53 protein-coding genes, 1 other RNA gene and 1 other annotated feature (2 of these 55 running past the window's edge) are annotated in these 57,671 nt (G+C 53.3%); of the genes, 26 read left to right on the forward strand and 28 right to left on the reverse strand.

Annotated elements, in window-relative coordinates; translation table 11 throughout:
* Nucleotides 1–315, reverse strand: partial view of a tRNA-(ms[2]io[6]A)-hydroxylase gene (locus tag M2403_RS04395; RefSeq protein WP_259228603.1) — the 5' end (the start) only. It extends 318 nt beyond the left edge of the window; only the first 315 of its 633 coding nucleotides appear in the window; it begins with the start codon at nt 313–315; the stop codon falls past the left edge of the window.
* Between the two features lie 180 nt (nt 316–495).
* On the opposite strand from M2403_RS04395, the gene purE reads away from it, so the two are divergent.
* A complete protein-coding gene (gene purE, locus M2403_RS04400) occupies nt 496–1,005 on the forward strand; it encodes a 5-(carboxyamino)imidazole ribonucleotide mutase (RefSeq protein WP_152327922.1) in 510 nt (169 codons plus the stop codon).
* Nucleotides 1,002–2,066, forward strand: a complete 1,065-nt coding sequence (gene purK, locus M2403_RS04405; RefSeq protein WP_259228604.1) for a 5-(carboxyamino)imidazole ribonucleotide synthase — start codon at nt 1,002–1,004, stop codon at nt 2,064–2,066. Before purE ends, purK begins: the two co-directional genes overlap by 4 nt.
* 155 nt (nt 2,067–2,221) lie before the next feature.
* Here the strand turns inward: purK and ybbP are convergent, their stop codons facing one another.
* Both ybbP and ybbA read right to left on the reverse strand, forming a co-directional pair.
* Nucleotides 2,222–4,654: a putative ABC transporter permease subunit YbbP gene (gene ybbP / locus M2403_RS04410; RefSeq protein WP_152327920.1), complete on the reverse strand. Its 2,433-nt coding sequence runs from the start codon at nt 4,652–4,654 to the stop codon at nt 2,222–2,224.
* A complete protein-coding gene (gene ybbA, locus M2403_RS04415) occupies nt 4,651–5,337 on the reverse strand; it encodes a putative ABC transporter ATP-binding protein YbbA (protein WP_165059341.1) in 687 nt (228 codons plus the stop codon). Before ybbA ends, ybbP begins: the two co-directional genes overlap by 4 nt.
* On the opposite strand from ybbA, the gene tesA reads away from it, so the two are divergent.
* The 5 genes from tesA (at nt 5,308) to M2403_RS04440 (ending at nt 9,391) form a co-directional block, all read left to right on the forward strand.
* Nucleotides 5,308–5,937 carry a multifunctional acyl-CoA thioesterase I/protease I/lysophospholipase L1 gene (gene tesA, locus M2403_RS04420; RefSeq protein WP_235937388.1) on the forward strand — a complete coding sequence of 210 codons (630 nt, stop codon included), beginning with the start codon at nt 5,308–5,310 and terminating at the stop codon, nt 5,935–5,937. The genes ybbA and tesA overlap by 30 nt on opposite strands.
* 111 nt (nt 5,938–6,048) lie before the next feature.
* Nucleotides 6,049–6,825 (forward strand): SDR family oxidoreductase, encoded by a 777-nt coding sequence (locus M2403_RS04425; protein ID WP_217153241.1) that lies wholly within the window; start codon nt 6,049–6,051, stop codon nt 6,823–6,825.
* 97 nt (nt 6,826–6,922) lie between these two features.
* Complete coding sequence (locus tag M2403_RS04430) at nt 6,923–7,780, forward strand: co-chaperone YbbN (RefSeq protein WP_152327916.1); 858 nt, start codon at nt 6,923–6,925, stop codon at nt 7,778–7,780.
* Between the two features lie 235 nt (nt 7,781–8,015).
* Nucleotides 8,016–8,936, forward strand: a complete 921-nt coding sequence (locus M2403_RS04435; protein WP_152327915.1) for an SPFH domain-containing protein — start codon at nt 8,016–8,018, stop codon at nt 8,934–8,936.
* Nucleotides 8,936–9,391, forward strand: a complete 456-nt coding sequence (locus M2403_RS04440; RefSeq protein ID WP_101075535.1) for an NfeD family protein — start codon at nt 8,936–8,938, stop codon at nt 9,389–9,391. Before M2403_RS04435 ends, M2403_RS04440 begins: the two co-directional genes overlap by 1 nt.
* A gap of 9 nt (nt 9,392–9,400) precedes the next feature.
* On the opposite strand, the gene cueR is transcribed toward M2403_RS04440, so the two are convergent.
* From cueR to M2403_RS04455, 3 genes are all read right to left on the reverse strand, one after another.
* Nucleotides 9,401–9,802, reverse strand: coding sequence for a Cu(I)-responsive transcriptional regulator (gene cueR, locus M2403_RS04445; RefSeq protein WP_152327913.1), 402 nt, complete (start codon nt 9,800–9,802; stop codon nt 9,401–9,403).
* A 71-nt stretch (nt 9,803–9,873) separates the two neighbouring features.
* Nucleotides 9,874–10,614: a molybdenum ABC transporter permease gene (locus M2403_RS04450; protein ID WP_259228661.1), complete on the reverse strand. Its 741-nt coding sequence runs from the start codon at nt 10,612–10,614 to the stop codon at nt 9,874–9,876.
* A 16-nt stretch (nt 10,615–10,630) separates the two neighbouring features.
* Nucleotides 10,631–11,551: an extracellular solute-binding protein gene (locus M2403_RS04455; protein WP_208949908.1), complete on the reverse strand. Its 921-nt coding sequence runs from the start codon at nt 11,549–11,551 to the stop codon at nt 10,631–10,633.
* A gap of 194 nt (nt 11,552–11,745) precedes the next feature.
* Here M2403_RS04455 and copA point away from each other — a divergent pair, with 194 nt between their 5' ends.
* The 6 genes from copA to M2403_RS04485 all read left to right on the forward strand — a co-directional run bounded on the left by copA (nt 11,746) and on the right by M2403_RS04485 (nt 20,464).
* Nucleotides 11,746–14,295 carry a copper-exporting P-type ATPase CopA gene (copA, locus tag M2403_RS04460; RefSeq protein ID WP_259228605.1) on the forward strand — a complete coding sequence of 850 codons (2,550 nt, stop codon included), beginning with the start codon at nt 11,746–11,748 and terminating at the stop codon, nt 14,293–14,295.
* Between the two features lie 49 nt (nt 14,296–14,344).
* Entirely contained in the window at nt 14,345–15,145 is an 801-nt protein-coding gene (locus M2403_RS04465; RefSeq protein WP_152327909.1) for a TraB/GumN family protein, read from the forward strand.
* Between the two features lie 246 nt (nt 15,146–15,391).
* The gene (gene ybaK / locus M2403_RS04470; RefSeq protein WP_152327908.1) at nt 15,392–15,871 is read left to right on the forward strand and encodes a Cys-tRNA(Pro)/Cys-tRNA(Cys) deacylase YbaK; all 480 of its coding nucleotides are present in this window, start codon (nt 15,392–15,394) and stop codon (nt 15,869–15,871) included.
* A 62-nt stretch (nt 15,872–15,933) separates the two neighbouring features.
* On the forward strand, nt 15,934–17,151 hold the full coding sequence (locus M2403_RS04475) for an MFS transporter (protein ID WP_259228606.1): 1,218 nt from the start codon (nt 15,934–15,936) through the stop codon (nt 17,149–17,151).
* A 230-nt stretch (nt 17,152–17,381) separates the two neighbouring features.
* Nucleotides 17,382–19,073: a YbaL family putative K(+) efflux transporter gene (gene ybaL, locus M2403_RS04480; protein WP_165059330.1), complete on the forward strand. Its 1,692-nt coding sequence runs from the start codon at nt 17,382–17,384 to the stop codon at nt 19,071–19,073.
* A gap of 146 nt (nt 19,074–19,219) precedes the next feature.
* Nucleotides 19,220–20,464 carry a sensor domain-containing diguanylate cyclase gene (locus tag M2403_RS04485; RefSeq protein WP_259228607.1) on the forward strand — a complete coding sequence of 415 codons (1,245 nt, stop codon included), beginning with the start codon at nt 19,220–19,222 and terminating at the stop codon, nt 20,462–20,464.
* A gap of 58 nt (nt 20,465–20,522) precedes the next feature.
* Here M2403_RS04485 and M2403_RS04490 read toward each other — a convergent pair whose 3' ends face one another.
* The 9 genes from M2403_RS04490 to M2403_RS04530 form a co-directional block, all read right to left on the reverse strand.
* Nucleotides 20,523–21,842 carry an inosine/guanosine kinase gene (locus M2403_RS04490; RefSeq protein WP_259228608.1) on the reverse strand — a complete coding sequence of 440 codons (1,320 nt, stop codon included), beginning with the start codon at nt 21,840–21,842 and terminating at the stop codon, nt 20,523–20,525.
* A gap of 38 nt (nt 21,843–21,880) precedes the next feature.
* Entirely contained in the window at nt 21,881–22,843 is a 963-nt protein-coding gene (gene hemH / locus M2403_RS04495) for a ferrochelatase (RefSeq protein WP_152327903.1), read from the reverse strand.
* 230 nt (nt 22,844–23,073) lie between these two features.
* Nucleotides 23,074–23,718, reverse strand: coding sequence for an adenylate kinase (gene adk, locus M2403_RS04500; RefSeq protein ID WP_152327902.1), 645 nt, complete (start codon nt 23,716–23,718; stop codon nt 23,074–23,076).
* Nucleotides 23,719–23,899: 181 nt separating this feature from the next.
* Nucleotides 23,900–25,765, reverse strand: a complete 1,866-nt coding sequence (gene htpG, locus M2403_RS04505) for a molecular chaperone HtpG (protein WP_165059721.1) — start codon at nt 25,763–25,765, stop codon at nt 23,900–23,902.
* Nucleotides 25,766–25,934: 169 nt separating this feature from the next.
* Complete coding sequence (gene recR / locus M2403_RS04510) at nt 25,935–26,540, reverse strand: recombination mediator RecR (protein WP_095924987.1); 606 nt, start codon at nt 26,538–26,540, stop codon at nt 25,935–25,937.
* A complete protein-coding gene (locus M2403_RS04515) occupies nt 26,540–26,869 on the reverse strand; it encodes a YbaB/EbfC family nucleoid-associated protein (RefSeq protein WP_013576599.1) in 330 nt (109 codons plus the stop codon). The genes recR and M2403_RS04515 overlap by 1 nt, the downstream gene beginning before the upstream one ends.
* A 41-nt stretch (nt 26,870–26,910) precedes the next feature.
* On the reverse strand, nt 26,911–28,875 hold the full coding sequence (gene dnaX, locus M2403_RS04520) for a DNA polymerase III subunit gamma/tau (RefSeq protein ID WP_165059326.1): 1,965 nt from the start codon (nt 28,873–28,875) through the stop codon (nt 26,911–26,913).
* Nucleotides 27,514–27,578, reverse strand: a sequence feature (DnaX frameshifting element). Its footprint overlaps the gene before it by 65 nt.
* A 75-nt stretch (nt 28,876–28,950) precedes the next feature.
* On the reverse strand, nt 28,951–29,502 hold the full coding sequence (gene apt / locus M2403_RS04525; protein ID WP_152327899.1) for an adenine phosphoribosyltransferase: 552 nt from the start codon (nt 29,500–29,502) through the stop codon (nt 28,951–28,953).
* A gap of 184 nt (nt 29,503–29,686) precedes the next feature.
* Nucleotides 29,687–30,055, reverse strand: a complete 369-nt coding sequence (locus tag M2403_RS04530; RefSeq protein WP_152327898.1) for a DUF454 family protein — start codon at nt 30,053–30,055, stop codon at nt 29,687–29,689.
* A 135-nt stretch (nt 30,056–30,190) separates the two neighbouring features.
* On the opposite strand from M2403_RS04530, the gene priC reads away from it, so the two are divergent.
* Together priC and rsmS are read left to right on the forward strand one after the other, a co-directional pair.
* A complete protein-coding gene (priC, locus tag M2403_RS04535; protein WP_152327897.1) occupies nt 30,191–30,727 on the forward strand; it encodes a primosomal replication protein PriC in 537 nt (178 codons plus the stop codon).
* Between the two features lie 95 nt (nt 30,728–30,822).
* The gene (gene rsmS, locus M2403_RS04540; protein WP_101075801.1) at nt 30,823–30,996 is read left to right on the forward strand and encodes a pleiotropic regulatory protein RsmS; all 174 of its coding nucleotides are present in this window, start codon (nt 30,823–30,825) and stop codon (nt 30,994–30,996) included.
* A gap of 64 nt (nt 30,997–31,060) precedes the next feature.
* Here rsmS and mscK read toward each other — a convergent pair whose 3' ends face one another.
* Both mscK and acrR read right to left on the reverse strand, forming a co-directional pair.
* Complete coding sequence (gene mscK / locus M2403_RS04545; RefSeq protein WP_405047804.1) at nt 31,061–34,444, reverse strand: mechanosensitive channel MscK; 3,384 nt, start codon at nt 34,442–34,444, stop codon at nt 31,061–31,063.
* A gap of 180 nt (nt 34,445–34,624) precedes the next feature.
* A complete protein-coding gene (acrR, locus tag M2403_RS04550; RefSeq protein ID WP_165059719.1) occupies nt 34,625–35,272 on the reverse strand; it encodes a multidrug efflux transporter transcriptional repressor AcrR in 648 nt (215 codons plus the stop codon).
* 141 nt (nt 35,273–35,413) lie between these two features.
* Here acrR and M2403_RS04555 point away from each other — a divergent pair, with 141 nt between their 5' ends.
* From M2403_RS04555 to ykgO, 4 genes are all read left to right on the forward strand, one after another.
* Nucleotides 35,414–36,589 (forward strand): efflux RND transporter periplasmic adaptor subunit, encoded by a 1,176-nt coding sequence (locus tag M2403_RS04555; RefSeq protein WP_152327894.1) that lies wholly within the window; start codon nt 35,414–35,416, stop codon nt 36,587–36,589.
* A gap of 16 nt (nt 36,590–36,605) precedes the next feature.
* Entirely contained in the window at nt 36,606–39,758 is a 3,153-nt protein-coding gene (acrB, locus tag M2403_RS04560) for a multidrug efflux RND transporter permease subunit AcrB (RefSeq protein WP_152327893.1), read from the forward strand.
* A 119-nt stretch (nt 39,759–39,877) separates the two neighbouring features.
* A complete protein-coding gene (locus tag M2403_RS04565; RefSeq protein WP_101075513.1) occupies nt 39,878–40,132 on the forward strand; it encodes a type B 50S ribosomal protein L31 in 255 nt (84 codons plus the stop codon).
* A gap of 20 nt (nt 40,133–40,152) precedes the next feature.
* Nucleotides 40,153–40,293, forward strand: coding sequence for a type B 50S ribosomal protein L36 (gene ykgO / locus M2403_RS04570; protein ID WP_095924976.1), 141 nt, complete (start codon nt 40,153–40,155; stop codon nt 40,291–40,293).
* Between the two features lie 120 nt (nt 40,294–40,413).
* On the opposite strand, the gene M2403_RS04575 is transcribed toward ykgO, so the two are convergent.
* From M2403_RS04575 to M2403_RS04585, 3 genes are read right to left on the reverse strand one after another with little or no spacing between them, the layout of a single operon-like run.
* The gene (locus M2403_RS04575) at nt 40,414–41,292 is read right to left on the reverse strand and encodes a metal ABC transporter substrate-binding protein (protein ID WP_152328028.1); all 879 of its coding nucleotides are present in this window, start codon (nt 41,290–41,292) and stop codon (nt 40,414–40,416) included.
* 25 nt (nt 41,293–41,317) lie between these two features.
* On the reverse strand, nt 41,318–42,175 hold the full coding sequence (locus tag M2403_RS04580) for a metal ABC transporter permease (RefSeq protein WP_152327892.1): 858 nt from the start codon (nt 42,173–42,175) through the stop codon (nt 41,318–41,320).
* Nucleotides 42,172–42,900 carry a metal ABC transporter ATP-binding protein gene (locus M2403_RS04585; RefSeq protein WP_259228610.1) on the reverse strand — a complete coding sequence of 243 codons (729 nt, stop codon included), beginning with the start codon at nt 42,898–42,900 and terminating at the stop codon, nt 42,172–42,174. The genes M2403_RS04580 and M2403_RS04585 overlap by 4 nt, the downstream gene beginning before the upstream one ends.
* A gap of 384 nt (nt 42,901–43,284) precedes the next feature.
* Here M2403_RS04585 and M2403_RS04590 point away from each other — a divergent pair, with 384 nt between their 5' ends.
* The 3 genes from M2403_RS04590 to M2403_RS04600 all read left to right on the forward strand — a co-directional run bounded on the left by M2403_RS04590 (nt 43,285) and on the right by M2403_RS04600 (nt 44,487).
* Nucleotides 43,285–43,638 carry a hypothetical protein gene (locus tag M2403_RS04590; protein ID WP_165059318.1) on the forward strand — a complete coding sequence of 118 codons (354 nt, stop codon included), beginning with the start codon at nt 43,285–43,287 and terminating at the stop codon, nt 43,636–43,638.
* A gap of 231 nt (nt 43,639–43,869) precedes the next feature.
* The gene (gene tomB / locus M2403_RS04595) at nt 43,870–44,238 is read left to right on the forward strand and encodes an Hha toxicity modulator TomB (RefSeq protein WP_104923047.1); all 369 of its coding nucleotides are present in this window, start codon (nt 43,870–43,872) and stop codon (nt 44,236–44,238) included.
* A gap of 45 nt (nt 44,239–44,283) precedes the next feature.
* Nucleotides 44,284–44,487, forward strand: a complete 204-nt coding sequence (locus M2403_RS04600; protein WP_013576617.1) for an HHA domain-containing protein — start codon at nt 44,284–44,286, stop codon at nt 44,485–44,487.
* Nucleotides 44,488–44,570: 83 nt separating this feature from the next.
* On the opposite strand, the gene M2403_RS04605 is transcribed toward M2403_RS04600, so the two are convergent.
* The gene (locus M2403_RS04605; RefSeq protein ID WP_152327888.1) at nt 44,571–45,518 is read right to left on the reverse strand and encodes a LysR family transcriptional regulator; all 948 of its coding nucleotides are present in this window, start codon (nt 45,516–45,518) and stop codon (nt 44,571–44,573) included.
* A 139-nt stretch (nt 45,519–45,657) separates the two neighbouring features.
* Here M2403_RS04605 and M2403_RS04610 point away from each other — a divergent pair, with 139 nt between their 5' ends.
* Together M2403_RS04610 and M2403_RS04615 are read left to right on the forward strand one after the other, a co-directional pair.
* Entirely contained in the window at nt 45,658–47,445 is a 1,788-nt protein-coding gene (locus M2403_RS04610) for an adenine deaminase (RefSeq protein WP_152327887.1), read from the forward strand.
* Between the two features lie 73 nt (nt 47,446–47,518).
* The gene (locus M2403_RS04615) at nt 47,519–48,868 is read left to right on the forward strand and encodes an NCS2 family permease (protein ID WP_259228612.1); all 1,350 of its coding nucleotides are present in this window, start codon (nt 47,519–47,521) and stop codon (nt 48,866–48,868) included.
* A gap of 128 nt (nt 48,869–48,996) precedes the next feature.
* Here the strand turns inward: M2403_RS04615 and ffs are convergent.
* Nucleotides 48,997–49,093: signal recognition particle sRNA small type (gene ffs / locus M2403_RS04620), an RNA gene on the reverse strand.
* A gap of 194 nt (nt 49,094–49,287) precedes the next feature.
* On the opposite strand from ffs, the gene M2403_RS04625 reads away from it, so the two are divergent.
* The gene (locus M2403_RS04625) at nt 49,288–49,596 is read left to right on the forward strand and encodes an MGMT family protein (RefSeq protein WP_259228613.1); all 309 of its coding nucleotides are present in this window, start codon (nt 49,288–49,290) and stop codon (nt 49,594–49,596) included.
* 60 nt (nt 49,597–49,656) lie between these two features.
* On the opposite strand, the gene M2403_RS04630 is transcribed toward M2403_RS04625, so the two are convergent.
* On the reverse strand, nt 49,657–50,235 hold the full coding sequence (locus tag M2403_RS04630; RefSeq protein ID WP_259228614.1) for a YbaY family lipoprotein: 579 nt from the start codon (nt 50,233–50,235) through the stop codon (nt 49,657–49,659).
* A gap of 246 nt (nt 50,236–50,481) precedes the next feature.
* Between M2403_RS04630 and tesB the strand changes: the two genes are divergently transcribed.
* Nucleotides 50,482–51,348: an acyl-CoA thioesterase II gene (gene tesB / locus M2403_RS04635; protein WP_165059308.1), complete on the forward strand. Its 867-nt coding sequence runs from the start codon at nt 50,482–50,484 to the stop codon at nt 51,346–51,348.
* A 127-nt stretch (nt 51,349–51,475) separates the two neighbouring features.
* On the opposite strand, the gene amtB is transcribed toward tesB, so the two are convergent.
* The 5 genes from amtB to M2403_RS04660 form a co-directional block, all read right to left on the reverse strand.
* Nucleotides 51,476–52,765, reverse strand: coding sequence for an ammonium transporter AmtB (amtB, locus tag M2403_RS04640; RefSeq protein WP_101075501.1), 1,290 nt, complete (start codon nt 52,763–52,765; stop codon nt 51,476–51,478).
* Between the two features lie 85 nt (nt 52,766–52,850).
* On the reverse strand, nt 52,851–53,189 hold the full coding sequence (gene glnK / locus M2403_RS04645; protein WP_009639071.1) for a P-II family nitrogen regulator: 339 nt from the start codon (nt 53,187–53,189) through the stop codon (nt 52,851–52,853).
* A 342-nt stretch (nt 53,190–53,531) separates the two neighbouring features.
* A complete protein-coding gene (locus M2403_RS04650) occupies nt 53,532–55,331 on the reverse strand; it encodes a SmdB family multidrug efflux ABC transporter permease/ATP-binding protein (protein WP_152327883.1) in 1,800 nt (599 codons plus the stop codon).
* Nucleotides 55,324–57,096: a SmdA family multidrug ABC transporter permease/ATP-binding protein gene (locus M2403_RS04655; protein ID WP_259228615.1), complete on the reverse strand. Its 1,773-nt coding sequence runs from the start codon at nt 57,094–57,096 to the stop codon at nt 55,324–55,326. The genes M2403_RS04650 and M2403_RS04655 overlap by 8 nt, the downstream gene beginning before the upstream one ends.
* Nucleotides 57,097–57,231: 135 nt before the next feature.
* Nucleotides 57,232–57,671: the 3' portion of an Lrp/AsnC family transcriptional regulator gene (locus M2403_RS04660; RefSeq protein WP_104923057.1), read on the reverse strand. The gene runs 16 nt beyond the window's last position; the window shows 440 of its 456 coding nt (coding positions 17–456); its start codon lies off the right edge, out of view; its stop codon occupies nt 57,232–57,234.

Raw genomic sequence — 57,671 nt, forward strand, 5'->3', positions numbered from 1 at the left:
GGTATGTTTAATCATACCACTGGCGTAGCGCGACGGTGAAAGCTGGGTATAAGTAATATTGCGTTTCTGCATGATTTCCACCACCTGCTCAAAGTGATGAAGCTCTTCGCGCGCCAGACGTGCCGCGCAAAACAGCAACTCGGTACGCTCAAGATATTTGGTCATCAGGCTCATCGCCGTGGCCGCCGCTTTCTTTTCACAGTTAGCGTGGTCAATCAGCATGACAGTCTGATTTTCAAGCGCCACATCCACCCATAACGCAGGTGTTGCACAGTGAAGAAAATCATAAATCGGTGCCAGTAAAGCCTGCGTCATAGTTCAGTTTCCAGTGGGGATGGCGAATATTATCGTGGCTGGGATTATACAAATCTGTCGCGCACTTCTCATCAAAAATGCACCGTATTCCGGCTACGCAACCGTTTTCCTTGCTTCGTGAGCGTGATATCATTTGCGCCCTCACACGCTTTAAATCCGAATCACAGGAGCTATACAGACATGTCATCCAACGTTACCCCGGCAAAAATCGCCATCGTTATGGGGTCTAAAAGTGACTGGGCGACCATGCAGTTCGCCGCCGAAGTGCTCACAACGCTGAATATTCCTTTCCATGTCGATATCGTCTCCGCACACCGCACGCCGGACAAATTGTTCACCTTTGCTGAACAGGCGTCGGCCAATGGTTTTGATGTGATCATCGCAGGCGCAGGCGGCGCGGCGCATTTACCGGGCATGCTGGCGGCGAAAACGCTGGTGCCGGTGCTCGGCGTGCCGGTGCAAAGCGCGGCCCTGAGCGGCATCGACAGCCTGTATTCCATCGTACAAATGCCGCGCGGTATTCCGGTCGGTACGCTGGCGATTGGTAAAGCGGGTGCCGCTAACGCCGCGTTGCTGGCGGCACAAATTCTGGCGCTGCATGATACTGAAATTGCCAAAAATCTGGCCGCGTGGCGTGTCGCACAAACGGATGAAGTGCTGAATAATCCCGATCCGCGGGAGGAAGCATGAAACCGGTTTGCGTACTCGGAAACGGTCAGTTAGGCAGAATGCTGCGTCAGGCGGGTGAACCGCTGGGGATTGCCGTTTATCCGGTCGGACTTGATGCCGAACCGGAGGCCGTACCTTTTCAGCAAAGCGTGATTACGGCTGAAATTGAACGCTGGCCGGAAACCGCCCTGACCCGCGAACTGGCAACGCATAATGCGTTCGTTAACCGCGATATTTTCCCGCGTCTGGCCGATCGCCTGACGCAGAAACAGTTGCTCGACCAGCTCGGTCTGGCGACTGCGCCGTGGCAATTGCTGGCAGATGCCGCACAATGGCCGCAGGTTTTTTCACAGCTTGGCGAACTGGCGATTGTGAAACGTCGCGTCGGCGGTTATGACGGTCGTGGTCAGTGGCGCTTGCGTTCCGGCGAAGAAAATACATTGCCACAAGATTGCTACGGCGAATGCATCGTTGAGCAGGGCATCAATTTCTCCGGTGAAGTGTCGCTGGTAGGTGCGCGTGGTCACGACGGGAAAACCGTTTTTTATCCGCTGACGCACAATCTGCATCAGGACGGTATTCTGCGCACCAGCGTCGCACTGCCGGAGCCGGACGCTGCGCTGCAACAGCAGGCTGAAAGCATGCTGTCGGCGATTCTGAACGAACTGAATTATGTCGGCGTGATGGCGATGGAATGTTTCGTGGTCAGCGAAGGTTTGCTCATCAACGAACTGGCTCCGCGCGTACATAACAGCGGGCACTGGACGCAAAACGGCGCATCCTACAGCCAGTTTGAAATGCACCTACGTGCCATACTCGGTCTGCCGCTGCCAAAACCGGTGGTCAGTACGCCGTCGGTGATGGTGAATCTGATTGGCACGGATGTGTCAGAACAGTGGCTGAACCTGCCACTGGTCAATCTGCACTGGTACGAGAAAGACGTGCGTCCGGGTCGTAAAGTCGGACACCTGAATCTCAATGATGCCAGCGCCAGCCTGCTGAAAGAAAACCTGAATGCACTGATCCCGATGCTGCCGGCCGAATATGCCAGCGGCATTGAATGGGCAGTTGAAAAGCTTTGATTTGAGCACCTCCTTATTAAAAGGAGATGCTCTGGTAACCTAAATAATTCGAGTTACAGGAAGGCGGCAAGTCAAGGAATCCCGATGAGCTTACTCAGGTAAGTGATTCGGATGACTGAACGCAGCCAACGCACCTGTGGCTCGAAGTATGACGGTTACGAGTCGTATTGCCTGAACAGCGCCCGCCCCCGCAGCAACCGTACACCCAGCCAGCCTCCGCAGACAGACAGCAGCAACGCGCTGACCACCGGAACGGCGATCCACATCAGGTAATCCGGTTCCCACGGGAAATCAAACACTTTTCGCTGCAACAACCATAACGCCACTTCGGCACCTATCGCCGCCGCAATGCCCGCCACGAGTCCAAGAACCGCAAATTCGCACCAGAGAGTACGGTGCAGCATCTTTTTACTCGCGCCTAACGTGCGATAAACGATCAACTCTTGACGGCGCTGACGCATCCCGACCTGAATCTGTGCCAGCAACAGCAAACCGCCGCACAGCATCACCAGAATCACCATCACTTCCAGCGCCCGGCTGACCTGCTGTAAGACCTGTCCGACCTGCCGCAGAATCGAACCGACATCCAGCAAACTGAGCGTCGGGAACTGACGGTTCAGTTGCGTAATGGTGCTGTCATCGCCGTGATAACGGAAACTGGTCAGCCAGCTTTGCGGCTGGGCATCCAGTGCGCCCGTCGGGAAGATAAAGTAGAAATTCGGCTTCAGGCTGTCCCAGTCCACTTTTCGCAGACTGGTAATCTTAGCGGTGAAATCCTGCGTATCGCCGGTGAAGGTCACCGAATCGCCGATTTTCAGTCCGAGACGTCCGGCCAGCCCTTCATCGATGGACACTTCACCCGCTTTCGGTGCGCCATTACCTGCGGTCAGCGGATTATGATCCGGCAATCCGTCCATCCAGGTCAGATTCAGTTCACGGTTTACCGCTTCCCCGCCCGCATCGTCCGGCTTGATTTTGTCCGTCGCGGCTTCGCCGTTAATCTTCGTCAGACGCGCCCGTACAATCGGATAGAACGCTTCCGGCTGCGCGTTATGCTGATGCAGGAAATCCGTCACCTGCGGAACCTGCTCTTTGGTGATGTTGAGCAGGAAGAAGTTCGGACTGTCCGGCGGAAGCTGTTGCTCCCAGCGGTTCAGCAGATCCCCTCGCATCACCAGCAACAGCGCCAGCAGCATGAACGACATGGAAAACGCCGCCAGCTGGCTGAGTGTTACCCACGGCTGTCGCAGCAGACGGTTGACCGCCAGACGCAACGGAAGCTGGCGGAACGTCAGGCGGCGCAGCAAAAGCAAAGCGCCCCAGCCAATCACACCGAGCAACAGCGAAAGCACCAGCACGCCCGCCAGCAGTGACCAGAGCAGCGAACTGCCGCCCATCAGCGCCGCCAGTAACCCGACGACCACCAGCACCATCACCGGCAGGAAATAGCGCAGCGGCCAGACGTTCGCCACAACGTCATTTCTCAGCACGCGCAGCGGTTGCGTGGCCAGCAACTGACGGTAAGGACGGATGCCAATCAGCAGTGAAATCACGACCATTGCGCCCATCGACCAGACCCACGGCCAGCCACCGGCAGGCGGCAATTGTGCGGGAAGAACCGGCGCGAGCACTTTCATCAGAACGGCTTCAAAGGCCAGTCCGACGATGCTGCCGCAAATTCCCGCCAGTACCAGAACTGCCAGCCACTGACCAATAATCAGTTTTCGCAGCGCCTTTTTCCCGGCGCCTAATGTTTTCAGCACTGCCACCAGATCGTACCGGCTTCGGCAGTAATGCCCCATCGACACGGCAATGGCGGCAATCGACAACATCAGCGTCAGCAGGGCTGACAACGTCAGGAATTGTTGTGAACGCTGTAATGATTTGCCCAGCGCGCCTTCGGAATCCTCCATGCCGGTCCAGCGCTGATCGGGTTTCAGCAGCCCTTTAATGGCATCGCCGTAGGTCTGAATGGCCTGCGGGGAACCGGCAAACATATAGCGGTACGTCAGGCGGCTGCCCGGCTGAACCGCGCCGGTTTTCGGAACATCATCAAGATTCATGATTACGCGCGGCGCGGTCTGGAACGGGTTAAAACCGGCATCCGGTTCCTGAACAATCACACCGGCAATTTTCAGCGTACTGTCGCCGACATCCAGATCATCGCCCACTTTCACGTTCAGCAGCGCCAGCAAACGGGGTGCCACCAGCACGGTTCCCGGCTGCGGTTTCAGCCCCACCGGTTCCGTCTGCAACGCCCCGTATAACGGATACGCCAGATCGGTGGCTTTTACCGACGCCAGCTGCGGCGTGTTTCCGGCAAAGGTCATGGTCATGAATGAGAGCTGACGGCTGACTTTCAGCCCCTGCGTTTCGGCATCCTGCAACCAGGCTTCAGTAATCGGATGAGAAGAACGCAGCACGCGGTCTCCCGCAATAAACTCACGACTTTGCTGGCTCAGCCCTTTGTCCATGCGGTCGCTGATACTGCCCAGCGCCAGCACGCAGGCCACCGCCAGCGTCAGCGCCAGCCAGACAATCAGCAGCGAAGGCGATCGCCATTCCCGCCAGAACCAGCGCCAGATCATGCTTCCTCCCACAATTTCCCGTCACGCAGACGCAGACGCCGCTGACAACGCGCCGCCAGTTGTTCGTCATGCGTGACCAGAATCAGCGTGGTGGCCGCATCTCGGTTCAGTGAGAACAGCAGATCGACGATACGTTCGCCGGTGGCGCGATCCAGATTACCGGTCGGCTCATCGGCGAAGAGAAGTTTAGGTTTGCCGATAAACGCACGCGCCAGCGCCACACGTTGCTGTTCGCCACCGGAAAGCTGCGCCGGAAGATGATTCAAACGCCCGCCCAGTCCGAGACTTTCCAGCAACTGCACCGCCTGCTGACGGCTGTTGCTGTCGCTTTCACCGCGCAACAACGCCGGAAGTTGCACGTTTTCCAGCGCGTTTAGCGTCGGCACCAGCATGAAGGATTGAAATACAAATCCGACGTTTTTTGCCCGCAGTGCGGCGCGCCCTTCCTCATTGAGAGAGTTCAGGGATTTGCCGAGCAACATCACGTCGCCCGAGGTGCCGTCGTCGAGTCCGGCGAGGATACCCAGCAGCGTCGATTTACCGGAACCGGATTCGCCAATCAGGGCAATTGTCTGGGCAGGTTTGACAACCAGCTCGACACCGGACAGGATGGTGAGCTGTCCTTCACCCTGACCGACGTGCTTACTAAGATGATGAACTTCAAGAACGTTTTCCGCTGGCATCTCCCCTTCCTTATGTTGTTGGGATTGCTGAGTTTTCGCGCCATAGCTGCTGATAACTTACTGATTATCGGCGACAGTTTAAGCGCCGTCTATCGCCTTCCGGTAGCCGAATCCTGGCCGTCGTTGCTCAATAATAAGTGGCAAAAAGAAGGGGATAAACCCACGATTATTAACGCCAGCATCAGCGGAGATACCGCCGAACAGGGGCTGGCCCGTTTACAGACTTTGCTGCAACAACATCATCCGCGCTGGGTGCTGATTGAACTGGGCGCGAATGACGGACTGCGCGGCTTTCCGCCACAAAACATTTCACAAACGCTGACGCAGATTATCAGTCAGGTAAAACGGGCCAACGCCGAACCGCTGCTGATGCAAATCCGCCTGCCGCCAAATTATGGCCGCCGTTACGGTGATGCGTTCTACGCCATTTATCCGGCGCTGGCGAAGCAGGAAAACATCCCGCTGGTGCCGTTCTTTATGGAGCCGGTCGCCGCAAAACCCGAGTGGATGCAGGACGACGGTTTGCATCCCGCACTGGCGGCACAGTCTTTTATCGCCGACTGGATGGCCGACAAACTCGCGCCGCTGGTGACGCAGTAGGGTTACAATAAATAATACCGTGACGTGATTAAAACCAAGACGTTACCTTTTTCACCCGACTCCCTAGTAAATCACAGCCATGAAAAATAGGGACACCTCACAGGTAAAGTTATGCAAAAAGCAGTATTAATTACCGGTTGCTCCAGCGGAATAGGGCTGGTTGCCGCCCAAGATTTACGGGCTCGCGGCTACCGGGTGCTGGCCGCCTGCCGTAAAAGTGCAGATATCGACACGCTCAGCCAACTCGGTTTTGAAACTATTGCGCTCGATCTTGATGACAAACACAGCGTAGAGCTTGCCGCCGCGGAGGTTATCGCGCTGACCGGCAATCGTCTTTACGGCCTGTTCAACAATGCCGGATACGGTGTTTACGGCCCGCTGAACACCATCAGCCGCGAGCAGTTTGAGCAACAATTTTCCACCAATTTGTTCGGCACGCATCAGTTGACGCAGCTATTACTGCCCGCAATGTTGCCGCACGGCGAAGGCCGCATTATTCAGACCAGCTCGGTGATGGGGCTGGTGACGACGCCGGGCCGCGGAACCTATGCCGCCAGCAAATTCGCGCTCGAAGCCTGGTCAGATACGTTACGCATGGAGTTACACGGCACGGGCATTCAGGTGAGCCTGATTGAACCCGGCCCGCTGAGCAGCAACTTTACGGCTAACGTGAATCAGTCACAGGCCGACCGGCCGGTCGAAAACCCGGGGATCGCGCGGCGTTTTACGCTGCCGCCGGAGGCCGTTTTGCCGAAATTGCACCATGCTTTAGAAAACCCGAAGGCGCGTCTGCGGTATCCGGTTACGCTGGTCGCCCATGTGCTCACTGTGCTGAAACGCCTTTTACCTTCGCGTTTGCTGGACAAAATATTGCGCGGAAACAGCTAAGTAAACACAGCCGGGGGTTGAAGCCGTAAAACCTGCCCCCATCTGGTATTTAATGCTTTAAATGACTTTGAGCCTTAGCGCGAGAGAGACAGAATTCATGCTTGCACAACCTACTGTTATCGATATCAACGAAACCAATCTGCATCAGACGCTGGAACAATCCATGTCGGTGCCGGTGATGTTCTACTTTTGGTCTGAGCGCAGCCAGCATTGCCTGCAACTGGGGCCAATTCTCGACAAACTGGCGGCGGAATATGCCGGTCAGCTGGTTCTGGCGAAAGTGGACTGCGATGCCGAGCAGATGATTGCCCAGCAGTTTGGCCTGCGTTCTATCCCGGCGGTTTACCTGTTCAAAGATGGCCAGCCGGTGGATGGTTTCCAGGGGCCGCAGCCGGAAGAAGTGATCCGCGAACTGCTGCAGAAAGTCCTGCCGAAAGAAGAAGAGCTGAAACTGGCTCAGGCGCAGGAACTGATACAAGAAGGTAACTTCGCCGATGCCCTTCCGCTGCTGAAAGATGCATGGCAAGTGAGCAACTACCGCAGTGATATCGGGATGACGCTGGCGGAAGTTCAGATTCAGTTGAATCGTTCCGACGACGCGGAAGCCGTGCTGGCCACCATTCCCTTGCAGGATAAAGATTCCCGTTATCAGGGGCTGATTGCTCAGATTGAACTACTGAAACAGGCGGCTGACACCCCTGAAATTCAGCTGCTGCAACAGGAATTACAGCAGGATCCTGACAACGCCGAGCTGGTGGTTAAACTCAGCCTGCAACTGCATCAGGTCGGGCGTAACGAAGAAGCGCTGGAACTGCTGATGGCTCCGCTAAAAAAAGATTTAGGTGCGGCAAACGGCGCGGCACGCAAAACGCTGATGGATATCATGGCGGCACTCGGCACCGGCGACGCGCTGGCGGCTAAATATCGTCGCCAGTTATATTCCCTGCTGTACTGATTCACGCTAAAAATTTCTTACGCGCGTCGGGCATTCCCCCCTTCCTGACGTGCGTTTTTTTTCGCCTTTTTCCCTGCCTTTTATCCCCTGAACTATCCTTTATTAATACGACGCGTAAGTTATTTGTGCGACAATTGCGCACGCGCCTGACTTTCGGGGAGTGCGCCAGGGACATGTTTTTACTCGAATATTCCGCCGGAATATTCAGGACACAGTTTTACAGGAGTTTCATACTATGTTTGACCTCATTCCCATTCCTATCCTTATTCTGATCGTACTGGCGCTGCTGGTGGTTTACGCCGGGATCAAAATCGTGCCACAGGGCTACCAGTGGACCGTAGAGCGCTTTGGCCGTTATACCAAAACCCTGATGCCGGGGCTGAACCTGGTTGTGCCATTTGTTGACCGCATTGGCCGCAAAATCAATATGATGGAACAGGTTCTGGATATCCCCTCTCAGGAAGTGATTTCCCGCGATAACGCCAATGTCGCCATCGACGCTGTGTGTTTTATCCAGGTTATTGATCCGGCGCGTGCCGCCTATGAAGTCAGCAATCTGGAACAGGCGATCGTGAACCTGACCATGACCAACTTCCGTACCGTGCTGGGTTCGATGGAGCTCGACGAAATGCTGTCACAACGCGACAACATCAACGCACGTTTGCTGCATATCGTCGATGAAGCCACCAATCCATGGGGCGTGAAAATTACGCGTATCGAAATCCGTGATGTGCGTCCACCGGCTGAACTGATTTCTGCGATGAACGCACAGATGAAAGCGGAACGTACAAAACGTGCCGACATTCTGGAAGCCGAAGGCGTTCGTCAGTCCGCCATCCTGCGTGCGGAAGGTGAAAAACAGTCGCAGATCCTTAAAGCCGAAGGTGAGCGTCAGTCGGCGTTCCTGCAAGCTGAAGCCCGCGAACGTGCGGCAGAAGCGGAAGCGCAGGCCACCAAAATGGTCTCTGAAGCGATTGCTGCCGGGGATGTTCAGGCCATTAACTACTTCGTGGCACAGAAATATACCGATGCGCTGACCAAAATAGGCTCGGCGAACAACAGCAAAGTCATCATGATGCCGCTGGATGCCACCAGCCTGATGGGCTCAATTGGCGGGATTGCAGAGCTGCTGAAAGAAACCAAAGGCGGCAAATAATGCTTCGCGATTTCATGGCAAGTCCGCATGTGTTCTGGCTGTCTTTGGGCGGCCTGTTGCTGGCGGCAGAGCTGGTAGGAGCAAGTGGTTACTTACTGTGGAGTGGCGTAGCGGCGGCGCTGGTCGGGCTGGTGACGTGGATTTTACCGCTGCCGTGGGAATGGCAGGGCGTGGCCTTTGCCCTTCTGACCATTATCGCCGCCTGGCTGTGGTGGAAATGGCTGAATCAGCGCACGGACAAAACCAGCGGTAATTCGGCGCTGAACCAGCGCGGACAGCAGTTAGTAGGTACTTACGCCACCGTGCTCGAACCGCTGAAAAATCAGTATACGCGGGTACAAATCGGCGACAGCAGCTGGCGGGCGTCCTGCGCTTCGCCGCTGGAAGTCGGTGATAAAGTGGTAATTACCGGCGTCGAGGGCGCGACGCTGCGCGTAGAACGCCCTGCGCAGTAACGCCTGACGTTAGTGTTTGTGGCAACAGCCAGAAAGATTATCGATTATCGGGCAGTCTGCGCCGTCATCGCCGGGGCAGGATTCCGCCAGCGTCAGCAGGCGCTGGCGCATCAGCTGAAGTTCTTCAATGTGCCGCTCAATTTCGGCGGCCTTTTCTAAAGTGCGTGCTTTCACATCTGCACTGTGGCGATCCGGATTATGGAATAACGCCACTAACTCCTGACACTCTTCCAGCGTAAACCCCACCTGCCGCGCCTGACGAAGCAACGTCAGTTCTTCGATATGTTTTTGTGCATAGCGGCGGTATCCGTTCTCGCTCCGCGCCGGTGCCGTCACCAGCCCTTTCTCTTCGTAAAAACGAATCGCCTTGCTGGTCAGCCCGGTTTTTTTCGCCACATCACTGATATTCATTTCGCCTCCGCGTCGCCGTGTTTTTGCACTTTATCTGAACAGTATACGTGTTTACGGTTTTACGAAAATCCTCAACTGTAATGCACGGCCTGTTTTTTGGTGCGCATCAGCAACCACATGGGCAGCGGCAACGTCACGATAAGCAGGATCCACAGCAGCGAGTAAACCGACGTCACGCCGTCGTTTTGCAGGTTGATAAACATTTTGACCGGAATACCCTGTGGGAAATAACAGAACACCATGACAATGCCGAATTCACCAATCGCCCGAACCCAGGCAATGGCGATCCCGGCGGCAATTCCGCGTGAGGCCAGCGGCAACGTGAGCCGGATAAGCACCTGAAAAGGCCGTGCGCCCAGCGTCTGCGCAGCCTCTTCGACATCGCGCGGCACCGCTTCAAGTGCACCGCGCGCCGAAAGAATGAAATAAGGCAGCGCCCCATAAATCTGCGCCAGCACAAACGCGGGCGCATTGTTATTGAGCGTCATACCGATGGCAGAAAGGGTTTCACCGACCGAACCGTAAGGCCCGTAAACCGACACCAGCAAAATCCCCATCGCCAGCGGAGGCGTCAGCAGCGGGATCAGCACCAGCACTTCCACCAAAGTGCGCCAGCGTGAGGTCGTTTTTGCCAGCCAGAACGCGACCGGCAGCCCGAGCAGAATAATCAGGCCGACCGATATCAGACTCAGGCCGAGCGACACCACCACCGCATGGCTGTCGCCGTAAGCCAGATGAAAATCTGACCACGGCGTCAGGAAAAGCAGCGTGACAAAAGGCACCATCAGCAGTGCCAGCGCGGGAACCGCCATTCCTGACGCACGCAACTTAAAGGTTTCCGCCTTTAGGTTTGTCGTAGCCGTTTTGTTCAAACAGCTTCTGACCTTTGGCGCTTTGCAGGTAAGTGATAAATTCTTTCGCCAGTTTCGGATGCGGCGCGTTGTTCAGCACCACCGCGTAGAAGACCAGCGGCTGCGTGCTCAGCGTTTTCTCTTTGCCGGTGGAATCTTTCACGTTGAAAGTCACCTTGCTGTACCAGTCTTTCGACATCTGCGGATTGCTCAGGTTAATTTCATCCGGCAGTTTGATGTACGGCAGGTGCGCGGAAATCGTGGCACTTTCGTAGCCCGACGCGGCATCAACCTGACCGGCTTCCAGACGGGTCAGAAGACCGCCCTCGCCCGAAATCTGCTTCGGATTCTGTACATCGCCCAGCACGGCTTTTTCCAGACCCGGCTGTTTGTAGTAATTTTCGGCCAGCATCATGGTGAAAATAATGTTCTGACCCTGAGGATCGCTGACCGGATCGGTACGGCCGAACTGTAATCCGGGAGTTTGGAGCACTTTCCACCACGGCTCAGCGCCCGCTTTGCCTTCCTTTATCGCGGCAAATTTTTCGGCATATTTGCCTTTCGGATTATAAGCAATGACCATGCTGGTGCTGGCCACCGGGATTGCCTGCCCGGCCATGCCCGCTTTTTGCAGGATCTCAACCGGCCCCGGCGTTATCGAAACGAACACATCCGCCACGACTTTTTTCGACGCCAGCAAGTTCGCCATGCCGTAAGCGCCCTGCCCCTGGCCCTGATAATTGACCTTGTTCTGCTTCGCAAAATCCGGCCCCAGATATTTGTCCATTACCACGCCCATCGAACCGGCGTAGGTGACGCGAAAATCGTCAGCGGCTTGTGAAGCCTGCGCCGCCATCAGTCCTGCCATCAGCAGAAGTGTTGTCTGCATTTTTGCCATTGAAAATCCCCTTACCCTTCATCGTTATATAATTTTGGAGATAACGATAAGCCAATCTGCAAGGGAATTTCTAAATAAAGTGTAAATGAGAGAAAAATGAAAAATACCGGTAAGGCGAAACCGTTGCTTGACCTTCCCCTTGCTGGAAGGTTTATCCTCTGTTCTTAGTGAAAGTTAACCCGAGGAAAACCACTATGACCACCACCGTATTATCTCTGCAAGGCCTGTCCTGCGGGCATTGTGTGGCTTCAACGCGTAAAGCGCTCGAAGCGGTTGACGGCACCACCGCCGTTGAAGTTTCTCTGGATAAAGCCATTGTGAAAGGCGACGCCAGCAGCCAGAGCCTGATCGACGCCGTCGTAAATGCCGGATATGAAGCACAACTGGTGGAAGACGCGTCCCCAAAATCTGAGCCGCTGACCGATAAGGCGAGTGTTTTGCCGGAACCCCTGTCAGCGGCCGCGTCACCTGTTCCGGCTGAAAACCACATTCTTCAAACCTCAGCCTCTGATGACAGCGTGCAGCTGTTGCTCAGCGGTATGAGCTGCGCCAGCTGTGTCAGTAAAGTGCAGCGGGCGCTGGAAGGCGTGAACGGCGTCGAACGTGCGCGGGTCAATCTGGCGGAACGCAGTGCGCTGGTCAGCGGTGATGCTGACCAGAATGCCCTGATTGCGGCGGTTGAACGCGCGGGTTACGGCGCTGAAATCATTATTGATGAAACCAGACGCCGCGAGCGCCAGCAGCAAACGGCGCGCAGCAGCATGATCCGTTTCAGTTGGCAGGCGGCGGTCGGGCTGGCGGCGGGTATCCCGCTGATGTTGTGGGGATTGCTGGGCGGCGAAATGATGGTCACCGCCAGCAACCAGACCGGCTGGCTGATTGTCGGCCTGCTGACGCTGCTGATCATGATTGTCGCAGGCGGCCACTTCTACCGCAGCGCGTGGAAAAGCCTGATGCACGGCAGCGCCAATATGGACACGCTGGTATCACTTGGTACCGGTGCGGCGTGGATATTTTCCATTTCTGTCAGCCTCTGGCCGGATGCCTTTCCGATGCAGGCGCGGCATCTTTATTACGAAGCCAGCGTGATGATCATCGGCCTGATTAACCTCGGCCATGCGCTGGAACAACGCGGGCGTCAGCGCTCGTCACAAGCTCTGGAACGCCTGCTGGATCTCACGCCGCCGACGGCGCGCGTGGTGACTCCGGAAGGCGAAAAAACGCTGCCGCTGGCCGATGTGCAGCAAGGTATGACGCTGCGCCTGACCACCGGCGACCGCGTTCCGGTTGACGGCGAAATTCAGAGCGGCGAAGCGTGGATGGATGAAGCGATGCTGACCGGCGAACCTGTCCCGCAACAAAAATCTCAGGGCGAAAAAGTGCATGCTGGTACGCTGGTCAGAGACGGCAGCGTATTGTTCCGCGCGGATGCGATTGGCAGCCAGACCACGCTTTCTCGCATCATCAAACTGGTGCGGGAAGCGCAAAGCAGCAAACCGGAAATCGGCAAACTGGCGGATAAAATCTCGTCCGTCTTCGTACCCGTCGTGGTGCTGATTGCCCTGTTCAGCGGTGCCATCTGGTATTTCTTCGGCCCGCAGCCGCAGCTGATGTACACGCTGGTGATCGTCACCACGGTGCTGATCATCGCCTGCCCTTGCGCACTGGGGCTCGCAACGCCGATGTCGATTACCGCCGGTGTCGGGCGCGCCGCTGAGTTGGGCGTGCTGGTTCGTGATGCCGATGCCCTGCAAAAAGCCAGTACGCTTTCGACGCTGGTTTTCGATAAAACCGGGACGCTGACAGAAGGCCAGCCGAAAGTGACGGATATTCACACCTTCGGCGGTGTCAGTGAACAGCAGGCGCTGCGCTTTGCCGCCGCGCTGGAACAGGGCTCGCACCACCCGCTCGCGCAGGCGATTGTCGATAAAGCGGAGGGTCTGGCGATACCTGACGTGCAGAATTTCCGCACGCTCGGCGGGCTGGGCCTGCGCGGTGAAGCAGAAGGCAAAACGCTGCTGCTGGGGAATCAGGCGCTGATGCAGGAAAACGGCGTCGATACACAGCAGACCGATGCGCTGCTGGAAGCGATGTCTGAGCAAGGTGCAACGCCGGTGCTTCTGGCGGCAGACGGTGAAATTGCCGCGCTGTTCGCCCTGCGGGATCCGCTGCGCAGTGACAGCATTGCCGCGCTGCAACGCCTGCATCAGCTGGGTTATCAGCTGGTGATGCTGACCGGCGATAATCCGCGCACGGCACAAGCTATTGCCGCGCAGGCAGGCATCGATACGGTGATTGCCGGTGTTCGTCCGGAAGGAAAAGCCGAGGCGATTAAAGCGTTGCAGGCCAAAGGCCAGCAGGTTGCGATGATTGGCGATGGCATTAACGATGCGCCCGCACTGGCGCAGGCAGATGTCGGGATTGCAATGGGCGGCGGCAGCGATGTGGCGATTGAAACGGCGGCCATCACGCTGATGCGGCCAAGCCTGAACGGCGTTGCCGATGCACTGGCCATGTCACAGGCCACGCTGCGCAATATGAAGCAGAACCTGTTAGGCGCGTTTGTGTATAACGTGATTGGCATTCCGGTTGCCGCAGGCGTGCTCTACCCGCTGACCGGCACATTGCTCAGCCCGGTTGTCGCAGGCGCGGCGATGGCGTTGTCTTCCATTACCGTTGTCACTAACGCAAACCGCCTCTTACGCTTTACCCCGAAAAAACAAGACGTTTCCTCTGTTCGCTAAAACGCTGACGCGTTAGCATGGTCTCTCATTTTTCGGGAGACCATGCGATATGGCACAGTTTTTCAACCAGGCTTTCAGCTGGCTACGCAGGCTGTTTCCTGTCGAGTATTCATATCCTGCCATGGATATCCGGCTTCCCGGCAACCGCTCGCTGCATCTGGTCGGCAGCATTCATATGGGCACGCAGGATATGCAACCGCTGCCCGCGGCTTTGTTACGCCGCCTGCAAAAAGCCGATGCCCTGATTGTCGAAGCCGATATCAGCGGAACAGAATCCCCTTTCAGCATGTCCGGCGAATTTCCGCCTCTGGCCGATCGTCTGACCGAATCCGAATATCTCCACGTTGAGCGCTTATGCGAAGAGCTTGGCGTTTCAATGTGGACGCTGAACCCGCTTCCTTCCTGGCAGGTCGCGCTGATGTTGCAGGCAACACAGGCACAGCGTCTGGGATTGCGCGGGGATTACGGCATCGACTATCAGTTGTTGCAATCGGCAAAGCAGCAAAACACGCGGGTCATCGAACTTGAAGGGCCGCAGGAACAGTTTGAACTGTTGCAGCAACTGCCCGACGGCGGCAGAGCGCTGCTCGAAGATACGCTGACACACTGGCACACCAACGCCCGATTACTGCAAACGATGATCAGCTGGTGGCTTGATGCCAAACCGGGGCTGGCGATTGAACAGCTGCCGAATACGTTCAGCAACGATCTCTACGATATTCTGATGAATCAGCGCAATGTGCGCTGGAAAAAACAGCTTTCCGAACTTCCGCCGGGAAATTACGTGGTCGCCGTAGGGGCGCTGCATTTGTATGGTGAAGGGAATCTGCCGGAATTGCTGAAAGGATAAAAAAATGGCCGGTTTTTAAGGCCGGCCAGTCAAAGAGGAATTTCATTTTTTTGTTATAGCTTCAGTACCGGCCTTTTCAGGCACAGCACCGGCGCGCACAGGGTAGCAACCTGTAGCGGGTCTTGGCAATAACCATTCATTGCTCTACTATTTCCCCTCCGCGTAATAAAGATACTTTGTTGTTAAATTTCATCAGATTGAGCTGATGACGTTTTTTCGAACAAAAAACAAAATAAGGAGACAGGTATGACCCCTGCCGTATTGCTCCTGGAAAAAAATAAAGTCAGTTTTACCCTTCACCCGTATGAACACAGCAGCGACGAAACCAACTTTGGCGACGAGGCGGTGAAAAAGCTCGGGCTGGATGCGCGTCAGGTCTACAAAACATTGCTGGTTTCACTGAATGGCGATCCCAAAAATCTCGCCGTTGCCGTCACGCCGGTGGCCTCAATGCTGGATCTGAAGAAAGTCGCCAAAGCGCTCGGCGCCAAAAAAGCCGACATGGCCGATCCCGTCATCGCACAGCGCGTCACCGGTTATCTGGTGGGTGGCATCAGCCCTCTGGGGCAGAAAAAGCTGCTGCCGACGGTGATCGATAGCCCGGCGCAGACTTTCTCTACCATTTATGTTTCAGGTGGTAAACGCGGGCTTGATCTTGAACTTGCGGCAGGCGATCTTTGCCGCTTACTGAAAGGCCAGTTTGCTGAGATAGCAAAAGCCGACTGACCGGATCGACTGATTACCTACACGCATTTCCTATATGCACAAATAAGACAGGTTCATCTGCTATGACCGACAATACGGCCACGCCAGACAGCCCGCAGAAAGACGCAGTCAAAAAGACTGCGTTTTCTATTCTGGCGGCGATCAGCGTTTCTCATCTGCTCAATGACATGATTCAGTCGCTGATTCTGGCGATCTATCCGTTGCTGCAAAACGAATTCTCACTCAGCTTTACCCAGATTGGCCTGATCACGCTGACGTATCAGATTACCGCGTCGCTGCTACAACCGCTGATTGGTTATTACACCGATAAACATCCGCAGCCATATTCGTTGCCTGTCGGCATGGGCTTTACGCTGTCTGGTTTGCTTTTGCTAGCCGTGGCGCAAAGTTTCCCGGTGGTGCTGCTGGCCGCCGCGCTGGTCGGTACAGGTTCGTCGGTGTTCCATCCTGAATCGTCCAGCGTGGCGCGTATGGCTTCCGGCGGACGTCACGGGCTGGCGCAATCGCTGTTCCAGGTCGGCGGGAATTTCGGGGCATCGCTTGGCCCGTTGCTGGCGGCGTTAATCATCGCGCCCTACGGTAAAGGCAACGTCGCGTGGTTCTCGCTGGCGGCGCTGCTCGGCATTGTCGTTCTGCTGCAAATCAGTAAGTGGTATCGCCAGCAGCATCTGATGGCGAAAAAGCGCGGACCGGTGAAAAATACCGTGACCGTGTTGCCGCGTAAAACTGTGGCGATGTCGTTGGGGATTTTACTGGTGCTGGTGTTCTCGAAGTATTTTTACCTGACCAGCCTGAGCAGTTACTACACCTTCTATCTGATTCATAAATTTGGTGTTTCCGTACAGAATGCGCAAATCCATCTGTTCGTTTTCCTGTTTGCCGTGGCAGCCGGAACCATTATCGGCGGTCCGGTTGGGGATAAGATTGGGCGCAAATACGTCATATGGGCGTCAATTCTCGGCGTCGCGCCATTTACCCTGCTTTTGCCACACGCCAATCTGATGTGGACCAGCGTTCTCAGCGTCATTATCGGCGTGATTCTGGCCTCGGCGTTTTCGGCAATTCTGGTGTTTGCCCAGGAACTGATGCCGGGAAAAGTCGGTATGGTTTCGGGGCTATTCTTTGGCCTGGCGTTCGGCATGGGCGGCCTTGGCGCTGCGGTGCTGGGCTATGTGGCGGACAGAACCAGCATCGAGCTGGTTTATCAAATTTGTGCCTTCCTGCCATTGCTGGGGATACTGACGGCATTCCTGCCAAATATTGAACGTAAACAAGCCTGAAGCATTCCCTTCCACTGCCGATAATGATTTATCGGCAGCAAAAAAAGCCGTTGCCTCTTGAGATTCGCCCGCGAAAACCCATTTAAATCTCCCGTTCGAATTTTTTTTTCGGTCTGTCGTGCATTTAGCGCAAAAAAGGCCAAAAAATACCAACGCGTGAACGATTTTTACCATAAACTTAGAAACAATCTGCAACACATTTGTGCCATGCATAACCAGAAGGAGACTGAATGCATCATTCTACGCCTCTCATCACTACCATCGTCGGCGGTCTGGTACTCGCTTTCCTGTTAGGAATGCTCGCCAACCGCCTGCGAATATCCCCTCTGGTTGGCTATCTCGCCGCAGGCGTGCTGGCCGGTCCTTTTACACCGGGCTTTGTTGCTGATACTTCACTTGCACCGGAGCTGGCCGAAATCGGCGTGATATTGCTGATGTTTGGCGTCGGTTTGCATTTTTCCATGAAAGATTTACTCGCGGTAAAGTCGATAGCCATTCCCGGCGCTGTAGCGCAAATCGCGGTAGCGACGCTGCTTGGGATGGGTTTATCGCGTTTACTCGGCTGGGACATGGCGACCGGGCTGGTGTTTGGCCTCTGCCTGTCCACCGCCAGTACCGTAGTTCTGCTGCGTGCGCTGGAAGAACGGCAACTCATTGAAAGTCAGCGCGGGCAAATCGCCATCGGCTGGCTGATTGTCGAAGATCTGGTGATGGTACTGACGCTGGTTTTGTTACCAGCATTCAGCAGCATGCTCGAAAGCAACCACGCCAGCATTACCGGCCTGCTGACTGAACTGGCGATTACTATCGGCAAAGTCATTGCCTTTATGGTGCTGATGATGGTTGTCGGCCGCCGCGTGGTGCCCTGGATCCTGGCAAAAACCGCCAGCACCGGTTCACGCGAGCTGTTCACGCTGTCGGTTCTGGCACTGGCACTGGGCATCGCCTACGGCGCGGTAGAATTCTTCGACGTGTCGTTTGCACTGGGCGCGTTCTTCGCCGGGATGGTGCTGAACGAATCCGAACTCAGCCAGCGCGCCGCGCACGATACGTTACCGCTGCGTGATGCTTTCGCCGTGCTGTTCTTTGTGTCGGTCGGCATGTTGTTTGACCCGATGATTCTGGTGCGCGAACCGCTGACAGTCGTCGCTACGCTGGCGATTATTGTGTTCGGCAAGTCGATTGCCGCCTTCTTACTGGTGAAGATGTTCGGGCATTCGCGGCGCACGGCGCTGACGATTTCAGTCAGTCTCGCGCAGATTGGTGAATTCGCCTTTATCCTCGCCGGTCTGGGTATTTCGCTGGGGCTGCTGTCTGAGCATGGCCGCAATCTGGTTCTGGCGGGCGCAATCTTATCGATTATGTTTAACCCGCTGCTGTTCAGTTTGCTGGAAAAATATCTGGAAAAAACCGAGACCATCGAAGATCAGAGCGTTGAAGAAGCGGTGGAAGACGAAAAACAGATCCCGTTTGATCTGTGCAATCACGCCCTGCTGGTCGGTTATGGCCGCGTGGGAAGCCTGCTTGGCGAGAAGCTTCAGGCTGCCGGTATTCCGCTGGTGGTGATTGAAAATTCGCGTCCGCGCGTCGAAGCATTGCGCGATCAGGGAATAAGCACGGTGCTGGGGAATGCCGCCAATCAGGAAATTATGGATCTGGCGCGTCTTGACTGTGCCCGCTGGCTGCTGGTGACGATTCCGAACGGTTATGAAGCCGGTGAAATCGTCGCATCAGCCCGCGCAAAACGGCCCAATATTGAGATCATCGCCCGTGCGCACTATGACGATGAAGTCACCTACATCATGGAGCGCGGCGCGGACCGTGTGGTGATGGGCGAGCGTGAAATCGCCAACAGCATGATCGATATGCTGCAAATAGACACCCTGACCGAAGACCAGAAACGGCCATTTTGCCCCATCTGATTCTTTCTGAATGCCGGGCGCAGTACTTTTGCTGCGCCCGTCCCCTTCCCGCACAAATTTCCCTTTAACTTGCGCAACATAAAAAGAACCAAATCAGATCGTTTCGCGGTATCCTCTTTTTATGCCAAAAATTGACCGGTACTGCGATGTTGCTATCCCATCTGGAAACGTTGAACATTTTGAGCACGCCGGTCTGGGTTGTCTCATTACATAACCAGCAAATTCTTTTCGCCAATACAGCGGCCAGAAAACTTGCGGGTAACAGTTTGCTTGGTCCCCTGCGCAACGGTCAGTTTTCGGCCCGGTCTTTGCAATCCCTCGAGTCCTATCTGCCACATCTGAAAAAAGGCGATCAGGTGATTGAAATCTGGACCATCCACAAAGAAGGCCGTGCCTTCCCTCTGAGCTGTCGTCTTTCTCTGGCACAGTTTGGCTTGCAGGAACAGGTCATCGTGTTCGAAGGCACGCATACCTCTGCGGCCAATGTTCCGGCACCCGGTTCATTCCTGAGCGAAGCCCGACCTTACCGCCGTGATCAGAGCGGTTTCTATGAACGATTTTTCCAGACCAACACCGCGCCGATGCTGCTGATTGACCCGGACAATAACGGGCAAATTGTGGATGCAAATCTGGCGGCGACACGATTCTACGGCTATTCACGCGATGAAATGTGCATGAGACACACATGGGAAATTAATGCGATGGGGCAGGATGTATTACCCGTGATGCATGAAATCGCGCGTTTGCCCGGCGGGCATAAGCCGCTGACGTTTATGCACAAACTGGCAGACGGCAATCTGCGTCATGTGCAGACCTATGCCGGCCCGGTGGACGTGGATGGCGTGCGGCTGATGCTGTGCATCATTCATGATATTACCGAGCAAAAGCGCCTTGAGCAGGAGCTGGAACACGCGGCGCTCCGTGATCCGCTGACCGGGCTGGGCAACCGCCGCCAGTTTATGCAGTTGGTGGAAAACGAGCGGACGCAAAACCCGCAGCGAACGCATAATTTCAGTCTGATGCTGGTGGATGCCGATCACTTCAAGACGATTAATGATCAGCACGGTCATAACAAAGGCGATGATGCGCTGGTAATGCTGGCGCGAACGCTGGAAACGGGGATCCGCGAAAGCGATACTGTGTTTCGCTGGGGTGGCGAGGAGTTTCTGATTTTGCTGCCGCTGACCGGCCTGGAAGGCGCATTACATGTCGCTGAGACGCTGCGCTTAGCCGTGGAAGGATTTACGCACAATGATTTACCTGCAATGACCGTGAGCGTCGGCGTGGTGCAGTATGAAACGGGGGAAGACTTCACCCGGCTGTTTAAACGTGTGGATGACGCGTTATATCGCGCGAAAACGTCAGGCAGGAATCAGGTTCAGGCGGGCTGAAAAAAAGGGCGGAGGTTCAAATCCCCCCGCCCTTTTCACTTCCCGTTCCCGGCCACGTTTATCGTTCCCAGTAACTTTCTTCCAGACTGTCTTCACGTTCCGGCAATCCTCGCGTCAGACGCGGAGAATGCTGATTCAGTACCTGATAGCTGACGCGGTTGGCATATTTGCACACCTGCGCCAGCGAGGAATACGTCAGATAATCACGGGCGTGTTTGCTGGAATTCGGCACAGAAGTACGGTGGAAACCGTTAGCCGCAATGTCATGCAGCAGCGCAGACAGCGCGCCATCGCCCGCCCCGTTGGTATTCATGATTTTTTCCGGCCCGCCCATATACGGCGCGATATGCGAATAAATTTTCATTGGCTGCTGGCAGCAGTCGCGGCGCATTGCGCGGCTGAATTCATACTGGTTGAATTCAGCAATCGCGCCCGGCAGCAGCGGATGCTGCGTGGTGCGCTTGAATTCCTCTTCGGTATAACTCGCCATAAATAAGCCGTTCGGTCCGGCGGTACACAGCACCAGATCCACCCACTCCAGAGCCTTGTCGGCGGCCATCAGCGGGTCTTTCAGACCGGTCAGTGCGAAACCCTCGTCTTCGTTCATCGCCAGAATCGAAACGTGATCACGCAGGAAATCACGCCAGGCCTGAGGATCATCGGCAATGACGTATTGCGTACCGAGCGTTAAGACCACCGGCACCTGATGTTTTTTCGCGTATTCAATCGCCTGCATCGTAGCTTCCGGCATCGGTTCGCCGGGTTTGCTGCGCAACAGATAGGACGTCAGCAGCAGCGCGGACGCCCCGGCAATGACCTCTTCCGGCACGCTTGAGGCGTGCAGTTCGTTCATTTTGCCCGGACTGATGGCAAACGTACGCTCGCCGGTATCGCTTATCAGCGTGAAGCAGCGGCCAATTGCGCCATCCACGCCTTGCAGGTAATTGAGATCAACACGGCTGGAGGTGTTACAAAGATACCGGTAGGCGTAATCGCCAATCTTCACGTTGCTGCACATCACGCCGAGCAGGACGGAACGGTCATCGGCCAGCACGGAGTAGTTGTGCAAGGTATTGCCGACGGTACCGCCCGCAAACTGATGAGAAATGAGATCATGACTTCTCAGTTCCTGATAAAGCGCTTCCGACATTTCATCATTCAGAATGTTGGATTCGCCGGGCGTCAGCCCGTAGCGGGCCACAAAACTTTCATCAACGCGCGCTTCAATATCGACCATGGTCTGGTCGATACCCACGATATAAGACGCGCCGCCTTCGGATTCCGGCTGCATCTCCTGCAACATGGAGTCACGCAATAAGGGGTCACGTGCGCTGACCGGAAAATAGTGTTTAGACTTACGTTTACCAGGAAATTTCATTCATTGTTCTCGGGAAATTCAAAAAGCTCAGGCTTCAGTCAGAAGTGCTGAGTGACCAGCTGTTGCAGCAAATCGATATGCTCGGGCTGGTCGTTTAAGGCGTCAATATATTCGAAGCGCTCGCCGCCTGCATGAATAAAAATCTCACGGTTCTCTTCTTTGATTTCTTCCAGCGTCTCCAGACAGTCCGCCGCAAAGCCCGGGCAGATAATCTGAATGTGCTTAACGCCCTGAGCCGGAAGGCCTTTCAGCGTTTCATCGGTATACGGCGTCAGCCAGGGTTCGCGGCCAAAGCGCGACTGGAACGTCAGCATAATTTTGCCGGCGGGAAGTTGCAGCGCCTCGGTCAGCGCCTGCGCCGTTTCATGGCAGCGTTTTTCATAATCATCGCCTTCCGCTACAAAACGTTTCGGTATCCCGTGGAAGGACAATACCAGACGATCCGGTTCACCATGCTGAGCAAATGAACGTTCGATGCTGGCTTTCAGCGCAGAAATGTACGCCGGATGCGTGGCGTAATCGCGGATAAAGCTCAGGGAAGGCAGGCGACGCTGGGATTTCAGCACACGCGCCACGCCGTCAAAAACGGCCGCGCTGGTGGAACAGGAATATTGCGGGTACAGCGGCAGAACCACCATTTTCGTTACGCCCTGCGCCAGCAATTTTTCAATCGGCTCTTTCATGCCCGGCTTGCCATAACTCATCGCCAGTTCCACCGGCGTCCCCGGCAGACGCTCTGCCAGTGCCTTTTGCTGACGGCGGCTGAACACCATCAGAGGCGAACCTTCTTCCATCCAGACCGCTTTATACAGTTTAGAAACGCGCGGAGAGCGCAGGGGCAAAATCACGAAATTCAGAATAGGCCACCACAGCAGACGTGGGGTATCCACAACGCGGATATCACTCAAAAACTCAGCCAGATATTTTTTAACGGCCTGCGGAGTTGGTGCTTCCGGTGTCCCGAGATTGACCAGAAGGACACCGAATTTGGTCTGCGTCATGCGGAATTTCCTAAATTGAAGGCCCTGAAGCCAGTGTGAAAAGATGGGCGCCGCCGTTTAACTGAGACATGGCAAAGTGGCGCACGTCATTGTAGCGAAAACAAAGACAATCGGAACAACGGCAATAGCTATCAATGCGAATTGTTATTAATTACCCGTCATACTTCGGGTTGCAGAAAAACAAACGGGGCGACCGAAGTCACCCCGTGATAGTGCAGAACTTGCGAGAATTAGCCTAAAATTTTAGCCAGTTCATCACGTACTGCGGAAACTTGCTGTGTGCCGTCAATTTTGACGTATTTGGTGTTACCCGCTTCTGCTTCTTTGCTGTAGTAGGAAATCAGCGGCTCAGTCAGCTCATGGTATTCCACCAGACGTTTACGCACGGTTTCTTCCTGATCGTCTTTACGGATGATCAGTTCTTCGCCAGTGACATCGTCTTTGCCTTCAACTTTCGGCGGGTTGTACTGGATGTGATACACGCGGCCAGAGCCCGGGTGTACACGACGGCCAACGATACGGTCAACGATCAGTTCATCCGGCACATCGAATTCCAGCACGTAATCCACGCTGATGCCTGCGTCTTTCATGGCGTCAGCCTGCGGGATCGTGCGCGGGAAACCGTCTAACAGGAAACCGTTGCGGCAATCTTCCTGCTGAATACGTTCTTTCACCAGTGCGATAACCAGTTCATCGGTCACCAGTTTACCGGCATCCATAATCTCTTTTGCTTTCTTGCCGAGCTCACTTCCGGCCTTCACAGCGGCGCGCAACATATCACCGGTAGAAATCTGAGGAATACCAAATTTCTCCATGATGAATTGAGCCTGAGTACCCTTACCTGCGCCCGGAGCGCCCAGCAGAATGATACGCATTGCGTAAATCCCCTTGCATGTAATTATTATGAATCTCGAAAACCGGTCAACCATACCATTCTGAGCACTTTTGCTCAAGGAACAACCCCTGCGGGCACCGGGTTAACGCAACGGAAAACGCAGCGCCCATAAAAAAAGGGCCTCGTTTTCACGATGCCCTTTTCAGTGTTATTTCAGCCAATTATGCCTGCAACAGCGTATTCATGCGGCGGATAAACAGGTTTGGATCTTCCAGCGTACCGCGCTCAGCAAACAGCGCCTGATCCAGCAGCAGTTCAATCCATTCGCTGAACTGGTCTTCGTCAGCCACATCCGACGCGCGTTTCACCAGCGCGTGTTCCGGGTTCAGCTCAAAGATGTATTTCACTTCCGGCGCGTCCTGACCGGCAGCGGCGAACAGTTTTGCCATCTGCGTGGTCATTTCATCGGCACCGGTGGTGACGATAGCTGGCGTGTCGGTCAGACGGTGCGTCAGACGCACTTCTTTCACGCGATCGCCCAGCAGCGTTTTCACACGTTCAACGAACGGCTCCAGCGCTTTCTCAGCTTCTTTCTGCTCTTCGCTTTCGTCAGCCAGTTTGTCGAGCGTGTCGTCGGCTTTGCTGACGGACTGGAAGGTTTTGCCATCGAACTCAGTCAGATAGCTCATCATCCATTCGTCGATGCGGTCAGACAGCAGCAGAACTTCAATGCCTTTTTTGCGGAACAGTTCCAGGTGCGGGCTGCTCTTAGCGGCGGCATAGCTGTCAGCGGTGATGTAATAAATCTTGTCCTGACCTTCCACCATGTTCGCCACATACTCTTCCAGCGACAGTGTTTGCGCGCTGTTGTCATTGCGGGTGCTGGCGAAACGCAGCAGTTTGGCGATCGCTTCTTTGTTCGCGCCGTCTTCTGCCGGGCCTTCTTTCAATACCAGACCAAACTGTTTCCAGAATTGCAGGTATTTTTCGTTGTCGTCTTTGGCCAGTTTTTCCAGCATTTGCAGAACACGCTTGGTCAGCGCGCTGCGCAGGTTCTGGGTAATACGGCTGTCCTGAAGGATTTCACGCGAAACGTTCAGCGGCAGATCGTTGGAATCTATCAGGCCCCGCACGAAACGCAGGTAGTTCGGCATGAACTGCTCGGCTTCGTCCATGATGAACACGCGCTGAACATAGAGTTTCAGGCCGTGTTTGTGATCACGGTTCCACATGTCCCACGGTGCCTGCGAAGGGATGTACAACAGGCTGGTGTATTCCTGTTTACCTTCAACGCGGTTATGGCTCCAGCTCAGCGGATCGCTGAAGTCATGGGAAATGTGTTTGTAGAATTCTTTATATTCTTCATCGGTGACTTCGGCTTTACCACGGGTCCACAAAGCCTGCGCTTTGTTGATTTGCTCCCAGGTCACGGTGCCGTCTTCTTCGTTGCGGGTTTCGACTTCAACCGGCAGCGCAATGTGGTCGGAATATTTGCTGATGATGGAGCGCACGCGCCAGTCATCCAGGAACTCGTCCTGATCTTCACGCAGGTGCAGGGTAATTTCGGTCCCGCGATCGGCTTTTTCGATGTCTGCCAGGGTGTACTCGCCTTCACCGGCGGATTCCCAGAACACGCCTTCATCAGCGCTGGCGCCCGCCGCACGGGTACGCACGGTCACTTTGTCTGCCACGATGAAGGCAGAGTAGAAGCCCACACCAAACTGGCCGATCAGCTGGCTGTCTTTAGCCTGTTCTGAACCGACAGATTGCAGGAAAGCCTTGGTGCCGGATTTCGCGATAGTCCCGAGGTTGTCGATGACTTCATCGCGGGTCATCCCGATGCCGTTATCGCTCAGCGTCAGGGTGCGTTTTTCTTTATCAAACGCCAGACGCACATGCAGCTCGCCGTCGCCTTCATACAGTTCAGGCGTAGACAGCGCACGGAAGCGCAGTTTGTCAGCGGCATCGGAAGCGTTAGAGATTAACTCGCGCAGGAAAATTTCTTTGTTTGAATACAGAGAATGGATCATCAGATGAAGCAGTTGTTTTACTTCAGACTGGAACCCGCGTGTCTCTTGTCCTTTCATACTCATCAAATTACCTCAATCCAGATACTGTTAGTGACCAAATCAGACGTTGAGGAGTAAGTGGGGTTATGGACCGGGGTTTTCAAGCATAAGGAAAAATTTTTAAGAAGAAATGCAGAGGGATAGCAGAAATTAAGCCGGGGCAGCAAGGTGCGCCCGGCGATAACAGTCAGAACCGGAAGGGATTGCGTCCGGCGAGGGAATGCGACAGCGTGGTGCCGTCAACCATATCCAGTTCGCCGCCGACCGGCACACCGTGCGCGATACGGCTCGCCAGCACGCCATACTGGCCGCACATTTCTGCGATGTAGTTAGCGGTCGCTTCACCTTCAACCGTCGGGTTAGTCGCCAGAATCACTTCCTGAATGTTTTCACTCTCAAGACGCTCTTCCAGACGGCCTAAACCAATATCGTCCGGCCCGATGCCATCCAGCGGTGACAGGTGGCCCATCAGCACAAAATAGCGACCGGAAAACTGACCGGTTTGTTCTATCGCGTGAATGTCCGCCGGGCTTTCGACCACGCAAATCTGGCCGTTCTCTTTACGCCGTGGATTGGCGCAAATCGTACAGATTTCCTGCTCGGTAAAAGTACGGCAATCGGCACAGTGACCGATTTCAGACATGGCGCGCGTTAAAGACTGCGCCAGCCGCATTCCGCCGCTGCGATCACGTTGCAGCAGCTGGAATGCCATACGCTGCGCTGACTTCGGGCCAACGCCCGGCAGGCAACGCAACGCCTCCATTAAAGATTCAAGGAGAGGGCTGGTTTGCATCAGAATGGCATCTTAAAGCCTGGTGGCAATTGCATGCCGCCAGACACCGCTGCCATTTTTTCTTTCTGAGTTTCGTCGATACGACGAGCCGCATCGTTGAACGCCGCAGCGATCAGATCTTCCAGCATGTCTTTATCGTCTTCCAGCAGGCTTGGATCGATTTCAACGCGACGCACGTTGTGCGCACCGTTGATGGTGATTTTCACCAGGCCAGCGCCTGATTCACCGGTGACTTCCAGCTGAGCGATTTCCGCCTGAGCTTGTTGCATTTTTTCCTGCATTTGCTGGGCCTGTTTCATCAGGTTACCAATGCCGCCTTTTCCAAACATAGTCTTCTCTCTCAGCAATGGCCGCGTCACAACCGCGGCGTTTAAATAGGGCGAATACTTTCTTCATCCAGCTCTGCATCGAAGAAACGACGCAAAGTCTGAATGTTGTTATCCGCAATAATAGACTGACGCGCCTGCGCCAGCTTTTCTTCATAAATGGCCTGACGCCATTCCAGCGGCGTTTTCACCGCCAGATTATCATCTTCCACTACGGTCAGTTCAACCGGAGTCTGATGCAGTGCCGATAAGGCATCCGACAGTACTTTCTGCGCCGACGGTGAATTCAGGTGCTTTTGCGATGAACGCAGATGCAGGCAAATTTTGCCCGGCTCGGGTTGCTCACAAAATGCATTCAGTGCCAGCTGTTGTACCAGTTTTGGCATTGGCATCTGGCTAATCTGAGCGGCCCAGGCGTCACGTTCAATAGCTTCTTCGGCGAGACGCGAAGCCAGTTCCGGCGATTTTTCATGTTCCAGCGCGGCACGTAATGCTTTTGGCGTGGCGACCGGTTCCGGCGCTTCTTCCGGTTCGTTCTGCGCAACCCAGCGGTACGCCTCTTCTTTTACCGGCGCAGCGGGTTCTTTCTTCACGCTGGCCATTGTCTGCGCACGTTCAGTCACCGAAGCGAGGCGCTCCAGTGCTGAATTTGCCGGCCGCGCTTTTCCTGGCGCTGCCGGCTCAGCTTTTTTTGGGGTGGTACTCCCCTGCCTGAGCAACTGAGTTCGCGCCTGCAAAAGCTGGGCGGTGGTGTCCGGCATCTGCGCCGGTTCCGCATTGCCCTGCGACGGCGGTGACGAATAATTCTGTGGAGCTTGCGGAGCCTGAGGCGCGTTGTACGGCGCGGCGGACTGCGCCGGTGCCTGTGGTGGAACGTACGCAGGAGCCGCCACCGGCACCGGCGCCGGTTCTGCAATAATCACTTTCGGATGGAAGGCCAGCGCGCGCAGCAACGTCATTTCAACGCCCATGCGTTTGTCCGGCGCATACGCCAGCTCTTTGCGGCCAATCAGTAATGTCTGGTAGTAAAGCTGGACGTCGGCTGGTGGAATCACCCGCGCCAGCTCACGCAAACGTTGTTCGATCGCGGCGTAATGGTTGTCGAGGACGGAAGGTAACAGCTGAACCATCGCAATGCGGTGCAGTAATGCCAGCGTTTCCACCAGCAGATTTTCCCAGTCCACGCCACGCGATGCGGCCTGTTCCACCTGCGCCATCATCTGGCCGCCGTCCGCACTGACCAGCGCTTCAAGCATGGCCAGCGGTTGTTCGTCGTCAAGCGTACCGAGCATCTGCGCTACGGTTTCTGTCGTCACCGCGCCCTGCCCCATGGCGATGGCCTGGTCGGTAAGGCTCAGCGCATCACGCATACTGCCGTCCGCCGCGCGAGAAAGCAGTTGAAGCGCACGCGGTTCAGTCGTGATGGTTTCTTCAGTTAAAACGTGTTCGAGCTGTTTGCGGATCTGTTCAGCGTCCAGCGCCTTCAGATGGAACTGCAAACAACGCGATAAAATAGTGACCGGTAATTTTTGCGGATCGGTGGTCGCCAGCAGGAATTTCACGTGCTCCGGCGGCTCTTCGAGCGTCTTCAACAGCGCATTAAAGCTGTGGCGCGAGAGCATGTGGACTTCGTCAATCAGGTAAACCTTGAAGCGGCCACGAGCCGGTGCGTATTGCACGTTATCCAGCAATTCGCGGGTATCTTCAACTTTGGTGCGGGAAGCGGCGTCGATTTCGATCAGGTCAACAAAACGGCCCTGCTCGATTTCGCGGCAGTTTTCACAAACGCCACAAGGTGTGGACGTGATGCCCGTTTCGCAGTTGAGCCCTTTCGCCAGCAAGCGGGCAATAGTGGTTTTCCCCACGCCGCGGGTACCGGAAAACAGGTAAGCGTGATGGATGCGCCCGAGCGACAGGCCATTAGCCAGTGCGGTCAGCACATGTTCCTGTCCGACGACGTCGGCAAAAGTTTGGGGGCGCCACTTACGGGCAAGAACCTGATAGCTCATTAATACCGGGAAAGTCAGGGGATCATGAAGGCAATGCTATCACAGCCTCGCCTGAGCAGGCGAGGCTTGTCTGGATCAATGCCCGTCGAAAGAAACCAGGCTGTAGCAGTTGATGCTTAAATCGTTGAGGCGTTTTTCACCGCCGAGTTCCGGCAGGTTGATGATGAACGCGGCGTCGGTTACTTCCCCACCCAGACGGCGGATCAGTTTCGCGGTGGCTTCAATCGTGCCACCTGTTGCCAGCAAATCGTCGATCACCAGAATTTTTTCGCCAGGCTGAATAGCATCAACGTGGATTTCAAGGCTGTCAGTACCGTATTCAAGATCATACGTTTCGCTGATAGTTTTACGCGGTAATTTACCTGGCTTGCGAACGGGGACAAAACCCACGCCCAGAACCAGGGCAACCGGTGCGCCAAACAGGAAACCCCGTGCTTCGGTGCCGACCACTTTGGTCACACCGGCGTCGCGGTAACGATCGGCCAGTAACTGAATGCTTGCAGCATAAGCTTTCGGGTCTTCCAGCAAGCTGGTGACGTCACGGAACAGTATGCCTGGCTTAGGATAGTCAGGGATGGTCTTAATACTGTCTTTAATAAACTGTAGCTGCTGTGCGGTAGCGGTCATAATGTTAATTGCCTGATAAAGCTGCTGTTCATACTTAAACGCGGGCGGTCAAATGTCCCCCGTCACGCTCATATAAAGCATGCCGTTTAAGGAAGGAAATTGGGAGCGCACCGACGTACGAGATGCCCAAATCTATGCAAAGCTGCTTTAAAAAGCAACCCGCAGCCGGACATGATCACCTTTTTTATTGCTCAAGGTCAACCACTGGTAATCGCCACATCATGATCAGCAACATAAACATCATGCAGACCAATAAAATACGCACCCATAATAGCGGGACAAAATAAATCGAAATGGCGAAAGTCACTGCGATCAGGATCACTGCTTTGGGTTTTGCCCCTTTTGGCAACGCACGATGTTGCTGCCAGTGGCGAAGGTAACCGCCAAACCATGAACGATAGAGTAACCACTGGTGGAAGCGTGGCGATGATCGGGCGAAACACCAGGCGGCGAGCAGCAAAAAAGGCGTCGTTGGTAGCAACGGTAAGACGACACCCAGTGTGGCCAGCACGACACATACCCAGCCACCGATAATCAACAGAACACGTTTCATGGAGAGGTTAAGGTTTTAGAATGAGGAAAGATGTGTCCCAGTGTAAACAAGTGTGAGATTGCTGTCATATCCGGGTGAGACTTGTATCGCCGGGGGTTACAGGTAAGCTAGGCGCGTCATCCAAGGAGAGTCGCCGTGAGCACAGAACGAATTTTACATGTCCTTGATCAGCAGATAGAAACGCTGGCGCGGGAAATTGAGCCGATTGGCCACGTTTCGGCTTCTCAGGCGCGCTTTGATGTCGCCCTGTTTTCAACCAAAGGCACCCGTCTGCGGGATTATCTGGCTGAAATAAAAATCAATTTGCAGCAACTGAATCAGGAAGTTGTCGAAAAGCGTTCAGCGCAGGTGGCTTTTATTGCCGAACGACTGGTGGCGCAAATTACCGCCATGCAGCGCGAACTGGCGACGCAAACATTGCGGAAAACGCACCAGACGCCGGAACGCAAAAGCCATGATAACTATACGCGACTGGCGGAAACTCAGCAGTTTGAGCGCCGTCTGGTGGCAATGATTGAAGACCGGGAAACGACGCTCGGACAACTGGCTACTTTCGCCGATCAGCAGCGGGTACAGAAAGAACTGGCTGCACTGGAAGGCCGTCTGATGCGTTGTCGTCAGGCGCTGGCTAAAATTGAGAGACAAATCGAGCGTCAGGAAAAAGGTTTTTGAATCTTTATCACATTTTTTGAATCCGGCATTCAGAGCCCGCCTTTTCTTATCTATAATGATAAGTCCAAAACCTGCTTCTAATAATGTTGGCTAATATGTCAGTAGAAAATGCGCCCCCCGAACTTCAGCTTGCTGTCGATCTGATTTACCTGCTTGAGTGCAATGAAATTGCGCCCGAGACGGCTCTTGCAGCACTGGAAATCGTTCAGCGTGATTATCAGGAAAAGCTGAAAAACAGCAAAAACACGCTTTCTATCAGTTATCTCTAAGCCGTCCGCCCGGCTGCCTGTTTCAGGGGAATCCGTCGCTTTCCCCTGAATTGTCCGGCGGTAATCAGCTCTGCGGCAGCGCGTCCGGTTCATCTCCCGGTTGTCTCAGCGACCGCTTCAGTTCCTGCACTTCATTCCCGTCCTGGTTATGCAAATACACTTCCAACTGATTGAAGGCGATATTGATGTCGTTTTCGCGGCAAAGTTTATCAATGCTGCGGTTAAGCTCATCGACGGTATAACTGCGATCCCCCAGTTCACGGACATAAACCCGCAGTTCGTGATCCAGCGTGCTGGCACCGAAATTCAGGAAAAACACCAGCGGCGAAGGATCACTCATCACGCGCGGATTCTCATGCGCCGCTTGCAATAAGATGTCTTTCACTTTGTCGAGATCGGATCCGTAGGCCACACCGATTTTGATCAGCACGCGGGTCACGGTGTCGCTCAGCGACCAGTTGATCAGCCGCTCAGTAACGAATGCTTTGTTCGGGATGATCACTTCTTTGCGGTCAAAGTCGATAATCGTCGTCGCGCGGATACGGATGCGGCTGACCGTGCCCGAGAACGTACCGATAGTAACGGTATCGCCAATACGCACCGGGCGTTCAAACAATATGATCAGACCCGATACGAAGTTGGCGAAAATCTCCTGCAAACCAAAGCCCAGCCCGACCGACAGTGCTGCCACCAGCCACTGCAATTTATCCCAGGAAACGCCGAGCGATCCGAGTGCGGTTATCGCGCCAATCACCGTAATCGAATAAGTCAGGATCGTGGTGATGGCGTACGAGGTCCCCTGCCGCAGTTGGAGGCGCGAAAGCACCACAACTTCCAGCAATCCCGGCAAGTTGCGCGTTAAAACATACGCCACTATCACCGCCAGGAATCCAAGCAATAAATTCCCCAGTGTGACCGTTTGTTGCGTCACGGTTCCGGCCACTGTGCCGGAGTAATGCCACAGTGAAATGCTGTCGAGATAGGAAATCACCGTCAGTAAATCAGACCAAATCCAGTAAAACACGGTGGCAAAGATGAAGAACAACACCATGGTGGTCAGCCGCAAAGACTGCTGGTTAATCTGATCCAAGCCCAGCGGCGGCTCTTCTTCTACCGGTTCACTCCCTTCCGCGCCCTCTTTCGCAGCGGCAGTCTGCCGCCTTGCCAGCGCACGGCGATAAGCCAGCCGTCGCGCCGCCACACTCAGTCCTCGCAGCGCGGTGAGATACATGATGTTCCAGAAAATCAGCAGATAAAGGCTGTCAATCCAGCGACCTGCAAGACGTAGCGTGGTGTAGAAGTAGCCGGTGACGACCAGCCCTGTCAGGAAAACCGGTGCCAGCGCAATAGCCGTGACCATCACGAGACGAATGCTGTGAGAATCTTTTTCACGCCAGCCGTCGCGGGCAATCGGGAAGACCAGCACGCTCAGCGCCAGTAAGGTCAGGAATATCACTATCTGCCCGATGATGTCGTCCACCAGCCCCAGCGGCGCTTTTTCACCGCGTACCGACCAGAAGATCAGCGGCAACATTACCAGGCTCAGGCGGATCACCGAACGCCGGTAATGTGCGCATGTGGCAACCGGCGTATTAAAGTGGCGTTCATTAATGCCGCCCGGTTTGAGCATCCGGTAGCAAAAGCCCATCACAAACTGGAAGACGGCCAGCCGCTGCGCCAGCGTCCATAAAAAATCACTCGAATCAATATCGCATTGTGAAAGCCAGTAGCCGATGCCCAGCGTCAGAAACACACCCGGCAGCACATTGAGCGCGAGAAGAATCAGCGCCTGCGGCGTGTGCAGCTGGCTGTCACGCTTGAGTTGCCCGACATCATTACTCAGAGATTCGATGCGCTGGTTGATATATTTCCGGCGCCAGAGTAAAAGCAGAATGACCAGTAAAACCGGGATCGTGGCGGGCAATGAATGCAGCGCGCCCATCATCAGCTCGCCGCGCGGGAAATTAAAACTCAGACTGCTCAGCTGGTTTTTCACATCGTCAGGCAGCGACTTTATGAATTCCCAGTTCATCGGTTTGTTGCTGCTCACCCAGAAAATCTGCTGCGTCAGCGTTTCGGTCAGCGACTGGTTAATACTTATCAGTTGCTGCTGGTTAATCTGCAAATTGATTGCCAGAGAAAGCTGATTTCCGAGCTGTTTATTCAGTTGATCGAGCAGTTCACGGCGCATGTCCACAATTTGATCGAGCGCGTCGCTGATATCTTCGTTAATGTTTTCTTTGCTGGTGGCGACGACGCCCTGAATGTAACTGTCGCCCTGGAATAACGCGTCACGCTGCTGGTTAATGGTGAACTGTTCAAGGCGTAAATCGGCAATGTGCGCACTCATGTCAGTGATTAGGCCGGACGGCGGAATAGTATTTTGCTGTTGCTGATACAGGATCCGCGAAAGCAATAAGCTGCCTTTCAGTACGGTAATTTGCTCTTTAAGATCATGCTCGGCCTGCGCAGAACGGTCGAGCCAGTTTTTTACCGTGATATTTTTCTGAACCAGCTGGTTGCCTTCTTCCGTGGCGGCAATCAGACGTTCGCTGAGCTTGCGGTTAATTCCCAACTCCTGCGCCACCAGCGGGTCGTTCTGAATGTTCGAGGTATCGTCCGGCGTCTGGGCTTCTTTCGCCGTCCGCTCGGACAAAATCAGTCGCTTGCCATTTACCACTTCCTGCAATAACTGCGCGGTATGTTCGAGCTGGTTAATGTGCGCGTTGGTGTAGTCACGTTGCTTTTGGAGTAAATCCTGCAACGTGGTGTTGGCCTCGAGGCTTTTGCGCTGTAAATCAATCTGTGCACTGAGCAAGGCCTGCTGCGTCACCAGCATCGTTTGTTGTGTATTGCGAAGGTCCTGTTGCCCCGGCGACATTCCGTTGAGCTGATTACGGATTTTCTGAATCGCCAGAGAATAGCTGTACATCGCGTTCTGCACGCGTTCGGGCTGGGTTTGCAGCGAAATCAGCTGGGTGTTGAACGTCGACAAATCTTCCTGAGAGGACTGGAGATCGTCGAGCGTATCATTGAGGCGATTCTCCAGCTGACGCAGCGACAACGCGGAAAGCTGCGCTTTATCCACGTCATCTTTGGTGCTGTTTTTTAACTGATCAAGCCCGTCCATCGCAACACGCAGTTTCTGCGGCGCTTCGGCAACCTGCTGATGAAGCTGAGTGACATCCTGTTTAACCCGATCTAACGCATCCAGATATTCCAGCGTGTGAATCAAATCCTGCTGCGACAATTTATCTACCGGCGTCAGGTTCTTCTGCCGGTTTAACGCATCCAGCTGATTTTGGACTTCATTGCGGGTCGGAATATCGTTGCTGGCGGCATGACCGGGAAGGGAAAATATCAATATTGAGAGATAAATCACGAGCGTGAAAACGCGCCAAATCCCATTTTTTTTCAGGACAGAAACGTTGTCTGAAGGAACGGCCATACACCGGATAAACATACGTCAGCTTCAACTCATTTGCCGAATGAATAATATAAGGATGACAATAGCAGCGTTCGACTTTAAAGGAAGGAGAAAAGCGTTTCTGAATACAACATCAGAAAGTGAAATTTTTGGGCTGAGGTGTCAATAAAGATTGCAGACTTATTAATTGCGAGAAAACGATTACACGGTTTTGGTCGGGAGAACCAGGAAAGAGGAGTGGCGCAGCATGTCGAGATAAGTGTCCACAAACCGCTCAGCATTACTTTGTAAATCAAAGCTTTCGGGGATAAATAACCAGTTTTCCATCAGCCCGGTCAGGTAAGCCCGCAAAATAACGGCGGCCTGACGGGTATCCAGTGTGGCAGGTAATTGTTTTTCTTTAATACATCTCTCAAGAATACGTTCAATTTTACCGTATCCTTCCATATAGAGGGATTTTCTGGCTTCATGAACGGACGTCATCTCCCCAACAAATTCACATTTATGGAATATAATTTCCATCAATGCTTTACGCTGAGGATCAGTGACCGTGGCGACCAGAATGTAAATCAGGATTTCACGCAAAATACGCAGTGGATTATTCGGAAACTTTGTCTGATACTCTAGTTCGAGTACTTTAATCTGGGACTCATAGGCCTCCCAAATCGCGTTAAACAGTTCCACTTTGTTCCTGAAATGCCAATAAATTGCGCCCCGTGTCACACCGGCTGCATTCGCAATATCAGTCAGTGATGTCGACGATACCCCTCGGGCAGAAAACTCACGCACAGCCGCATCCAGTATGTGTTGCCTGGTCTCCAGCGCCTGTGATTTGGTTTTTCGTGCCATAGGATTATCTTTCAGGGGAGTTTGATTTACATACATTCTTGAATGTATGTAACATAGCATGCACATACTAAGAGCGCAGCAATGGATTTTAAGTCTTGTGATCCATTGGACAATTTGAAATCGGACACTTGAGGTTTATTTATGAACAAAAACAGAGGGTTAACGCCTCTGGCGGTAGTTCTGATGCTATCCGGAAGTTTAGCACTTACAGGATGTAACGATAAAGACGCCCAAAAAGGTGCGCCGCAAGCCCCTCAGGTAGGCGTCGTTACACTGAAAACAGAACCGCTTAATGTGACTACCGAACTTCCTGGCCGTACTGCTTCTTTCCGTATTGCTGAAGTACGTCCGCAGGTTGGCGGCATTATTCTGAAACGAAACTTCGTTGAAGGCAGCGAAATTAAAGCCGGGACCTCTTTATATCAAATTGATCCAGCCACTTATCAGGCCGCGTATGACAGCGCTAAAGGCGATCTGGTAAAAGCGCAGGCTAATGCGCAAATTTCTCGTCTTACCGTGACCCGTTACAAACCTCTGCTCGGCACTAACTACATCAGTAAGCAAGATTACGATACTGCTGTAGCAACCGCAGCGCAGGCCGATGCGGCTGTTGTGACAGCCAAAGCGGCTGTTGAAACGGCGCGTATCAATCTGGCTTACACCAAAGTGACCTCCCCTATCAGCGGACGTATTGGTATTTCCTCTGTGACCGAAGGCGCGCTGGTCTCTACCGGCCAGACAACCGCAATGGCGACCGTGCAGCAACTGGATCCTATCTATGTTGACGTGACCCAGTCGAGCAATGACTTCCTGCGTCTGAAACAGGAACTGGCTGATGGCTCCCTGAAACAGGTGGACGGTAAAGCACAGGTCAAGCTGCTGTTGGATAACGGTAAAGAATATACGCAGGCGGGTACATTAGAATTCTCTGATGTGACGGTTGATGAAACGACGGGCTCCATTACGTTGCGTGCCATTTTCCCTAACCCACAAGGTTCGTTGCTGCCGGGCATGTTCGTGCGCGCACGTCTTGATGAAGGGGTAAACAACAACGCTCTGCTGGTTCCTCAGCAAGGTATCACCCGTAACCCACGCGGTGATGCGACAGCGATGGTGGTAGGTGCTGACAATAAAGTTGAACTTCGCACTGTCACCACAACGCAGGCAATCGGCGACAAATGGGTTGTGACCGATGGCCTGAAAAGTGGCGATAAAGTTATCGTGACAGGTCTGCAAAAAATTAAGCCAGGCGTACCGGTTACTGCACAGGAAGTTGATCAAAACGCAGCAGCACCCGCTACAGCGACGAAGTCTTAATAGGAGCCGGTAATTCATGGCTAAGTTTTTTATAGATCGTCCCATCTTTGCATGGGTGATCGCCATCATCATCATGTTGGCGGGGGCACTGGCAATTCTTAAATTGCCTATTGCACAGTATCCAACCGTTGCGCCACCGGCTATCCAGCTGACCGCAACTTACCCGGGTGCGGATGCGCAGACGGTACAGGATACGGTCACGCAGGTTATCGAACAGAACATGAACGGTATCGACAACATGATGTACATGTCGTCGACCAGTGACTCTTCTGGTACGGTTCAGATCACCCTGACCTTTGCTTCTGGTACCGACGCGGATATCGCGCAGGTTCAGGTACAGAACAAACTGCAGTTGGCAACACCGTTGCTGCCGCAGGAAGTTCAGCAACAGGGTATTTCCGTTGAGAAATCGAGCAGCAGCTTCCTGATGGTAGCGGGCTTTATCTCCAACAACGGTACGATGACCCAGGATGACATCGCCGACTACGTCGGTTCGAACATCAAAGACCCGGTCAGCCGTACCGCCGGTGTGGGTGACGTTCAGCTGTTTGGTGCCCAGTACGCGATGCGTATCTGGATGGATCCGAACAAGCTGAATAACTTCCAGCTGACGCCGGTTGATGTCATCAACGCAATCAAAATTCAGAACAACCAGATTGCCGCAGGCCAGCTCGGTGGTACACCACCGGTTCCGGGCCAACAGCTGAACTCCTCTATCGTGGCGCAGACTCGTCTGAAGTCCGCTGATGAGTTCGGTAAAATCATTCTGAAAGTGAATCAGGATGGCTCTCAGGTACGTTTGAAAGATGTGGCAAAAATTGAACTCGGTGGTGAAAACTACGATGTTATTGCCCGCTTCAACGGACAACCTGCTTCTGGTTTAGGGATCAAACTGGCGACCGGCGCTAACGCCCTTGATACAGCAGCATCGGTCAAGGCAACGCTGGCTAAGCTTCAGCCATTCTTCCCGGCTGGCCTGGAAGTCGTTTACCCGTACGATACAACGCCGTTCGTTAAAATCTCGATCAAGGAAGTGGGTAAAACACTGTTCGAAGCTATCGTTCTGGTGTTCCTCGTCATGTTCCTGTTCCTGCAAAACTTCCGCGCAACGCTGATCCCAACCATCGCGGTTCCGGTCGTATTGCTCGGTACATTTGCGATTCTGGCAGCATTCGGATACTCGATAAACACGCTGACGATGTTCGGGATGGTGCTTGCGATAGGCTTGCTCGTCGATGATGCCATCGTGGTGGTAGAAAACGTCGAGCGCGTGATGGTCGAAGACGGCCTGCCGCCAAAAGAAGCCACCAAGAAATCCATGGAGCAAATCCAGGGTGCTCTGGTCGGTATCGCGATGGTGCTGTCCGCAGTATTCATCCCGATGGCCTTCTTCGGCGGTTCTACCGGTGTTATCTACCGTCAGTTCTCCATCACTATCGTTTCGGCCATGGTGTTGTCTGTTCTGGTGGCGATGATCCTGACGCCAGCGCTGTGTGCGACCATGCTTAAGCCGGTTGCCAAAGGCGAGCATCACGAGAAGAAAGGCTTCTTCGGCTGGTTTAACAAGAAATTTGAGCAAAGCACGCATCACTACACCGACAGCGTAGGCAACATTCTGCGCAGCACCGGTCGTTATCTGGTGATTTATCTGCTGATCGTTGTCGGCATGGCGTTCCTGTTTATTCGCCTGCCAACCTCCTTCCTGCCGGAAGAAGACCAGGGCGTATTCCTGACCATGGCGCAGTTGCCAGCAGGTGCGACGCAGGAACGTACGCAGAAAGTGCTCGATGAAGTCAGCAATTACTACCTGACCAAAGAAAAAGCCAACGTAAACTCCGTGTTTACCGTTAACGGCTTTGGCTTTGCAGGTCGTGGTCAGAACACCGGTATCGCGTTCGTCAGTCTGAAAGACTGGTCTGAACGTGGCGGAGCTGAGAACAAGGTTCCTGCGATTGCAGGCCGTGCAATGGGCGCTTTCAGTACCATCAAAGATGCGCTGGTGTTCCCGTTCAACTTACCGGCAATTGTTGAGTTAGGTACGGCAACTGGCTTCGACTTCCAGCTGATTGACCAGGCTAACCTTGGGCATGACAAACTGACCCAGGCACGTAACCAGTTGCTGGGCATGGTTGCTCAACATCCTGACTTACTGACTCAGGTTCGTCCAAACGGTCTGGAAGATACACCACAGTTCAAAATCGAAATTGATCAGGAAAAAGCAACGGCTCTTGGCGTTTCAATTTCCGACATCAACACCACATTAGGTGCATCGATTGGTGGTAGCTACGTCAACGACTTCATCGACCGTGGTCGTGTGAAGAAGGTGTACGTACAAGCTGAAAACAAATATCGCATGCTGCCTTCCGATATTAATAATCTGTATGTCCGTGGCAGCGCAGGCCAGATGGTACCGTTCTCCGCGTTCTCGAGCGCGAAATGGGAATACGGTTCACCGCGTCTGGAACGTTATAATGGTCTGCCTTCGATGGAAATCCTGGGTCAGCCAGCACCGGGTAAAAGTAGTGGTGATGCGATGGCAATGATGGAGTCTCTGGCTTCTAAACTGCCAAACGGTATCGGCTTTGACTGGACTGGTTTGTCTTATCAGGAACGTCTGTCAGGTAACCAGGCTCCGGCACTGTACGCCATCTCACTGATTGTCGTCTTCCTGTGTCTGGCGGCGTTGTATGAAAGCTGGTCTATACCGTTCTCGGTTATGCTGGTAGTGCCGCTCGGTGTGGTCGGTGCGCTTCTGGCCGCGACAATGCGTGGCCTGAGCAACGACGTTTACTTCCAGGTAGGTCTGTTGACCACCATCGGGTTGTCCGCGAAGAACGCCATATTGATTGTCGAATTCGCCAAAGACCTGATGGATAAAGAAGGTAAAGGTCTCATCGAATCAACTCTGGAGGCGGTTCGTATGCGTCTGCGTCCGATTCTGATGACCTCACTGGCCTTTATCCTCGGTGTAATGCCGCTGGTTATCAGCTCCGGTGCAGGTTCCGGTTCTCAGAACGCCGTAGGTACCGGCGTAATGGGCGGGATGATCACTGCAACACTGCTGGCGATTTTCTTTGTTCCGGTCTTCTTCGTGGTGGTTCGCCGCCGCTTTGGTAAGAAGAACGAAGACATCGAACATACCCACAAAGTAGAGCATCCGACGCTGTAAGAGGATACGCTCCATAGAAAAGGCCGCTTATGCGGCCTTTTTTTTCGCCTGAGTCTTGAACCGGAAAACAGATGGGTGCATAATTATTGTTATAGTATAACATAACATTTCGAGGCATTATGAAACCCGCTATACATCCTGCGTATCGCACCGTGGTTTTTCACGACACCAGCGCAGACGAATATTTCAAAGTCGGTTCAACCATTTCTACTGACCGGACCATTGAACTGGAAGGCGCAACCTATCCGTATGTGACTATCGAAGTCTCTTCAGCGTCACATCCGTATTACACCGGCAAGCAGAAAGAATATTCCAAAGAAGGCAGCACCGCGCGCTTCAATCAGCGCTTTGGCAGCTTCCTCGGTAAGAAATAAACAACTCCAGGGAAAATGAAATGCAGGTTCTCAGTTCATTACGTTCAGCTAAAAACCGACATCCGGATTGCCGCGTAGTCCGTCGTAAAGGCCGGATTTATGTGATTTGTAAAAGTAATCCACGCTTCAAAGCGGTACAGGGTAAAAAGAAGAAACGTTAATATTTTCTGCCAGCCCGTTTACCCATAAAACAAAAGCCCCGCCGCTTGCCCGACGGGGCTTTTTCTATGATTAAGACATGATGTAAACCTCCCCACAGTATGACCGTGAGGAGGGAAATCTTATTTCATGCTGGCGACAATCGTCTCAACGTTATGCTTGAACGCTTTCACATAAGTCGTTGCCGGACCTTGCGGGCCTGACAATGCTTCCGGATACAACTCTCCACCCGGTTGCGCCCCGCTGGCAGCAGCAATCTGCTTCACCAGACGTGGATCGGTTTGGTTCTCGATGAAGTAAGTTTTCACTTTCTCTTCTTTAATCTGCTTAATCAGTGAAGCCACACCACTGGCGCTGGCTTCCGCTTCGGTAGAAAAACCGACCGGAGCCATAAAGCTGACGTGATATTCCTGACCGAAATAACCAAATGCGTCATGACTGGTCAGCACTTTACGTTTTGACTGAGGGATACCGGTGAATTCCGTTTTCGCCCAGGCATCCAGCTTTTGTAACTGCTCAATGTAAGCCGTGCCGCGCTGGCGGAAATAATCCGCATCTTCCGGATCGGCTTTGATCAGCGCATTCATCACATTGGTCGCGTAAATCACGCCGTTCGCCATGCTGTTCCAGGCATGAGGATCGGTGATTTGCTTACCGTCTTCTTCCATCTTGCGGGAATTAACACCTTCAGAGGCCGTTACCAGATGGCCTTTATAACCGGAAGCTTTCACCAGTCGATCAATCCACCCTTCCAGCCCCAAACCGCTGACAAACACGACGTCAGACGCATTGATGGCTTTGCTGTCTTTCGGTGAAGGTTCAAAACTGTGCGGATCACCATCCGGCCCGACTAACGTCGTTACCTTAACGTGTTCGCCCCCGACTTCCTGAACGATGTCACCCAGAATAGAAAAACTGGCTACCGCGTCTACGGTTTTCGCCATTGCCAGCGGGCTCGACAGCAGGGCAGCTACTGCGAGTGATACAGGTAATACTTTCATCATGTCCCCTTAATAGTGGTACTTCTTAACAACGCGAGGCCGTTAACATCCCGCCGCGCTTTCCAAATAAAACTGAAATAAAGAAAATAACGGTCGCGCTCAGCACAATCGCCGGTCCCGCCGGCAACGATGCATAATAAGACCAGATCAGCCCTACCACGCTGGCGATGACACCAATGATCATGGCGCTCAGTAAGGTATGCGGTAAATCCCGTGCCCAGAAACGTGCGCTGGCCGCAGGCAGCATCATTAAACCGACTGACATCAGCGTGCCGAGGATCTGGAAACCGGCAACCAGATTGACGACGACCAGCGCCAGAAAAATACCGTGGATCGCCGCCAGCCATTTCCCGGCGCTGACACGAAGAAATAAGGCGTCGAAAGATTCAATCACCAGCGCGCGATAAATACAGGCCAGCACCAGCAATGACAGACTGGTGATAATGCCGACCATAATCATGGCGGAAGAATCGATGGCCAGAATAGAACCGAACAAAACGTGCAGAAGGTCGACGCTCGAGCCGCGTAGCGAAACCAGCGTGACGCCGAGCGCCAGCGAGCCGAGATAAAATCCGGCAAAACTGGCGTCTTCTTTAAGCTGCGTTCTGCGGCTCACCAGCCCGGATAACATGGCAACCGCCAGCCCTGCGATAAACCCGCCAATCCCCATTGCGACCAGCGACATGCCTGAAATCAGATAACCGATAGCGGCACCGGGCAATACCGCGTGCGAAAGTGCATCGCCGACCAGACTCATACGACGTAATAACAGGAAAACGCCCAACGGCGTGGCGCTGATTGATAATGCGATACAGGCGATTAAGGCGCGGCGCATAAAGCCGAATTCAATAAAGGGATCGGCCAGCAAATGAAAAAGCATCATGAATTTGCGACTCCCGCCGCCAGAGAGAAAGGTTCTGCCGAGACGCAGGCATGCGCCTGATGAGGGAAATGTCTGAGAACATCGTGCGCACTTCCCCACAGATTTTGGCTTGCGCTGAGATAAAGCACATGGGGAAAATGCCGGGCAACCATAGAGATGTCGTGTAAAACTGCGATCACGGTTTTACCTTCCTGATGCCACTGCGCAATGACTTTCAGCAGCAGTTCAGTCGTCTGGCTGTCGATGCCGGTAAACGGTTCATCGAGCATAATTAACGGCGCCTGCTGAACCAGCAAACGCGCGAACAACGTGCGCTGCAACTGACCGCCGGAAAGCGACCCCACAGGAAGCAGTGACATTTCTGTAATGCCGACAGTATCTAACGCCTTTGCCACCGCCGCCGCAGACTGGCGGTTAATTCCGCCAAACAAACCGCTTTGCGGCCAGCAGCCCATAGCGACCAGATCAAAGACGCTGATAGGAAATCCGCGATCCAGTTCGGCCTGCTGCGGTAAATACGCCAGCCGCGGACGTTTGCCACTGGTAAACGTAATATCGCCCGCCACAGACTGTTGCAGCCCTGCGAGTGTTTTCAGAAACGTCGATTTCCCTGCACCGTTCGCGCCGATAATGGCCGTCAGTGAACCACTTCGAAACTGCCCGTTCAACGGCATGGCAACCGCATGCCGGTCATAACCGACTTCGACATTATTAACAAAAATCATGGTAGTGAAATCGCCCAATAAATCGCAGCCCATAAAACAACGAGCACAGCCAGTACCGCAACGCAGCGTACCGGCGAAGAAAGCGTAAAGAGTGTTTTAGTCATGGCCCCTCCATTCGTTACAATATAACATCACAAACCAAACTGCAGAGCAATACGTGAACTGTTTCAGTTTTTTACCGGCTGGAGGATTTCAGCCGGTGCCCTGGCACCGAACTGCGGGCAAAAATGTCAGAAAAGGGTAAAAATTGATGTGCTGATGATAATTTTCATGAGAATCAGAAAGTTATAAAATTTCTGTCAGGTTTTTTTTTTCACTGGTCAAAACACATCCTGTTAAAAATGTGCAATAATGAAAAGGTAAGTGAGTAAGAGGTAATTACTGTTGAAGAAAATCATCCCTTACGATATTAATGAGAAAATTCTATCTCCTCAGGTACTGCAACAGATAATTGAATGCACTTTATCTGAAATTGAAGCACCGTTAATTGGGGATTTACGTTATTTCTCAGAAAATGCGCAGTATGAACCGAGTTCTTTGCAAATCGTGTCAATAACACAAATTGACAAAAACTATTATTCAATGACTTACCGTTTCCGCTGGACAGTCTTCAATGGCTGCCTGGACATTAATGCCGAAGAGTTCATGACGCAAAGTGTCACATTCCATGTAAAACCTGAGGGTTTGGAGTTTGATATAATTGAATTGAACAAAGGAACGACGGCCGACGAATTGTAAGTTTGAGTAATACGTTTGCACAGCTTTCTGAAAATGAATTATATTTAAATTACTGGCTGTATATAAATTGAGTAAACCTCCGTTCAAAGACATTGTCCTATGTAAGGGTCTTTGAAATTTTAGTAAGTTCATAGCGTTTGTAGTGAGAGCCGTTTTCTGTAAGCCACTAAGTTTTGTTGTTTACTCACAGAGTGTTATCAACACCGAATAAACCATTACGGAGGGGATGATATGGATGAGTACTCGCCTAAGCGGCACGATATCGCTCAGTTACGCTACCTGAATGAAATGTTGTACGATGAAGGAATTGCGACACTGGGTGACAGTCACCATGGCTGGGTCAACGACCCGACTTCGGCTGTAAACCTGCAGCTCAATGAACTGATTGAACACATTGCGTCTTTCGTGATGAGTTTTAAAATTAAGTATCCGGACGATACCCATTTAAGTGACCTGGTTGAAGAGTATCTGGATGATACCTACACCCTGTTCAGTAATTATGGAATTAACGATTCTGACTTGCGCCAATGGCAGAAAACCAAGAAGCGACTATTCAGAATGTTCTCAGGGGACTACATCTGTACCCTGATGAAGACTTGAGTAATAATTTATATGCAGTCATCAGATAAAAATGAAAAGGCGAAGATGAACAAAATCGACTATTTGATGCGTTTAAGAAAATGCACCACTATTGATACACTTGAACGTGTTATTGAAAAAAATAAGTACGAACTTTCCGACGATGAACTCGAATTGTTTTACTCGGCGGCAGACCATCGTTTAGCGGAGCTGACGATGAACAAGCTTTACGATAAAATCCCGGTATCCGTTTGGAAGTTTGTACGTTGATCGATAAAGTTGGGTCGAAATAACTTTCGGCCCAACGCTTATTATTTATACAAAATAACGTTAGCGTTATTTAACAATTTCTTTCAGATAATTCTCTCTGCGTTCTGTTTGATCTGGTTGTGAAATGTCTGCAAAAGAAACTGAAAACATTGTTCAGTTTTCGGCGATCTCAATGGCGCGGGTTTACGCATCATCGCTACCGTGCGGCTTAATGTCGGCTGTTGCAAATGAATCACTGTTAATTCGTCATCATTAAGCGTTGCCGTATATAACTCTGGTAATATTGCCACCGCCAGTCGCGAACGCACTAAACCATACAGTGTTTCCTGAAAATCCACACGATAACCCACACGCAAATTCAGACGATGGCTTTCAATAAGCGATGTCACCAGCCTGCTCACATTCCCCTTTGAAAACATAGCAATATCCCTTTTTGCCAGTTGTCGCCATGGAATATTATGCCCTTCTGCCAGTGCATCATCGCACCGCATCACTGCCACAAAAGGATCCTCAAGCAGAGGATAAATCGCAACAGAACCCGGCACAGTACTGTCGGTTGCGCCGATACCAAAATCCACGGAACCGTTATCAAGTTCCAGTAATAAAGCATCGTTTGTCAGGTCGTGAAATTCCACGCGCATGTCAGGGAAATATTCGGATAATAATTGCGGCACAGCAGGAAATAACAATGTACTGACCGAAGGCACAAGCCCGATACGCAAAGTCCCGTCGCCCCCCTCCCGCATAATTTGCTGCATATCATCGAATACGCCATGCGCTGTATTCAATAAGCGCTCTGCATATGGCAAAACAGCTTCGCCCTGCTCTGTCAGGCTCACGCCCTGCGCAGTCCGGTGCAACAACTTTCCGCCCAGCACCGATTCAATTTGCCGCAGAGCACTGCTCAGCGCGGGCTGACTAATTGCCAGTCGGTTCGCCGTTTCTGTAAAACTGCGCAACTGCGCGAGCGTGACAAAATACTGGATTTGCTTGAGCGAGAGTGCAGGCAACCGGCGCCAGGGTTCAGACATATATGCAGCCATTCCGCGAAAAATAGAAAACGTTTGCTCAGCATAACCGCATCTTATACACGGATAAAATAATTCATCTGTGCAAAGCCGTTTCCTCTGCCTACATTAGCCCGATAACACTGCAAATCCGGATTCTGAAATGACCGATAACATCACTTCTGCTTCCCTGCGCCAGCGGGCTGTGAGCGCTGCGTTAGGGAAAATTCCTTTCGACCGTCTTCTGATAAACGCAAAAATCATCGATATGGTGACGGGAGAAATTCGTGAAGCCGACGTCGGGATCACCGGCAATATGATTGCCAGCGTTCATCCGCGCGGAAAATTCGCGCAGGCAAGCAACATTGATGATTTATCAGGGCATTATTTGTCGCCGGGCTTTATCGATACACACGTCCATATTGAAAGCTCACATCTGCCGCCGGAAAAATACGCTGAAATCGTCGTCGCTCAGGGCACCACTACGGTGTTCTGGGATCCGCATGAACTGGCGAATGTGTTGGGCGTGCCGGGCGTTCAGTACGCCGTTCAGGCCAGCCGGAATTTGCCCTTGCGGGTGATTTGCGCAGCGCCTTCCAGCGTGCCGTCAACGCCGGGGCTGGAAATGTCCGGCGCTGATTTCAAAGGTCAGGAAATGCAGACCATGCTGAGCTGGCCAGAGGTGGCGGGCGTGGCCGAAGTCATGGACATGTACGGCGTGCTCAACGGCAGCGAGAGAATGCTTGAGATCCTTGATGCAGGAATTAATAGCGGCAAGCTGATTGAAGGCCACGCGCGCGGTCTGAAGGACGAGCAGCTGCAGGCGTATCTGGCGGCGGGCGTCACTTCCGATCACGAACTGACTTCCGCAGAAGATGCTCTCGAAAAATTACGCGCCGGTCTGACGCTTCAGATCCGTGGCTCGCATCCTTATCTTTTGCCGGATATCGCCGCCGCGTTGCTCGCGCTCCCGCATTTGTCCTCGCAAATTACATTGTGTACCGATGATGTTCCGCCAGACCATTTGCTGGAAAAAGGCGGACTTATCGCACTGATTAAACTGCTGATCTCTTACGGTTTACGCGTGGAAGACGTTTTGCGAATGGCCACGTTCAATGCCGCTATCCGGATGAAACGTTCAGATTTAGGGCTGATCGCCTCAGGCCGTACCGCTGACATTATCGCTTTCGATTCGCTTGAAAACCTGCACCCGGAAGCCGTGTACGTGGCCGGCGTTCGCGTTGCCAGAAACGGCAAACTTCTGTTTACGCCAGCTGCAGCCAGCGGCGTGGTTCCTCCGCGCGATACGATGCAACTTAAGCCGCTCAGCGAAGATGATTTCCGCCTGAAAATACCCGGTTTGAGCAGCGGTAAAGCGCGTCTGCGCAACATCAAAGGCGCCCGGTTTACACAGTGGAGCGAAGTCACGGTCAGCGTGCAGGACGGTACCGTTCAGCTTCCGGAAGGCTTCAGCCTGATTTGGGTTCAGCATCGCCACGGACGGCACGACGCAACGCCAAAAATGGCTCTGCTTGAAGGTTGGGGAGAATTGCGCGGTGCGATTGCTACGTCTTACTCGCACGATTCACACAATCTGGTGGTGATCGGCCGTGACCCTGCCGACATGACGCTGGCGGCAAACCAACTCATCGCCAGCGGCGGCGGCATGGCCCTGAGTCAGCACGGCAAGCTTCTGGCCAAAATTGAGATGCCGATTGCCGGAATGCTCTCCGACTTACCCGCAGAGCAGCTGGCAAAAGAATTTAAGAATCTGCGCGAACTCAGCGCACAGGTCGCTGACTGGGAGCCGCCTTATCGCGTCTTCAAAGCCATCGAAGGCACCTGTCTGGCGTGTAATGCAGGGCCACACTTAACCGACTTAGGCCTGACCGACGGTGGTTTACGTGAAATCGTCGATCCGGTTCTGGAAATCTGGCCGGATAACGTCTGAGTCGTTCTCAGCGCTAAAACACAAAAATGATAGCAAACACAACATTATAAAAAGCATTTCCAGGGGAGTTTGTATGAGTGAAAGTTCGGTAAAAAATGTTGCACCTGCGACTGAAGGCGGCTGGCTGGAACGCCGCTTTCAGTTACGTCAGCGCCAGACCAAAGTCAAAACGGAATGTCTGGCCGGAATAACCGGATTTCTGGCCGCGGCATATCTGCTGGTCGTTATCCCGGGATTGCTGGCGGTGGGCGGAATGGACAAAGGCGCGGCTACCACGGGCGTGATTGTGGTGTTTGTTCTCGGTTCTTTGCTGATGGCCTTTTACGCCAACCTGCCGTTTATGGTCGGCCCGGGGATTGGTGGCTCGGTTTTGGTCGGCATTACACTGGCTGGCGACGGTGTCACCTGGCCGGTCGCGCTGGGTATCGCCTGCTGGTCTGGGATTTTGTTTTTTATCATGACCGTGTTCGGCCTGCGCGAAATTGTCACCCGCTCGGTTCCGCAGTCGATCAAATTAGGGCTGACGGCGTCCATCGGGATTTTTGTCGCCCTTCTCGGCTTTCGTAATGCCGGGCTGGTGATGGCGAACGCAAAAACATCGGCTCTCGGATTGGGGGATTTTACTGCACCGGGTGCGATGATTGCCCTGCTTGGATTGCTGGTTGCCATCGGATTACAGGCGAGAAAAGTGCCGGGTGCCATTCTGTGGGCCATTTTGCTGGCGACAGTTGCGGGTATTCCGTTCGGCGTCACGCATCTGCCTGAACACTGGCTTTCCCTGCCACACTCTGTCGCACCGCTTTTCGGTAAAGTTGATCTGGCAGGCGCAATCAATATCGCTTTCCTGCCGTTTCTGTTTATCTTTTTTGCATCTGAATTTTTTTCAACGATGGGCACGACTCTGGCCGTCGGCGGCGAGGCCGGATTGCTGGATGAGCATGGCAACATGAAACACATCAACCGGCCTTTCATGGTGGATTCGATTGCCGCCGCACTGGGGCCGGTTGTCGGCATTCCTGCGGCGACGGCGCTGATTGAATCTTCCGCCGCGGCCGAAGCAGGGGGGAAAACCGGTCTGACAGCGCTGGCCGCAGCGGTCATGTTCCTGCTGATGCTGTTATTCACGCCGGTTGCGCTGATGATCCCCAAGGAAGCCACCGCGCCAGCGCTGATTCTGATCGGCCTGAATATGTTCAGTAACCTGCGAAAAGTTGATCTGGGCAACTTCACCGATGCGTTACCGGTGCTGATGATGGTCATGATCACGCTGATTTCGAACAGCTTCGGCACCGGTATCGCCGGCGGATTACTGTTTTACATCCTCATTAAAATCGTGGCCGGAAAAGGGCGCGAAGTCCCGCTGGGGTTGTATATTCTGGCTGTTCCGCTGGTGTACTACTTCGCCACGCTGGTACATCATTGATTTCATTTCACCTGATAACGGGCGCGAAAATACCTTGCCCGTTGTTTTAAGGCTGACGCAAAATTTATCTCAAAGAGTGAACGGGTTAGCAGAAGAGGTAAAACGGGAGGGCCTGAAATTGGTGGAGGCCCTGCCAGCTACATCCCGGCACACACGACACCTGCCATGGCTGCTTCCTTCCGGACCTGACCGAGTTAACAAGTTAGTGTTGCGGGAGAACCAACAGGGCCCCCATTGTCGTTATTGGCCCCGCGTCTCTGTACAAGAGAATCGAAGCGGTGGGCATTATCTGTGATGACCAGAGCAAAAGCAAGTTAACCGCCGACAACCGTTGTTTTCTTAAACAATACGCCTGAATCAGGCCGGACAGAACCCCGATTTTTACGTCATACTGTCCGGCAAACACTGAGGAGGATGTCATGTCAGACCCCGATAACTTTCGCCAGCGCGTATTTCAGATTATCGCCGCCATCCCAACCGGACAAGTCACCACGTACGGTAACGTGGCGCAGCTCGCAGGATCTCCGCGTGCGGCACGTCAGGTCGGCGGCGTACTCAAGAAACTTCCGGAAGGCAGCACCCTTCCCTGGCATCGCGTGATTAACCGCCACGGCGAGATTTCCCTGCAAGGCGAGGATTTTAAACGTCAACGTCAGGCGTTACTGGCTGAAGGGATTGCCTTTAAGAAAGGCAAAGTCGATTTAGAGAAATACGGCTGGAAATGGTAGAACTGCGCCCATAAAAAAGCACCGCCGGAGCGGTGCCTGAGTGCGCAGACAGCCTTTACATCAGTAAGTTGACTGTGATGGCACTGCGCTGATCGGTGCCGTCGAAGTGCCCAGCCCCGGAGTAGACGGGTTGCTGAGCGGACCTGAAGCATCCGGCTTGGTGGCAACCGGTACGGCGACAACCGGCACAAGTTGCAGGTCGGCACGGGTGCCCTGACCATGGTTAATCACTTCCTTAATGCTGTCGGTGACGAAGGTCATCTGACCATTAACGGTCACCGCTGCGCTCAGGAGGACGCGGGCATTTGGCGCAATTTCCTGCGGGTTATACGGCAGGATAAACGTAAACGGCGCCTGTTTACCCTGGGTTCTTGCGACTTTCTGTGAAATCACGCGTGAAGGCGCATCCGCCAGAGACGCATCAGACAATGTGACGGTCAGAACCGCATCAGGCGGTAAAGCCACTCGCTGATTGATAAACACGCTACCAGACACATTTGGGCCGGTGATCGCAGGTTCGGTCGACGGACTGGCCGCCGTATTAACAGGGGGCTGTTGCGCTGGGTCCTGGTGGTGCGGTGCGCACCCGGCAAGAGTCAGAGACAGCGCGGTTCCACCTACTATCTGCCAAAGTTTCATTGATCGTACTCCCTTTTTATTAGTCGCTTGTCGACAAGCTGTAATAAACGCCGACGATGAATTTAGTGACTTTAACCAGCTTACCTATTAATCATGGCACAAAAATCTGAAGTTTTCCTCCCGACGACAAAACAGGGCTTCTGAGCATCAGGAAGATCCACTATGATTAACAGGTTAGACCTGTGCCGGAGACCGCATTTTTTTTCCGCCCGGCATGCATCAGCCGGTAACTTTCATGAGGCCACTATGAGTCAGGCATTAAAAAATCTGCTGGATCTTTTAGATCTGGAAAAAATCGAAGAAGGGCTGTTTCGTGGTCAAAGTGAAGATCTGGGTTTACGTCAGGTCTTTGGTGGTCAGGTTGTCGGTCAGGCGCTTTATGCCGCCAAACAAACCGTACCTGTCGATCGTGGTATTCATTCGTTTCACAGTTACTTTTTGCGCCCGGGCGACAGCAGCAAACCGATTATTTATGACGTTGAAATCCTGCGCGATGGCAACAGTTTCAGCGCCCGTCGGGTGAAAGCCGTACAGCACGGCAAGCCAATTTTTTATATGACGGCTTCTTTTCAGAGTCAGGAAGAAGGTTTTGAGCACCAAAATACGATGCCGGACGTGCCACCGCCGGAATCACTGGTGTCGGAATCCGATATTGCTAAAAATCTGGCGCATCTTATTCCGGAAAAATTCCGCGAAAAATTCATCGGCCATAAGCCAATCGAGATGCGCCCGGTGAAATTCCACAACCCGCTGAAAGGCAGTGTTGAAGAGCCGCACCGTGCCGTGTGGTTCCGCGCGAACGGCGAAATGCCTGACGATCTGCGGATCCACCAGTATTTGCTGGGCTACGCGTCTGATTTCAATTTCCTTCCCACCGCGTTACAACCTCACGGCATTGGCTTCCTGGAGCCGGGAATGCAGGTGGCGACCATCGACCATTCGATGTGGTTCCACCGCCCTTTCCGCATGGACGACTGGCTGCTGTATGCCGTTGAAAGCACCTCAGCTTCCGGCGCCCGCGGTTTTGTGCGCGGCCAGTTCTATACGCGTGAAGGGGTTTTAGTGGCCTCTACGGTGCAGGAAGGCGTGATCCGCCAAAGACCGGTCGAGTAAATCCGCTATTACGCAAAATCAGACATAAAAAAGGGGCGATAGTGATATCGCCCCTTCTGTTTTTTCATCTTTATTATTTTATACTGCTTAATTAGAGAGTTAGCGCACTACTTTCTCTGAAATCAACTTACTGGTTGTAAGCATTCTCGCCGTGGCTGTTCACGTCCAGACCTTCACGTTCCTGCTCTTCAGGAACACGCAGACCTACAATCATGTCAGCCACTTTGTAACCGATGAAGGCCACAACGCCAGACCAGACCAGCGTAACGCAGACGCTGAAGAACTGAACCCAGACCTGATGGCCCATGGTGACGCCTTCTGCATAACCCACACCGCCCAGAGAGCTGGAAGTGAATACGCCAGTCAGCAGACAACCTACGATACCGCACACGCCGTGGACACCGAAAACGTCACAGGTATCGTCCACACGCAGCCATTTTTTCAGGGTAACCACACCCCAAAGACCGGTAATGCCGCCTACCAGACCGATAATCAGAGCACCGCCCACGCCAACAGTCCCGCACGCCGGGGTGATAGCAACCAGACCTGCGATAGCACCGGAGCTTGCGCCCAGCAGAGAAGGCTTACCGCGAACCATCCACTCAACCAGCGTCCAGGACAGGATTGCACCTGCGGTCGCAATAACGGTGTTGAGGAATGCCAGGGCTGCAATGGAGCTCGCCGCGCTTGCCGAACCGGCGTTGAAGCCGAACCAGCCCACGTACAGGATTGAAGCGCCGGTGAAGACCATCGGCAGGTTGTGTGGTTTGAACGCTTCTTTACCAAAGCCTGCGCGTTTGCCCAGCAGATATGCACCCACCAGACCTGCGATAGCGGCGTTGATGTGAACAACCGTACCACCCGCGAAGTCCAGCGCGCCATCAGCCGCCAGGAAGCCGCCCGCCCACACCATATGAGCCATCGGGATGTAAGAGAAGGTCAGCCAGATCACAGTGAAAATCAGCACCGCAGAGAAACGAACACGTTCAGCGATACCGCCCACAATCAGCGCTACAGTGATGCAGGCGAAAGAGCATTGGAACGCAACGTGAATCATCTGGGAGAAGGTGCCCGTGACTGAATCCAGGCCGATGCCTTTCATCATCACATTGCTGAAGCCGCCGAAGAAGGCGTTACCTTCACTGAATGCGAGGCTGTAGCCATAAAGGATCCACAGAACACAAACCAGCGCGAAGGTCACGATAACCTGAGTCAGCATGGACAGAACGTTCTTAGAACGCAGTAAGCCGCCGTAGAACAATGCCACGCCAGGTACAGTCATAAACAGTACCAAGGCAGTACAGATCATCATAAATGCGTTGTCAGCACCGTTTGCGGCTGCCGGTGCTGCTGCCATGGCAAGCGAAGGCAGCAATGCAACCGCGCCAAGCCCCATCATGGATAAAAGTTTTTTCATTATTAACCCACCCCTGTTTCTCAAAACTGTTTTTTCTAACCTGATTTATATCAAAGCGATTTATATCAGAGATAAAGGCCTGAAATTACAGTGCTGCTTCGTCAGTTTCACCCGTACGGATACGGATGACGCGTTGCAATTCTGCAACGAAAATTTTGCCATCACCGATCTTGCCGGTGTAGGCCGCTTTGCTAATCACGTCGATCACTTCATCCAGCTGATCGTCAGCGATAGCAATGTCGATTTTTACTTTTGGCAGGAAGTTCACGCTGTATTCCGCACCGCGATACAACTCAGCGTGACCTTTCTGACGGCCGAAACCTTTAACTTCCGTTACGGTCAGCCCCTGAATTCCAACAGCAGACAGTGCTTCACGCACGTCTTCCAGCTTAAAAGGTTTGATCACCACAGTAACCAGCTTCATATTGCCACTCCTCGAATTAAGGGCTTGCCGCGAGAAACCTCGCGCCCGATACGGAATGGTTAAAGCAAAGGGTGTGCCAGAGTTGAAATCACGCAAATATTCATGCGATTCCCGCGTAATACGGCATTTTCAGATTATTCGTGACCCGGCGCACAGTTGTGAGGCCGTATTCAGCCTGACCCCATGCGCACCATTTAAGTGCCTGTCGCTGCCTTTTAGTGCAGAGAAAGTCAGAGGAACGTTTTGGCTGCATGAATCAGGTGCGTGAGACGCGAAAAGGAGGGATTAAAAGAACAGGAAGAAATGAACTGGCGCAGCAATCAGGCTGCGCCAGCTAAAAGATTATACGTTTTCTGTTGCTGAAATAATCGTACCGGTGGACGCCAGCTCCTGCCCTGCGAGCTGCAACTGATACATCTGATAATAACGGCCTTTTTCTGCCAGAAGCTGAAAATGGTTACCTTGTTCAACCGCCTGACCCCGATGCAATACCAAAATATTATCGGCATCGACAATCGTTGAAAGACGGTGGGCGATCACCACCAGCGTGGTTTGCTGACGGATAGCCCGCAACGCACGCTGAATTGCCTGCTCGGTTCCGGAATCAATATTGGCCGTTGCCTCGTCAAGGATCAGAATCTCAGGCGCCTGCACCAAAACGCGCGCCATCGCCAGCAACTGTTTCTGGCCCACGGAAAGATTATTCCCCTGTTCACCCAGACGCGTATTGAGCCCTTCCGGCATTTCACGCACCAGCGGCGAAAGCTGCACGATGTCCAGCGCGTGCCAGACCTGAGCTTCATCAATATCCCGCCCCAGTGTCACATTGGCGAACACCGATTCCGCCAGCACCACCGGATCCTGCTGAACCATTGCGATACCTTTACGCAGGCTGGTATGCGACAGGTCAGCAAGATTGCGTCCGTCCACGCGGATTTCACCTTTATTGAGCGGGTAATATCCCATCAGCAGATTCGCCAGCGTACTTTTGCCACTACCCGTATGCCCGACCAGCGCTACAAACCCGCGCGACGGAACGTGCAGGGAGATATTTTCCAGTACCCATTTGTCGGGCTGATAAGCGAAGCTGACGTCCCTGACTTCAATTTCTCCGCTGGTGAGTAATTTGTCGTCCGGACCGTATTGTTGCTGGGTTCTGTCCATCAAATCGAAAATACGTTCACCGGCAACAACCGCCTGCTGCAAAATAGATTGCTGCGAAGTCAGTTCGATCAGCGGTTCGTTGAGGCGCCCGAGATAGTTAATGAAGGCATACAACACGCCCACACCAATTGAGCCTTCGGCACTGAATCCGAAAAGCAGCAACAAACCGCACAGAATCAGCGATGAAAACAGGCTGAGCAATGGACGCAGCAGAAAACCTTCCAGCCTCAGCGTTTGCATACGCGCCATGTAGTGCGACTGGCTGGCGCGCGTGAGGCGTTCGCCGAATCTTTTCTGCTGACGAAATTGCTGGATGACGTTCATGCCATTAATGACTTCGTTAAACCCGTCATTAATGTCCGCCAGATAAGCGCGCACCTTGCGGACAACCGGCGTGCTGTAGACCTGATACAGCCCCATCACGACAAATACTGCCGGGAAAATGCAAATAGCCACGGAAGCCAGCCGCCAGTCCAGGCTGAACATCGCGATCAACATTGCGCCAATCAGGGCGATGCTGCGCAACACTGTCGACACCACGGTCACGTATAAATCGCGGATCACTTCAGTATCATTGGTCACACGGGAAATAAGCTGCCCGACCGGCTGGGTATCGAACGCACTGAGCGGCTGCCGGAGTGCGGCGTCCATAACATCGGTACGTAAACGCTGGACCACACCCACGGCGGCACGGTTAAACAATAACGCCTGAAAATAGTGCAGGCTTGCGGCAAGAAATTGCAGGAAGATAAAGCAAAGTGCCAGCAAGCTGACTTTCCCCCAGGGCAACTCCCCTTTCGCGACATAATGATCAATAAAGAAACTGATCAGAATGGGCCCGGTCACTTCCGCCGCGGCAGCAACCCACAACATTATGACAGCATAGGAAAGTGGCTTGCTGTAGGGTTTTCCGTATTTGAGAAGTCGTTTAAGCGTTGGCCATAACTTCTGAATTTTATTCGTTTTTGGTTCAGCCACGTTGTTCCGTCTCCATTTCCTGCGGCACGTCGTCCAGCGCAGCTTCAAGCTGCTGATAGCGGAACATATCCCGGTACCAGCCGGGCTGCGCAACAAGCTGATCGTGATTGCCACGTTGCGAAATGCTTCCATGGTTGAAGACCAAAATTTCGCTTGCTTCGGTCAGGGCAGAAAGGCGGTGTGCGCTGATGATCACCGTGCGGTCACTTCCCCACTGCCGTAAGTTATGCAGGATCTGATGTTCCGTACGACCATCAACTGCCGACAGCGCATCGTCAAGGATCAGGATTTCTGCTTTCATCAGCAACGCACGGGCGATGGAAATACGTTGTTTTTGCCCGCCGGAAAGCATTACGCCGCGCTCACCGACTTCGGTTTCGTATCCCTTGGGCAATCGCAGAATATCGTCATGTACACTGGCAAGCCGCGCCGCTTCTTCAATTTCTTCCTGAGTGGCTTCCGGACGCCCAAGCGCAATGTTTTGCGCCACCGAGTCGGAGAACAGGAAAGGTGTCTGGCTGACAATCGCCAGACGCGCGCGCCAGTTGTCGAGCTGAATGTCTTTAAGAGATAACCCGTGATAGCGCACGTCCCCTTCTGTAACGTCAAACTGACGTTGGAGTAGAGCCAGAAGCGTACTCTTCCCGGAGCCGGTCGGGCCGCACAGTCCGAGCATTTTGCCCGGCTCCAGGGTGAATTCCACAGCATTCAGTGCAGACTGACTATTTTCAGGATACTGGAATCGGGTTATCTGAGCTTCAAGCACGGCCCGGCCAGCCGGTAACGGTTTTGTTCCGTCTGCCACAGCAGGGGCTTCCTGCAACAAACTGCGGATACGGCTGTAGGCCGCACTTCCGCGTTCAACAATATTAAACATCCAGGCCAGCGCCAGCATCGGCCAGATCATCAGCCCGAGATACATCACAAAGCTGGTTAATTCACCGAGCGTCAGGTGACCGTTGACTACCATCCAGCTCCCGCCGCCAATCGCCAACAGGTTTGCCATGCCGATAGACACATATATGGTCGGATCAAAACGCGCATCAACGCGCGCAACGCGCATGTTTTTAGCGCCGGTATCTGCCGCAACATCGGCAAACTGCGAGGACTGATGATTCTCCAGCCCAAAAGCTTTGATCATCCGGATACTGGTGAGGCTTTCCTGCGCCTGGTCATTCAGTGAGGAGAACGCCGCCTGCGCCGTTTTGAAACGGGAATGCAGCTGGTCGCCATAACGTTTGATGATGATCGCCATCACCGGCATTGGAACCAGAGAAAGTAGTGTCAGTTCCCAGCTAATCTGCGTTGCCATTACAATCAGCACCGCCAGCCCCATGACCAGCGAATCCACCAGAGTCAGAACGCCCTCGCCGGCTGCAAAGACCACGCGGTCAACGTCGTTGGTTGCACGGGCAATTAAATCGCCAGTGCGATGACGCAGATAAAAGGCCGGATGCTGACGGCTGAGCTGCCGGAAGAAATCCTGCCGCAGTTCGACAGCAAGCTGATAGGACGCTCCGAATAACAGCACGCGCCAGACGTATCGCAACAAATACACCACAACAGCCGTGCCCAGCATCAGGCCAAGCCACGCGAAAAGCACACTTGCAGACATTTGTTTTGACGTTACGCCATCAATAATTACGCCAACCAGCTTGGGTGGCAGTAATTGCAGGATGGCAATAATGATCAGCAAGCCAACGGCACCCAGATACCGGCGCCATTCGCGTCGGAAGTACCAGCCTAATTGTGCAAACAATCTCACGCAGCGTTTTCCATACAAATAATAATGATTTTATTGAGTTAAACAGGTTTCAGAAACCCTGTTTTCTCTTCAGGACGACAAGGATACCAGAGTTAACATGCGTTTCTGATGAAACTTTTTACTGCAACTTTTGCATTAAATTGGCAATGCGGTCGTCGATTTTATGCGTTCCATCGCAAAACTTGAGGTCACATCGTTCAGTCCTGGAATGCCGTTCACAAGCCGCTTGTAAAAGTTGTCATAGCTTTTCATATCGGAAACCTGAACCTGGAGTAAATAATCGTATTCCCCTGCCATCCGGTAAAACCCGAGCACTTCGGGAAAGGCTTCCACCTGCTGTACAAATCGCTGATACCACTCACTGTTGTGATGCTGAGTTTTAATCAGGACAAACGCTGTCAGGCTCAGCCCGAGTTTTTCACCATCCAGCAGGGCCACTTTTCCACAAATAATGCCGTCGTCTTCAAGACGTTTTATCCGTTTCCAGCAAGGCGTGGTGGTGAGATTTACCGCTTCGGCCAGTTCATTCAGAGAAAGCGTGCAATCCTTTTGCAATAACGACAACAGCCTGAGGT

Origin of the sequence: Rahnella sp. BIGb0603, from assembly GCF_024808755.1 — a bacterium.
Lineage (GTDB): Bacteria > Pseudomonadota > Gammaproteobacteria > Enterobacterales > Enterobacteriaceae > Rahnella > Rahnella contaminans.

Excerpts from the sequence above, each read along its gene's own strand:
- apt (WP_152327899.1), bottom strand. The coding sequence starts at position 29,502 with ATGACCGCTACCGCACAGCAGCTACAGTTTATTAAAGACAGTATTAAG.
- amtB (WP_101075501.1), bottom strand. The coding sequence starts at position 52,765 with ATGAAAAAACTTTTATCCATGATGGGGCTTGGCGCGGTTGCATTGCTG.
- M2403_RS04490 (WP_259228608.1), bottom strand. The coding sequence starts at position 21,842 with ATGAAATTTCCTGGTAAACGTAAGTCTAAACACTATTTTCCGGTCAGC.
- purE (WP_152327922.1), top strand. The coding sequence starts at position 496 with ATGTCATCCAACGTTACCCCGGCAAAAATCGCCATCGTTATGGGGTCT.
- M2403_RS04530 (WP_152327898.1), bottom strand. The coding sequence starts at position 30,055 with ATGAAACGTGTTCTGTTGATTATCGGTGGCTGGGTATGTGTCGTGCTG.
- tesA (WP_235937388.1), top strand. The coding sequence starts at position 5,308 with ATGAACTTCAAGAACGTTTTCCGCTGGCATCTCCCCTTCCTTATGTTG.
- acrR (WP_165059719.1), bottom strand. The coding sequence starts at position 35,272 with ATGGCACGAAAAACCAAATCACAGGCGCTGGAGACCAGGCAACACATA.
- M2403_RS04440 (WP_101075535.1), top strand. The coding sequence starts at position 8,936 with ATGCTTCGCGATTTCATGGCAAGTCCGCATGTGTTCTGGCTGTCTTTG.
- adk (WP_152327902.1), bottom strand. The coding sequence starts at position 23,718 with ATGCGTATCATTCTGCTGGGCGCTCCGGGCGCAGGTAAGGGTACTCAG.
- M2403_RS04625 (WP_259228613.1), top strand. The coding sequence starts at position 49,288 with ATGTCAGACCCCGATAACTTTCGCCAGCGCGTATTTCAGATTATCGCC.
- M2403_RS04465 (WP_152327909.1), top strand. The coding sequence starts at position 14,345 with ATGGCACAGTTTTTCAACCAGGCTTTCAGCTGGCTACGCAGGCTGTTT.
- rsmS (WP_101075801.1), top strand. The coding sequence starts at position 30,823 with ATGTCAGTAGAAAATGCGCCCCCCGAACTTCAGCTTGCTGTCGATCTG.
- M2403_RS04435 (WP_152327915.1), top strand. The coding sequence starts at position 8,016 with ATGTTTGACCTCATTCCCATTCCTATCCTTATTCTGATCGTACTGGCG.
- htpG (WP_165059721.1), bottom strand. The coding sequence starts at position 25,765 with ATGAAAGGACAAGAGACACGCGGGTTCCAGTCTGAAGTAAAACAACTG.
- ykgO (WP_095924976.1), top strand. The coding sequence starts at position 40,153 with ATGCAGGTTCTCAGTTCATTACGTTCAGCTAAAAACCGACATCCGGAT.
- M2403_RS04575 (WP_152328028.1), bottom strand. The coding sequence starts at position 41,292 with ATGAAAGTATTACCTGTATCACTCGCAGTAGCTGCCCTGCTGTCGAGC.
- ybbP (WP_152327920.1), bottom strand. The coding sequence starts at position 4,654 with ATGATCTGGCGCTGGTTCTGGCGGGAATGGCGATCGCCTTCGCTGCTG.
- dnaX (WP_165059326.1), bottom strand. The coding sequence starts at position 28,875 with ATGAGCTATCAGGTTCTTGCCCGTAAGTGGCGCCCCCAAACTTTTGCC.
- ybaK (WP_152327908.1), top strand. The coding sequence starts at position 15,392 with ATGACCCCTGCCGTATTGCTCCTGGAAAAAAATAAAGTCAGTTTTACC.
- M2403_RS04580 (WP_152327892.1), bottom strand. The coding sequence starts at position 42,175 with ATGATGCTTTTTCATTTGCTGGCCGATCCCTTTATTGAATTCGGCTTT.
- M2403_RS04425 (WP_217153241.1), top strand. The coding sequence starts at position 6,049 with ATGCAAAAAGCAGTATTAATTACCGGTTGCTCCAGCGGAATAGGGCTG.
- ybaL (WP_165059330.1), top strand. The coding sequence starts at position 17,382 with ATGCATCATTCTACGCCTCTCATCACTACCATCGTCGGCGGTCTGGTA.
- mscK (WP_405047804.1), bottom strand. The coding sequence starts at position 34,444 with ATGGCCGTTCCTTCAGACAACGTTTCTGTCCTGAAAAAAAATGGGATT.
- M2403_RS04450 (WP_259228661.1), bottom strand. The coding sequence starts at position 10,614 with ATGGCGGTTCCCGCGCTGGCACTGCTGATGGTGCCTTTTGTCACGCTG.
- glnK (WP_009639071.1), bottom strand. The coding sequence starts at position 53,189 with ATGAAGCTGGTTACTGTGGTGATCAAACCTTTTAAGCTGGAAGACGTG.
- M2403_RS04455 (WP_208949908.1), bottom strand. The coding sequence starts at position 11,551 with ATGGCAAAAATGCAGACAACACTTCTGCTGATGGCAGGACTGATGGCG.
- tesB (WP_165059308.1), top strand. The coding sequence starts at position 50,482 with ATGAGTCAGGCATTAAAAAATCTGCTGGATCTTTTAGATCTGGAAAAA.
- cueR (WP_152327913.1), bottom strand. The coding sequence starts at position 9,802 with ATGAATATCAGTGATGTGGCGAAAAAAACCGGGCTGACCAGCAAGGCG.
- M2403_RS04555 (WP_152327894.1), top strand. The coding sequence starts at position 35,414 with ATGAACAAAAACAGAGGGTTAACGCCTCTGGCGGTAGTTCTGATGCTA.
- M2403_RS04630 (WP_259228614.1), bottom strand. The coding sequence starts at position 50,235 with ATGAAACTTTGGCAGATAGTAGGTGGAACCGCGCTGTCTCTGACTCTT.
- M2403_RS04600 (WP_013576617.1), top strand. The coding sequence starts at position 44,284 with ATGAACAAAATCGACTATTTGATGCGTTTAAGAAAATGCACCACTATT.
- hemH (WP_152327903.1), bottom strand. The coding sequence starts at position 22,843 with ATGACGCAGACCAAATTCGGTGTCCTTCTGGTCAATCTCGGGACACCG.
- M2403_RS04475 (WP_259228606.1), top strand. The coding sequence starts at position 15,934 with ATGACCGACAATACGGCCACGCCAGACAGCCCGCAGAAAGACGCAGTC.
- M2403_RS04610 (WP_152327887.1), top strand. The coding sequence starts at position 45,658 with ATGACCGATAACATCACTTCTGCTTCCCTGCGCCAGCGGGCTGTGAGC.
- M2403_RS04565 (WP_101075513.1), top strand. The coding sequence starts at position 39,878 with ATGAAACCCGCTATACATCCTGCGTATCGCACCGTGGTTTTTCACGAC.
- M2403_RS04615 (WP_259228612.1), top strand. The coding sequence starts at position 47,519 with ATGAGTGAAAGTTCGGTAAAAAATGTTGCACCTGCGACTGAAGGCGGC.
- purK (WP_259228604.1), top strand. The coding sequence starts at position 1,002 with ATGAAACCGGTTTGCGTACTCGGAAACGGTCAGTTAGGCAGAATGCTG.
- recR (WP_095924987.1), bottom strand. The coding sequence starts at position 26,540 with ATGCAAACCAGCCCTCTCCTTGAATCTTTAATGGAGGCGTTGCGTTGC.
- M2403_RS04485 (WP_259228607.1), top strand. The coding sequence starts at position 19,220 with ATGTTGCTATCCCATCTGGAAACGTTGAACATTTTGAGCACGCCGGTC.
- acrB (WP_152327893.1), top strand. The coding sequence starts at position 36,606 with ATGGCTAAGTTTTTTATAGATCGTCCCATCTTTGCATGGGTGATCGCC.
- M2403_RS04430 (WP_152327916.1), top strand. The coding sequence starts at position 6,923 with ATGCTTGCACAACCTACTGTTATCGATATCAACGAAACCAATCTGCAT.
- M2403_RS04515 (WP_013576599.1), bottom strand. The coding sequence starts at position 26,869 with ATGTTTGGAAAAGGCGGCATTGGTAACCTGATGAAACAGGCCCAGCAA.
- tomB (WP_104923047.1), top strand. The coding sequence starts at position 43,870 with ATGGATGAGTACTCGCCTAAGCGGCACGATATCGCTCAGTTACGCTAC.
- M2403_RS04605 (WP_152327888.1), bottom strand. The coding sequence starts at position 45,518 with ATGTCTGAACCCTGGCGCCGGTTGCCTGCACTCTCGCTCAAGCAAATC.
- M2403_RS04585 (WP_259228610.1), bottom strand. The coding sequence starts at position 42,900 with ATGATTTTTGTTAATAATGTCGAAGTCGGTTATGACCGGCATGCGGTT.
- ybbA (WP_165059341.1), bottom strand. The coding sequence starts at position 5,337 with ATGCCAGCGGAAAACGTTCTTGAAGTTCATCATCTTAGTAAGCACGTC.
- copA (WP_259228605.1), top strand. The coding sequence starts at position 11,746 with ATGACCACCACCGTATTATCTCTGCAAGGCCTGTCCTGCGGGCATTGT.